We start from the raw sequence: 56,244 nt of genomic DNA on the forward strand, positions 1-56,244 counted from the left end.
GCCCCATTTGCGCGCCAGCTTGATCGCGCCTTCGTTGGCCTCGGCGCCGCTGTTGGCGAAGAAGACCTTGTCGAAGCAGCTGTGGTCGGTCAGCTGCCGGGCCAGCTTGAGCATCGGCTCGTTGTAGAAGGCCGGGCTCGGGTTGATCAGCCGGTGCGACTGGGCCACCAGCGCGTCGATCATGCCCTGGTTGGAATGGCCCAGACAGTTCACTGCCCAGCCCTGCACGAAGTCCAGGTATCGCTTGCCGTTGTGATCCGTCAGCCAGGAGCCCTTGCCCTCGGTGAACACGAGCTCGGGCCGGTTGGTGATGTACATCAGGGATTGGACGGGATACTCAGCAAATGCCATGGCGGACTCCAGGGGTCGGCTTTAAACGATGGACGGACGGGCGTAACAACCGGGACAAAAACAAAAAGCCACGGGGGTTGCCCGTGGCTCGTTGACATGAACAGACGCAGTCGACGGTCAGCCGCGCGGCACCCCAGCGGGGAGCGACGTACGGAAGCTGCGGCGTCGGTTGAAGGTCATGTGCATGCGGGCAAATATAAGGCGCATGCGCCCGGGTGTCAAAACGAATTTTGGCTGGCCCGGGCATTGTTGCGCTGAGGGAACGGCTCTCGGGCGGCCTCAGGCCGCGGGAGTGGCCGGGTGCATGTCGGCCTCGGAGGTGAACGAGTCGGCGAAGAACGCGTCCTCGTGCAGCTTGCACTGGCGAGTGAAGTCGCCGCGCGCGGCATTGATCATCACCGGGGCGCCGCAGGCATAGACCTCGTGGCCCGACAGGTCGGGATGGTCGGCGATCACGGCCTGGTGGACAAAGCCGGTGCGGCCCTGCCAGTTGTCTTCAGGCAGCGCGTCGGAGATCACCGGCACGTAGCGGAAGTTGGGCAGCTCGCGCGCCCACTGCTCGCACAGCGCGTGCATGTACAGGTCCTTGGGCCGGCGGCCGCCCCAGTACAGGGTCATCGGGCGCTGGATGCCGGTGTAGGCGGCGTGCTCGACGATGGCCTTGATCGGCGCAAAGCCGGTGCCGGAAGCCAGCAGGATAATCGGGGCCTCGGACTCCTCGCGCAGGAAGAAGCTGCCCAGCGGGCCCTCGAAGCGCAGGATGTCGCGCTCCTTCATGGCCGGCTGGCCTTCCCTGGCGCCGAAAACATAGTCGGTGAAGGCGCCGCCGGGCATATGGCGGATATGCAGTTCGATCGGGCCGTCTTCATGCGGCGGCGTGGCGATCGAATAGCTGCGGCGCTTGCCGTCGCGCAGCAGGAATTCCACGTACTGGCCGGCCAGGTACTGCATGCGCTCGGTCGCCGGCAGCTGCAGCTTGATGGCGATCACGTCGTCGGCCAGGCGCTCGATCGCGGTCACGCGGCACGGCACCTTCTTGATCGGGATGTCGCCCGCGCCGTGGACCTCGCGGCACTCGATGGTGACGTCCGAGGCGGCGTTGGCGCAGCAGAACAGGGCGCGGCCCTCGGTCTTCTCCTGCGCGGTCAGTGCCGCCGGGGCGTGGTCGCCCTGCACGATGGTGCCTTCGAGCACGCGGCCCTTGCACGAGCCGCAGGCGCCGTTCTTGCAGCCGTAGGGCAGCCCGATGCTGTGGCGCAGGGCCGCGCCGAGGATGGTTTCGTCCGCTGCCACTTCAAACTTGTGGCCGCTGGGCATGACGGTTACTTGATAAGCCATAATCGGTCTATGAGCCAAATTCTGTCGAAGCTGCAGCCCTCGCGCCTCCCACAAGTCCCGCGGCTGCCGGCGCCTTCGCGCCGGCTGGGCCGCCCGCGCCTGTTGATCGTCGGCTGCGGGGATGTGGGGACGCGCTGCCTGCGAATCCTGTCGTCGCGCATGCGTGTCTTTGCCGTGACCTCACAGCCGGCGCGCCGGGCTGAACTGCGCGCCGCCGGCGCGGTGCCGCTGGTGGCGGACCTGGACCGGCCGGCCACGCTGGCACGGCTGCATGGGCTGGCCACGCAGGTGCTGGACCTGGCGCCGCCGCCCGGGCAGGGCGAAGGCGATCCGCGCACGCGTGCCTTGCTCGCCGCCTTGCGCCGGGCGGCCTGGCGCAAGGCCAGGACGTCGGCCGGCATGCTTCCCGGCGAGCCCGCCATTCTACCCGACCGGGGCAGGCCCCGCGCTGCGTTTGTCTACGCCAGCACGTCGGGCGTGTACGGCGACCGGCAGGGCGCCCGGGTCTCGGAATTCCACGCCGTGCGGCCCCAGACCGCCCGCGCGCGCCGCCGCGTGGCCGCCGAGCAGGCAGTGCGCGGCTTCGGCCGCGATGCCGGCTGGCGTGCCAGCATCGTGCGCATCCCCGGCATTTATGCCGAAGACCGCCTGCCGCTGGCGCGCCTGCACCGCGGCACGCCCGCGCTGGTGCCGCAGGACGATGTCTACACCAGCCATATCCATGCCGACGACCTGGCGCGCACCATGGTCGCGGCGCTGTTCCGCGGCCGCGCGCAGCGCGTGGTCCATGCCAGCGACGACACCGAGCTGCGCATGGCCGACTACTTCGACCTGGTCGCCGACCGTCGCGGCCTGCCGCGCCCGCCGCGGATCACGCGTGGCGAGGCGCGTGAAGTGATCGACAAGACGCTGCTGAGCTTCATGAGCGAATCGCGCCGCCTTGACAACCGCCGCCTGAAACGCGAGCTGCGCCTGCGGCTGCGTTATCCGACCGTCACTTCCTTCTTCGACGCCTGACCACCTGGCCAATGGGCTCGTGCCGCTGGCACGGGGCTTGCTGCCCCTGTGCGTCGTTTTACTCCTGTCTATACAACAACACTTTCGCTGCCCCGGCCTGGTGCCGGCACCACCATCCGTGAACCGGACCGGTGCGAGGTCTGTTGAGAAATCTCCGCTGGAAAGCGCCTTTCAAGGTATTTATCCGTCTGGTTGCTTGGTGGAAGCCCTACGTTGACTTGTATATACAGGTACTGTTTAATGTCCGAAAACGAGCGCGGCCGCACGCATGGCCTGCCGTCGACGGACACACCAAAGGAGCGTACAGATGAGGAATCACAGCAGGATTCGCGGTCGGATGGCAGTGCAGGCCGCGGTGCTGGTTGCGGCATTGGGGGCTGGTGCGGCCCAGGCGCAGAATGCCCAGGTCACGCTGGGCATGAGCGGCTGGACCGGTTTCGCGCCGCTGACGCTGGCCGACAAGGCCGGCATCTTCAAGAAGCATGGCGTGGACGTCGACATCAAGATGATCCCGCAGAAGGACCGCCACCTGGCGCTGGCCTCGGGCGCGATCCAGTGCGCGGCCACCACGGTGGAAACGCATGTGGCCTGGAACGCCAACGGCGTGCCCATCACCCAGATCGTGCAGCTCGACAAGTCCTACGGCGCCGACGGCCTGGCCGTGCGCAGCGACGTCAAGAGCTTTGCCGACCTGAAGGGCAAGACCATCGGCGTCGATGCGCCGGGCACCGCGCCGTATTTCGGCCTGGCCTGGATGCTGAAGAAGAACGGCATGACGCTCAAGGACATCAAGACCACCACGCTGTCGCCGCAGGCGGCCGCGCAGGCCTTCGTGGCCGGCCAGAACGACGGCGCCATGACCTATGAGCCGTATCTGTCGACGGTGCGCCAGAACCCGGACAAGGGCAAGATCCTGGCGACCACGCTCGACTACCCGATGGTGACCGACACGCTGGGCTGCGCGCCGAAGTGGCTTAAAGAGAATCCCAAGGCCGCGCAGGCGCTGGTCGACAGCTACTTCGAGGCCCTGGAGATGATCCGGAAGGAGCCGGCCAAGGCCAACGACATCATGGGCGCTGCGGTCAAGCAGACCGGCGAGCAGTTCGCCAAGTCCTCCGCCTACCTGCGCTGGCAGGACCGCGAGGCCAACCGCAAGTTCTTTGCCGGCGAGCTTGCCAGCTTCAGCAAGGAAGCTGCGGCGGTGCTGCTGGAAATCGGCGTGATCCGCCAGGTGCCGGACGTGACGGCGCTGTATGACGCGCGTTTCCTCAAGTAACCGACAGTCTTCAGGAGGCGTGACGTCATGACGCAAGCCAGACTTGGAACACCCGCCCCGGCCGCTGCCGCGGCGGTCCCTGCCGCAGCGGCGGCGCCGGTGCGCCGGCGCCACCCGTGGCTGGCCCCGCTGGTGCCGGTGGCGCCCAACACGCGCTGGATGCTGGGCCTGTCCTTCTTCGTGCTGTTCTTCGGCATCTGGGCCGTGGTAACGCTGGGCGGCTTCGTGCCGCGCACGTTCCTGGCCGATCCGATGACGATGGCCAAAGAGGGCTTCATCCTGTTCACCGAGCACAACTTCATCGGCGACATCGGCATGACCGTGTGGCGCGTGGTCGGCGGCTTCGTGCTGGCGGCGGTGCTGGCGGTGCCGCTGGGCATCTTCATGGGCGCGTACAAGGCGGCCGAGGCGTTCTTCGAGCCCTTCGTGTCGTTCTGCCGCTACCTGCCCGCGTCGGCCTTTATCCCGCTGCTGATCCTGTGGGCCGGCATCGGCGAGACCCAGAAGCTGCTGGTGATCTTCATCGGCTCGTTCTTCCAGATCGTGCTGATGGTGGCGGTGGCCGTCGGCGGCGCGCGCAAGGACCTGGTGGAGGCGGCCTACACGCTGGGCGCCAACAGCGCCGGCATCGTGCGGCGCGTGCTGATCCCCGGCGCCGCGCCCGAGATTGCCGAGATCCTGCGGCTGGTGCTGGGCTGGGCCTGGACCTACGTGATCGTGGCCGAGCTGATCGGCTCGTCGTCGGGCATCGGGCACATGATCACCGACAGCCAGGCGCTGCTCAATACCGGGCAGATCATCTTCGGCATCATCGTGATCGGCTGCATCGGCCTGGTCTCGGACCTTGTCTTCAAGCGCGCCAACCAGCGCCTGTTCCCGTGGAGTTCGATCCAATGAGCGCACTGTCCATCCAGCAGGTCTCGCGCACCTTCTCCAACCCGCGCGGCGGCCAGACCCTGGCGCTGCAGCCGGTCGACTTCGAGGTCCGCGACAATGACTTCGTCACCATCCTCGGGCCTTCGGGCTGCGGCAAGTCCACGCTGCTGCGCATCGTCGCGGGGCTGGATACGCCCTCCAGCGGCCGCGTGCTGCTGGACGGCCAGCCGGTGTCCGCCCCCGGCGCGGACCGCGGCATGGTGTTCCAGTCGTACACGCTGTTCCCGTGGCTGACGATCGAGCAGAACGTGCGCTTCGGCTTGCGCGAGCGCGGTATGAGCGCCGCCGAGCAGAAGGAGCGCAGCGACTTCTTTATCCAGCGTGTGGGACTGCGCGGCTTCGAGCACCATTTCCCCAAGCAGCTGTCGGGCGGCATGCAGCAGCGCACCGCGATTGCGCGCGCGCTGGCCAACGATCCCAAGATCCTGCTGCTCGACGAACCCTTCGGCGCGCTCGACAACCAGACCCGCGTGCTGATGCAGGAGTTGCTGCTGGGAATATGGGAGGCGTCGCGCAAGACGGTATTATTCGTGACCCATGATATCGACGAGGCCATTTTCATGGCCAACCGGGTGGCGGTGTTTTCTGCCAGGCCGGGTCGGATCAAGAGCGAGATCGCGGTGGATTTCCCGCATCCGCGCCATTACACCGTCAAGACCACTCCGGAGTTCTCCGCGCTCAAGGCGCGGCTGACCGAGGAGATCCGCGCCGAGGCCATGGCCTCGGCCGAGCACTAGGCATCCAACCAACGCCATGAACCACGCCGCCGGCACCGCTTCTTCCGCTTCTGCCTCTCCCACCGCGCTCTACCAGCAGGTGAAGGAGTACATTGCCCGCCAGATCCAGAGCGGCGCGTGGCAGCCGGGCGACCGGGTGCCGTCGGAGCAGGAACTGGTGAACCGCTTCGGCGTCTCGCGCATGACTGTCAACCGGGCGCTGCGCGAGCTGCAGGAGCAGGGCCGGGTGGTGCGGGTGGCCGGCGTGGGCACCTTCGTGGCGGAGCACAAGCCGCAGTCGACGCTGCTGTCCGTGGTCAACCTGCAGGACGAGATCCGCATGCGCGGCCATGACTATGCCTGCGACGTGATCCTGGTGGAGCGTGTGTCGGCATCGATCGAGGTGGCCGCCGCGCTGGAGCTGCGCACCGGCGAGTCGGTGTACCACTCGGTCTGCGTGCATCGCGAGGACGGCGTGCCGGTGCAGCTGGAGGACCGCTACGTCAATGCGCGCGTGGCGCCGGACTTCATCAGCCAGGACTTCAGCGAGACCCAGCCCGGCGAATACCTGCTGCGCCATGTGCCCTACGATCAGGTAGAGCACGTGGTCGATGCCATTGCCGCGACGCCGGAGCAGGCCGCGCAACTGGAAATGCCGCCCACGCAACCTTGCCTGATGCTGACGCGCCGCACCTGGACCAACGGCGTGCCGGTGACCTTTGTGCGCTGCCTGCATCCGGGCAACCGCTACCGCCTCGGCAGCCGCTTCCGCGCCGACGGCAACCCTGCTTTCGGCTGAATCCACAGGATCCGGCCGCACGGTTCAACTTTTTACTCTAAGCTGTATAGACAGGAACATACAAATGAGCGCCAGCCAACACGACGACCAAGCTTCCCGCCCGCTGCTGACCCTGCAGCCGGGCCAAGTCACCCTGGCCGACCTGCGCCGCATCTACCGCGGCGAAGTGCGCCTGGCCATGGCCGAATCGGCCTGGGCCGGCGTGCGCGCCGCGCAGGCCACGGTGCAGGACATCATCGACGCCGATGCCGTGGTCTACGGCATCAATACCGGCTTCGGCAAGCTGGCGCAGACCCGCATCCCCAATGACAAGCTGGCGCAGCTGCAGCGCAACCTGGTGCTGTCGCACAGCGTCGGCACCGGCCCGGACCTGGCCGAAGACACGGTGCGCCTGATCCTGGCGATCAAGGCCGTGAGCCTGGCGCGCGGCCATTCGGGTGTGCGCCCGGAACTGATCGAGGCGCTGCTGGCGCTGGCCAACCACGGCGTGACGCCGTGCATCCCGGCCAAGGGGTCGGTCGGCGCCTCGGGCGACCTGGCGCCGCTGGCGCATATGTCGTGCACGCTGATCGGCGTGGGCGACGTGCTGGTCGACGGCAAGCGCGTGCCCGCCGCCGAGGGCCTGGCGCACGCCGGCCTGCAGGCCTTCGAGCTGGGCCCCAAGGAAGGCCTGGCGCTGCTCAACGGCACCCAGGTGTCGACCGCGCTGGCGCTGGCCGGCCTGTTCGCCGCCGAAGACGCCTTTGCCGCCGGACTGGTGGCGGGCGCGCTGTCGCTGGAAGCGATCAAGGGCTCGGTCAAGCCGTTCGACGCCCGCATCCATGAGGCGCGCGGCCAGGCCGGCCAGATCGCCGTGGCCGGCGCCGTGCGCGCGATGCTGGACGGCAGCGAGATCGTCGACTCGCACAAGACCTGCGGCCGCGTGCAGGACCCGTACTCGATCCGCTGCCAGCCGCAGGTGATGGGCGCGTGCCTGGACAACCTGCAGCACGCCGCGCGCATCCTGCAGATCGAGTCCAACGCCGCCTCGGACAACCCGCTGGTATTCTCCGCGCAGGGCGACGTGGTCTCGGGCGGCAACTTCCACGCCGAGCCTGTGGCATTTGCCGCCGACATCATCGCGCTGGCGATTGCCGAGATCGGCGCGATTTCCGAACGCCGCCTGGCGCTGCTGCTCGATACCGGGCTGTCGGGCCTGCCGCCGTTCCTGGTGCGCGACGGCGGCCTGAACTCGGGCTTCATGATTGCGCAGGTGACCGCGGCCGCGCTGGCCTCCGAGAACAAGGCGCTGGCGCATCCGTCCAGCGTCGACAGCCTGCCGACCTCGGCCAACCAGGAAGATCATGTGTCGATGGCCACCTACGGTGCGCGCCGCCTGGGCGAGATGGCCGCCAACACCGCAGTGGTGGTCGGCATCGAGGCCATGGCCGCGGCGCAGGGCATCGAGTTCCACCGCCCGCTGAAGTCGTCGCCGCTGGTGGAGCAGGAACTGGCCCGCATCCGTGCGCGCGTGGCCTTTGTCGAAGAGGACCGCTACCTGGCACCGGATATCGAAGCGATGAAGCAATGGGTGGTGCAGGGCGATGCCGGCGCGGGCTGGCCCGATGCCGTGCGCGCGATCCTGCCGACCAACCTGTCGTAACGCGCCCCGCGCCGACACTGCCAGACCAGACCCGCAGCAGGAGAACAAGACATGAACGCCAACGAAAACCAATTCATCCAGCGCGGCCAGCGCGAAATCCGCGCCCCGCGCGGCAGCCAGCTGCACTGCAAGAACTGGCTGATCGAAGCCGCCTACCGCATGATCCAGAACAACCTCGACCCGGACGTGGCCGAGCGTCCGCAGGACCTGGTGGTCTACGGCGGCATTGGCAAGGCCGCGCGCAACTGGGAATGCTTCGACGCCATCCTGGACAGCCTGCGCCGCCTGGGTGAGGACGAGTCGCTGCTGGTGCAGTCGGGCAAGCCGGTGGGCGTGTTCCGCACCCATGCCGATGCGCCGCGCGTGCTGATCGCCAACTCCAACCTGGTGCCGCACTGGGCCAACTGGGACAAGTTCAACGAGCTGGACCGCGCCGGCCTGATGATGTACGGCCAGATGACCGCGGGCTCGTGGATCTACATCGGCACGCAGGGCATCGTGCAGGGCACCTACGAGACCTTTGTCGAGGCCGGCCGCCAGCACTACAACGGCGACCTGTCGGGCAAGTGGATCCTGACCGCCGGCCTGGGCGGCATGGGCGGCGCGCAGCCGCTGGCGGGCGTGCTCGCCGGCGCCTGCGTGCTGGCGATCGAGTGCCAGGAGTCGCGCATCGATTTCCGCCTGCGCACGCGTTATGTCGACAAGAAGGCCACCACGCTGGATGAAGCGCTGGCGATGATCGCCGAGGCCACGCAAAAGAAGGAAGCGATCTCGGTCGGCCTGCTCGGCAACGCCGCCGAGATCCTGCCGGAACTGGTCAAGCGCGCGCAGGCCGGAGGCATGCGCCCGGACATCGTCACCGACCAGACCTCGGCGCACGACCTGGTCAACGGCTACCTGCCGGCCGGTTGGACCGTCGCTCAATGGGAAGCGGCGCGCACGCAGGATCCCAAGTCGGTGGAAGCCGCCGCGCGCCCGTCCATCGTCAAGCACGTGCAGGCCATGCTCGACTTCCAGAAGATGGGCGTGCCGACGGTCGACTACGGCAACAATATCCGCCAGGTCGCGTTCGACGAGGGCGTGAAGAATGCCTTTGATTTCCCGGGCTTCGTGCCGGCCTATATCCGTCCGCTGTTCTGCCGCGGCAAGGGCCCGTTCCGCTGGGTCGCGCTGTCGGGCGATCCGGAAGATATCTACAAGACCGATGCCAAGATGAAGGAGCTGTTCCCCGAGGACAAGCACCTGCACCGCTGGCTCGACATGGCGCACGACCGCATCGCCTTCCAGGGCCTGCCCGCGCGCATCTGCTGGGTGGGGCTGGATGAACGCCACCGCGCCGGCCTGGCCTTCAACGAGATGGTCAAGTCGGGCGAGCTGAAGGCGCCGGTGGTGATCGGCCGCGATCACCTGGACTGCGGCTCGGTGGCTTCGCCCAACCGCGAGACCGAGGCCATGCGCGACGGCTCGGATGCGGTGTCGGACTGGCCGCTGCTCAACGCGCTGCTGAACACCGCGGGCGGCGCCACCTGGGTCAGCCTGCACCACGGCGGCGGCGTCGGCATGGGCTTCTCGCAGCATTCGGGCGTGGTGATCGTGTGCGACGGCACCGATGCCGCGGCCAGGCGCATCGAGCGCGTGCTGTGGAACGACCCGGCCACCGGCGTGATGCGCCATGCGGACGCGGGCTATGACATCGCCATCGAATGCGCGCACGAGAAGGGCCTGAACCTGCCGATGGTGAAGGGCGCATGAGCCTGACGCTATTTCAACGGTTCGCGCTGGCCGAGATCGCGCCCACGCGCTGGAAGAACGGCGGCGGCAACACGCGCGAGATCGCGGTGTGGCCGCCGGGCGCCGGCATGGATGACTTCATGTGGCGCCTGAGCGTGGCCGATATCGGGCAGGACGGGCCGTTCTCGGCGTTTCCCGGCATCGATCGCCAGATCGTGCTGCTGGAGGGCGCCGGCGTGACGCTGCGTGCGGACGACGCCAGCTTCAGCCATCGCCTTGACCATATCGGCGAGCCGTTCGCCTTCTCCGGCGATACCAGCCTGCAGGCGACGCTGATCGACGGCGTCACGCGCGACTTCAACGTGATGACGCGGCGCGGCCACTGCCGCGCGCGCGTCGAGGTGTTCCGGCAGGGGTTCGTGCCTGGCACCGGCGGCCATGCCGTCTGCCTGCTGGCCGTCAGCGGCGCATGGCAGGCGCAGGATGCCGGCCTGCTGCTGCAAGCGGGCGAAGGAGCGCTCTGCGGCGCTGCGGAACCCCCATCCACGCCATCGTTTGAACCTGTGGGTGACGCGGCCCTGTGCCTGTGCGTCACCCTTGAGACGGAGCCCGGTCAATGACGCTGCCCTCTGTATCGTCCGCGCCCAGCGCGGACGGCGTCTGGCACAACTGCCACCTGCTGCCCGATGCCGATCCGGCGCACGCGATCCGCGATGCCGCGCTGGTGGTGGAGCATGGGTGCATCGCCTGGCTGGGTGCCACGGCGGACCTGCCGGATGCCTATCGCGGCGCGGCGCGCCATGATGCTCACGGGGCATGGATCACGCCTGGGCTGGTCGACTGCCATACGCACCTGGTCTACGGCGGCCAGCGCGCCGACGAGTTCGCGATGCGGCTGGCCGGCGCCGGCTACGAAGAGATTGCGCGCGCCGGCGGCGGCATCGTCTCGACCGTGCGCGCCACGCGTGCCGCAGATGAAGACACGCTGTTTGCCCAGGCCGCCGCGCGCCTGCAGCCGCTGCTGGCCGAGGGCGTCACCGCCATCGAGATCAAGTCGGGCTACGGGCTGAGCCTGGAAGCCGAGCGCAAGCAGCTGCGCGTGGCGCGCCGGCTTGGCGAGCACTTCGGGATTTCGGTCTACACGACCTTCCTGGGCGCGCACGCATTGCCGCCGGAGTACGCGGGCCGTGCCGACGACTATATCGACCTGGTCTGCAACACCATGCTGCCGGCACTGGCCGGGGAAGGACTGGTCGACGCCGTCGATGCCTTCTGCGAATCGATCGGTTTCTCGATCGCACAGACCGGGCGCGTGTTCGAGGCGGCGGCGCGCCATGGCGTGCGCGTCAAGCTGCATGCCGAGCAACTGAGCAACCTCGGCGGCGCCGCGCTCGCCGCTCGCCACCGCGCCTTGTCCGCCGATCACCTCGAGCATCTCGACGAGGCCGGCGTCGCGGCGATGGCGGAGGCCGGCACGGTGGCGGTGCTGCTGCCCGGCGCCTACTACTTCCTGCGCGACACCAACCTGCCGCCGATCGCGCTGCTACGCCAGTACGGCGTGCCGATGGCAATCTCGACCGATCACAATCCGGGTACGTCGCCGGTCACTTCGCTGCTGCTGATGATGAATATGGCCTGCACCCTGTTCCGCCTGACCGTGCCCGAAGCGCTTGCCGGCGTGACCGTGCACGCCGCGCGTGCGCTGGGCGCATCGGATCGCCACGGGCGGCTGGAAGCAGGGCGCGTGGCCGACTTCGCGCTGTGGCGCATCGATTCGCCCGCCGAGCTGGCGTACTGGTTCGGCCGCAACCCGGTCGCGACGGTGGTGCGGCAAGGGCGTGTGCATGCGCACGAAGGAGCCTCGGCATGAGTGGCTCGCAACTCTTCGCTCCGTTTGCGCTGCTGCCGGCCGGCTGGGCGCGCGATGTGCTGCTGGCCTGGGATGAGCAGGGCCGCTTCACCACCGTGCAGCCCGGCACGGAGCCAGCCGCAGGCGTGCCGCATGCGGCCGGTCCCGTGCTGCCCGGCATGCCCAACCTGCACTCGCATGCGTTCCAGCGCGGCTTTGCCGGCCTGACGGAATTCCGCAGCCGCCCGCAGGGCGACGATCCGGCGGGTGCCGATTCATTCTGGAGCTGGCGCACGCTGATGTACCGCTTCGCGCAGCGGCTCTCGCCCGACACGCTGGAGGCCATCGCCACCCAGCTCTATATCGAGATGCTGCGTGCGGGCTACACCAGCGTGTGCGAGTTCCACTACGTCCATCACGATGCCGGCGGCACGCCCTATGCCGATGCCGCCGAGATGTCGCTGCGGCTGCTGCGCGCGGCCCGGCGTACTGGCATCGGCATGACGCTGCTGCCGGTGCTGTACCAGACCGCCGGCTTTGGCGGCAAGCCGCCGCTGGCCGAGCAGCGCCGCTTCCTGCACGACACCGACGCGATGCTGCGGCTCCTGGAACGGCTGGCCCCCGCGTGCGCGCAGTCCGGCGCGAGGCTGGGGCTGGCACCGCACTCGCTGCGCGCGGTGCCGGAGGAAAGCCTCGCCCACGCACTGGCGGGACTGCAGGCGATCGACCCGCAGGCGCCCATCCATATCCATATCGCCGAGCAGCAGAAAGAGGTCGACGATTGCATCGCGTGGTCGGGCACGCGCCCGGTGACCTGGCTGTTCGACCATGTAGAGGTCGACGCGCGCTGGTGCCTGGTGCACGCCACCCATATGGACTGGGACGAGCGCCGGCGCCTGGCGCACAGCGGCGCGGTGGCCGGCATCTGCCCGACCACCGAGGCCAACCTGGGCGACGGCGTGTTCGAGGCCGCGCCCTACCTGGCGCAGCAGGGCGCATGGGGCATCGGCTCCGACAGCCATGCCAGCGTCAGCGTGGCCGAGGAGCTGCGCTTGTTCGAATACGGCCAGCGGCTCGGCCTGCAGCGGCGCAATGTGCTGGCCTCCGACACGCATGCACAGGTGGCCGACCGGCTGTATCTCGAAGCCGTGGCCGGTGGCACGCGTGCCAGCGGCCGCGCCGTGGCGGGGCTTGTGCCAGGCCAGCAGGCCGATTTCGTGGTGCTGGATGGCGCGCATCCGACGCTGGCGGGCCTCGACGGGCCGCAGGCGCTGGCCACCCATGTGTTTGCCTGCCACGGTCATGAGACACTAGCGGATGTCCGTACCGCCGGACGCAGCCGCGTGCAGCATGGCGCGCATCCGCTGCAGGCGGATGCGGGGCGCCTGTTCATCGCGGCGCGCGCCGGCCTGCTGGCCGACTGAAACCGGGCTACGCCCACTGCATCGCAAAGACAATGTCCTTCTCCACCGATACCCCCGCCTTCACCCTGCATCGCGGCACGCGCCCGTTGCTGGTATCGATGCCGCACGTCGGCACGCACCTGCCGGCTTCGGTCTCGCAGCGCCTGACGGCCGAAGCGCGCACCGTGCCCGACACCGACTGGCACCTGGAACGCCTCTACAGCTTCGCCCGCGAACTGGGTGCGTCGGTGCTGGTGGCCACGCATTCGCGCTACGTGGTCGACCTGAACCGACCGCCCGATAACGCCAACCTGTATCCCGGCCAGGACACCACGGGCTTGTGCCCGGTCGACACCTTCGACAAGACGCCGCTGTACGTCGACGGCAACGGCCCCGACGATGCCGAAATCGCCGCGCGCCGCGATGCGATCTGGCGCCCGTACCACCAGGCGCTGGCCGCGGAACTGGCCCGCCTGAAGGCGGAGCACGGCACCATCGCGCTGTGGGATGCGCATTCGATCCGCTCGGTGCTGCCGCGCTTCTTCGAAGGCAGGCTGCCGGACTTCAACCTCGGCACGGCCAACGGCGAGAGCTGCGACGCGTCGCTTGCGCATCAGCTGCTTGAGCAGGCTGGCGCGGTGGCCGGCCATACCGCGGTGCTCAACGGGCGCTTCAAGGGCGGCTATATCACGCGCCAATATGGCAAGCCGCAGGACGGCGTGCATGCGGTGCAGCTCGAGCTGTCGCAGGTCGCCTACATGAGCGAGACGTATCCGTTCGCCTACGACGAGGCGCGTGCGGCGGCGTTGCAGCCGGCTTTGCGAGGGATGCTGGCGACGGTGCTGGAGTTCGTCGAAACGCGCTAAGGCGCTGGCGCGGCACGATGGCTGCCGCGCAGCGCTGCCAGCTCACGTCAAGCGCTGACCAAGCCGCAGGCGGTAGAGCGAAGTGCTGGCGGCGATGAACAAGGCATCGCCCTCGGCGCCGCCGAAAACGAGGTTGCCGACCTTCTCCGGCACGGGAATATGCGCAAGCCGCGTCCCGTCCGGATGGAAAACCTGCACGCCGCTGGCGCTGCTGGTAAAGAGCCATCCGCGCCGGTCCACGCGAAATCCGTCCGGCAGTCCGGGCGCGATGACGGCGAAGACCCGCGGGTTGGCCAGCACCCGTCCCGCAACGACGTCGAAGGCGACGATATGGTGATGACCATCGTCGCGCAATGCCGCCGAGGTATCGGAGACATAAAGCACGTCTTCATCGGGCGAGAATGCCAGCCCGTTCGGCTCCTCGATCAAGTCGCTGGCGACTTCCAGCGCACCGACGGCGGGATCGTAGCGAAACACATAGTTGTGTCGCAGCTCAGGATCGGCCCGGTGGCCTTCGCGGTCCGACAGGATCCCATACGGCGGATCGGTGAACCACAAGGTGCCATCGCGCTTGACCACGATGTCATTGGGCGAATTCAGGCGCCGCCCCTGATAGTGGCTGACGACCAGTTCGTCCTCGCCAAGGCGGGCACCGCTGCGATGCGTCCGCACGATGGCCCGCTTTCCGTGCGAGCAATGCAGCAGCGAGCCGTCCGCCTCCAGTGCGTGGCCGTTGGTGAACCCGGCGCCCGTACGCCAGACCGACATGCCATCCGCGGCGCTCCAGCGCAGGATGCGGTCGTTGGGGATGTCGCTCCACAGCACCGCATCCTCGTCGGGCAACCACACCGGCCCCTCGCTCCAGGTTGCCCTGCATGCCAGTTGCTCGAGCCGTTCGCCCGCCAGCGGCAGCTCGCGTGCGCGCTCATCGAATATCCGGACTGTATCCATGGTCTTCCTTTATCCCGTTGCAAAGACACCCAAGCGGTCTTTACACGAACTGCCACAGCAAGAGGATCAGGCCAAGGGCTGCGATACCGGCAAGCGTCGTCAGCACCGTCCAGCTCCTTAGTCCATCGCCGACGCTCAGGCCCAGCATCCGGGTCACGATCCAGAAGCCCGCATCGTTGACGTGGGAGACCGCCATGCCGCCCGCGCCCATCGCCAGGCCGATCAGGGCCAGATGGTTGGGACCGGGCGAAGCCTGCGCGACCAGCGGGGCGATGATGCCGGCCGTGGTCATCAGCGCCACGGTGGTGGGCCCCTGTGCCGCGCGCAACAGCATCGCCAGCAGGAACGCGAGGACGGCCAGCGGCAGACCCGAAGACTGCAGCGACGTCGCCAGCGCGGGGCCGATTCCGGTCGACACCAGGATCTTGGCGAAAGCGCCGCCGGCGCCGGTGATCAGGATCACCACCGATACGGTCGGGATGGCGGCGCCGGCCACCTCGGACACCGTCGCCAGCGGCGCGCCGCGACGGGTGCCCAGCAGATAGGCACAGAGCATCAGGCCCAGCAACAGCGCGACGTACGGGATGCCGAGAAACATCAGCGCCGAGCGCCCGAAGAAGCCTTGCGGCAACAGCACCTGGGCCAGCGTCCCGGCCAGGATCAGCACGATCGGCAGCGCGATCAGCCCGGCGACGAGACGGGCGCCCGGCGGCGCACCGCTGCCCAGGCTGGCGGATGCCGCGTGGACCTTTGGGGCGCTGCCTGTGGCCTGGCCCACTTCGGCGGCGATATCGGCTGCCATATGGAACGGCCGCCTGGTCAGTCGCCGCGATGCCAGGAAAGTCACCAGGCCAGTGACCAGCGCGACCGGCAGGCCGATCAGCAGCAGGCGGCCGATCTCGATGCCGAGTTCCCCGGCCACTGCCACCATGCCCGGGTGCGGCGGCAGCAGGGCATGCACCACCAGCAACACGGCGCACACCGGCAGGCCAATCACCACCAGCGGAATGCCGCGGGTGCGCGTGAGCCCGTAGACCAGCGGCATCAGCATCATGACGCCGACTTCAAAGAACACCGGAATGCCGACGCCGAATGCGGTACAGGCCATGGCCAGCGGCACGCGTTTGTCGCCGAAGCGCTCGATCAACCGGTTGGCCAGCACCTGCGCGCCGCCCGACAATTCAATCATGCGTCCGATCATCGCGCCGAAGGCGATGATCACGGCGACATGGCCCAGGGTCTTGCCCAGGCCGCCTTCGACCGCATCGGCAATCTGGCTCACCGGTACGCCGGCCACGACGGCGACGCCCGTGGCCACCAGGATCAGTGCCAGGAAGGGGTGCAGCTTTGCGATCAGGATCAGGGCGAGCAACAGCAGGATCGCTGCCGCACCGCCGAATATCAGTATTGCCACGTCTAATCCTTGTGTTCAGCCGGCCACGCCTGCGGCCGGTGCGTGCCGGACGACGATGCCGGCTGTGAGGGAAAGCTGGTGATGCCCCAGCCGATGGGCCGTCGTCGATTGCCCGGGTGCCTGGGATCGGGGCCCCAGATCGCCTGATACGTGTCGATGCAGAAGCCCGCGCGCTGCAATGCCAGCGCGAGCGCCGCCAGCGTCAGCCACCAGGCGCCCAGCAGCAGCGGCATCCAGCGCGGCGCATCGGCCAGCGCGAGGCCGATGCCGATGGTTGCGATGGCAAGCGGCAGCGAACTCCAGCCAATGACTTTGTGCAGCCACTCGAACACCACCCGGCGCGCGCTCATGTCGTAGTGGTCGCCGCGCAGGCAGTTGCTGGTGGGCCCGCCCTTGCTGCCGCGCAACAGCCCGCCGCCTACCTGCAGCGCGGCGCAGGCCACCAGTGCCCAGCCGCCGAGGTGGTGCCAGCGCGCCAGCGTATCGGGCATGCCGCCGCCGTGGCCCAGGACCAACAGCACGCCCACCGACATCAGCGCAACGCCGCTGCCCTGCATCCACAAGTGGGCGCGCCACCAGGTCTTGCGATCGAGCACGGCAGGCCAGGCTTGCGACGGCGTCACCTTGAAGAAGCGGGCGACCAGGATGCCGAGCGGCAGCAATAGTCCCCAGCTGAGCACCATCAGGCGCCCATGCCAGGCTACCCAGAGCACGACGTGGTGCGCGGCGGCGGTACCGGAAATCGGGCGGCTCAGCCATTGCGCGGGCCAGCCGGGCGCGGCCCGCGCGCCGAGAATGCAGAGGCAAAGCGTGAGGCCGAGCGGCAATATCCAGCGCACGGCCGCGGGAAGCGCAGGTGGCATTTCCGATCTCCTGATGCGCGGAGAATTCCTTTGAATGGGACAGAGGGTGGATAGCGGTGGCGAGGTTTCGCTATACCGGGATCGCCCGCGTGCTGGCGACACGCTGTGGCCGGTGTTGTGCCGTCACCCTTGTCTGGCGGGACGGGCGCAGCTAGATGGCGGTTGCGGCGGCCAGCAACGGCGCCGCGTGTGATACGCCTGAACTGAGTGGGACAGCAGCTTGCATGACCGAATGTCTCCATCCGCCCTTTCAAAGGGCGGTGATCTTATTGGAATGGGTAATTGGCGGCGCCGCGCAACCAGAATGCGGCTTGAGCCTGCTGCAGAGCCAATGGCCTGCGCGCAGGAAAGTGGAGACAACTATAGCAATGGCTGGAATATGCTTCTAATCAAATGATCGAATCTCCGATTTACCTCAGGTTATCGCTTGGGGATTCTGGAAAACGTTGCGGTGTCATCGGGCGCAGGATCCGCTTGAGGGTTTGATCGCATCTCGGCCCCGGCATAACGCAACACTGAACAAAAAAGCCCGGCCTGAAGCCGGGCTGCGAGCCACGCCAGCGAAGGCCTATTTCTTCACGACATTCTTGTCGGCCTTGCTCCCCGTCGCCGCGTTGTACTTCTCCACATACGCTTCGAACAACTTGCGGATCGAGCGCCCGATCTTGGCATAGTCAGCTTCATTCAGGTTGGCCAGCGACACCCGCCCTGACGGGTGGCGCGTGCCGAAGCCGCGGCCCGGCAGCAGCACCACGCCTGCCTCATCGGCCAGCTGGAACAGCAATTCGTTCGGCTCGACCGAGTTCATCACCCATTTGACGAAGTCCGGACCGATCGCCTTGCCGCCCAGCTGCTCGATATCGAGCAGCGTGTAGTAGTCCACGGCATTCGGGTCGTCGCTTTCCGGCGCGATGCCGATCTCGCGGTACAGCGCGGCCTTGCGGCTGCGGATCAGCCGCTTCATCGCGTTCTTGTAGTTGTCCGGCGTATCCATCAGCGAGAACAGCGAGAACAGCACCATCTGCACCTGCTGCGGGGTCGACAGGCCGGCCGTGTGGTTCAGCGCCACCGTGCGGCTGTCGGCCACCAGGCGGTCGATGAACTTGAGCTTCTGCGGCTCGGTGGTGATCGAGCTGTAGCGCTGGTTCAGCTGCTGGCGTTGCACGTCGGGCAGCTTGCCGATCTGCAGGTCGAAGATATTGTCGCGGTGCGTGGCGATCACGCCCAGGCGCCAGCCGGTCGCGCCGAAGTACTTGGAGAACGAGTACACCAGGATGGTGTTCTTCGGGCACATCGCGAACAGCGAGACGAAGTTGTCGGCAAAGGTGCCGTAGACGTCGTCGGTCAGGATGATCAGGTCCGGGCGCTCCTTGACGATCGAGGCCAGGTACTCCAGGCTTTCGTCGCTCATGCGCACTGAGGGCGGGTTGCTCGGGTTGACCAGGAAGAAGGCCTTGACCTTGGGGTCGCGCAGCTTGTCGAGCTCCTTCTTCGAATACTGCCAGTGCGACTCGGGATCGGCATTGACCGACACTTCCACCAGCTGGTAGTCGTTCAGTTCCGGGATCTCGATATACGGCGTGAAGATCGGCATGCCCAGCGCGATGGTGTCGCCGGCCGTGAGCAGGTGGTTCTCGCGAATGGAGTTGAACAGGTAGGTCATCGCCGCGGTGCCGCCTTCAACCGCGAACAGATCGAAATCGCCGATGAACGGATGGTCGCCGATCATTTCCTTGCGGATGTACTGGCCGACCACGACCTCAGATAGCTTCAGCATGCGGTCCGGCACCGGGTAGTTGCAGGCCAGGATGCCTTCGCACATTTCATAGAGGAAATCACCCGCGCTCAGGCCGAGCTGGTCGCGCACATACGACACCGCTCCGGCGAGGAACTTCACCCCCGGGGTGTCGGCAAACTCGCGCGCAAACAGGTTGAAGCGTTCCTCGATGCCTTCGCGGCGCGGGAAACCGCCCACGCCCTCGGGCATGTAGGAGAACGAGCGCTCGGACTCGCGCATGGCAAACAGGCCCAGTTGCCAGAAGCCGTGGCGCGGCACGGTGGCGAGGAAGTTGGGATTGCCGCGGCCGGCGTTCAGCATCAGGCGTTCCGCGTCGCTGCTGGCCAGCTTGATCAGCTCGTCCTTCAGCTCGAAGGGGGAGAGGCTGGACAGCTTGGAGATATCGAACTTGCTCATGGCTTGCTCCTGTGTGGACGCTTGTCGGTAGGGCTGGCGGGCCGGTGGAGAGGGAATGCCCGCGCAGCAGGAGGGATATCGAAGGAAACGCGCGCTAGACGAGCCCGACCACCAGTGGTCCCAGCAGCGTCAGCAGCACGTTGGCCAGGGCATAGGTGATGGCGAACGGCACCGTCGGCACCGGGCTTTCGGCCTTGTCCAGGATGCCGCCGAAGGCCGGGTTGGCGCTGCGCGAGCCTGACAGCGCGCCAGCCAGCACGGCGGCGTTGTCGTACTTCAGCACGTAGCGGCCGAACAGCATGGTCAGGAACAGCGGCAGCAGCGTCACCACCGCGCCCAGCAGGAAGATGGTCAGGCCGCTCTGGCGCAGCGTGGTCACCGCCTGCAGGCCGGAGTTGATGCCGACGATGGCCACGAACGCGGCCAGGCCGAAGTCCTTCAGCAGCTGGCAGGCCGCGGTCGGCATCGCTCCGTACATCTTGTGCTTGGACCGCGCCCAGCCAAACACCAGGCCCGACAGCAGCGCGCCGCCGCCGGCGCCGAGCGTCAGCGGGATCGCACCCACGCGCCACACCAGCAGGCCGATCAGCAGGCCCACCAGCACGCCGGCGCCGAAGTAGACGAAGTCCGTCTTCTCGCTGGGCACCAGCTCATAGCCGGCGATCTCGGCGGCACGCTTGGTGTCGGCGGGGGTGCCGTAGAGCGTGATGATGTCGCCGTGCTGCAGCTTGAGGTCCGGCAGCAGTGGCAGCGGATGGTCGAAGCGCTCGATACGCTCGATGTACACGCCGTGGCGCACGTCGCGGCCGACCGTGTCGACGATCTCGGCCACGGTCATGTTGTTCATGCCCTTGGCCGTGAACACCAGGTTGCGCGACTGCATCACCACGCCCATGCCCTCGGCATCGGCCACTTCCTCGCCGATTTGCGCGGCAGTCGGCACCATGGCATCGCGCCGGCCCACCAGCAGCACCAGGTCGTCGGCCTGCAGCACCAGGTCCTGCTTGACGTCCAGCGGCTTGCCGCCACGCTGCACCTTTTCCACGGTGACCAGGTCCTCGCCGCCGATCTCGATCTGCGACACGGTCTTGCCGGCCGCACCCGTCACGCGGAAGATCCGGCCCACCAGGCGCGGCAGGGCGCCGCGCTGGCCCGGCCCGTACTGCGGCAGGCCGCCGCTGAGCTGGGCTTCGATCTTCTTGGCGTCGGTCTTCAGGTCCGACTTCATGAAGCGCGGCAGGATATTCACGCACACGATGATCGCGCCCAGCGAGCCGAACACATAGGTCACGGCATAGCCGATCGCCACATTGGCCTGCAGCGTCTTGACCTGGTCGGGCGGCAAGCCCAGCTTGGTGATGGCATCACCCGCAGTGCCGATGATCGCCGACTGGGTCATGCCGCCGGCGGCCAGGCCAGCGGCCAGGCCCTTGTCGAGGTGGAACAGCCTGGCCAGCACCACCACCGTGACCAGGCCGCACACCGCCATGAACACCGCCATGGCGATCTCGCGCAGCGAGCTGCGGTTCAGCGAGTTGAAGAACTGCGGACCGCTTTCATAGCCCACCGCGTAGATGAACACCGCGAACATCACGGCCTTGACGCCGTTGTCGATCTCGACGCCGACCTGGCTGATCACCACCGCGGCGAGCAGCGAGCCAGCCACGCCGCCTAGCTGGAAGCGCCCGAAGGTGATCTTGCCGATGGCGTAGCCGACCGACAGCGCAAGGAACAGCGCCGATTCGGGCGACTTCTGGAAAATCTCATGCAACCATTCCATCGAAGGCTCCTGAAGCGAGTGATGCGGGTTGGGTGAGTCGTTGCATCGGATTGCGGGGGTGGGGGAAATTCAGGGCAGGACGGGGCAGCGCAGGACTGCGGGTGCGGGGCGAGCGGAGGCGGGGCATGTCCATGGCGCGGGGGCGTGTCGTTCGGGCATGAAGGTGATCATGGCGATCACGGCAATCACGGTGGCGGCGCGCACACCGCAGCTGGCAGGTGCAGCGTTGGCGCCGCGGATCGCGCATGCAGTGGCGCGACCGCATCAACCGCGTTAATGCAGCGTGAGGCATTATCTCCGCCGGTTTCCGGCCAGCGTAGTGAAAGCTTTTGTCGGCGAATTAAGCGCAGTCAACGCGCCGCGGGCATGGCCGCGCGAGTGTGGAAACGATGTCGGGAGCGGTGCGCGAGGGAAGTGAAGCGGGGCAGTCGGGAGGGAGGTGCCGCCTCACCCGAACGGGTGCGGCGGCAAGGGCAAATGCGCCGCTGTCAGCGCCCGCCGGCCAGGCGGGCTTCGATATGCTTGGCGCGCTCCAGCGATCCCGGGTGCGAGCTGAGCATGCTCGACTGTCCGCCATCGAGGGTCGACATCTTGCGGAACGCCGATGCCAGGGCCTGGCGGTTGGCGCCGTTTTTGGTCAGCAGGTCGAACGAATAGTCGTCGGCCGCGGTTTCCTGCCGCTGCGAGAACTGCGCATTGACGAACTGCTCGGCGAGCGCGCCGATCTGCGACGACGATAGCGCCGTCAGCGAAGCCACGCCAGTCGACCCCAGCAGCCCGCGCGCCGCAGCCGTGGTGTAGGCCACCTGCATCGCGGCCTTGGTATGGCCCAGCGACACATGGCCGATTTCATGGCCCACCACGCCACGCACTTCATCGTCGCTGAGCAAGTCCATCAGGCCGCTGTAGACCCGCACGCAACCGTTGGCCATGGCCCAGGCATTGACGTCCTTGGTCACATACACCTTGGCATTGAGTGGCAGCCCGGTGTTGCCCAGCCCGCTCATCACATTGGCCAGGCGCTTGGCGTAGGTGCTGTCCGCCGGTGCGATGGTGTTCTTCTGGTCCATTTCCGCGCAGGACTGGTCGGACAGCATCTTGACGTTGCTGTCCGACAGCGTCGCGGCGGTAAAGAGGCTGCCGCCGGCCTGCGTCAGGCTTTCCATATTGGCGCCGGCACAGCCGGCCAGCAGCGCGGAACAGGCGAGGGCGGAAAGGGCGAGTCGCTTCATGGTTCGCTCCGGGAAAGGGGGTTGGCAATGCCATAGGATAGGTAGCCGGGCGAGGGCGCGCCAGTGGGCGCCGTCCGACAGGCGCTCAGGCAAAGTGGCTGGCGGGGCACGTCCGAGGCCAGGAGGCGTGCGCCGACCCGCGGCCGAGATGGCACCACGGAGGCAATGCTGGGAACTAGTCGGGAAGAAGCCGATGGTGCCCGGGGTCGGACTCGAACCGACACGCCTTGCGGCGGGGGATTTTGAGTCCCCTGCGTCTACCTGTTTCACCACCCGGGCAGGGTGTATGGCGCCGGAACCGGCACCGTGCTGAGCCGGGAATTATGCCGGAAATCCCGTCGTCGGACAACCAGTGCGCGGCTGCGCAAATCCGGTAGCATGGCGCCCAGCCTCTCACTCGCCCATCGTCCCGACCACCCCCGACTGCCATGACCGACCAAGCTTCGCTGGCGCGCCTCGCCAGCCTGCCTTCGCAGGACCCCGGCTTCTATGACCGGGAATACAACAACCGCGCCAATGTGCCGGACAACGCCGTGCATATGGCGCGCTGGGCGCAGTGGTCCGCCGGGGTGCGCGCACGCGGCGCTTATCTGGCGGACCTGAGCTATGCCGGCGAGGACTCGCGCCATGCGCAGGACGAGACGCTGGACTACTTCCCCGCGCAGCGGGCCAACGGGGCGCTGCCGCCGCTGCTGGTCTTCGTGCACGGCGGCTACTACCGGGCGCTGGACAAGCACGACCACAGCTTTGTTGCCAGCGCGCTGCCGGCGCTGGGGGTGTCGGTGGCGGTGGTGAACTACACGCTGGTGCCTGCGGTGACGGTGCCGGAGATCGTGCGGCAGGTGTTGCGCAGCGTCGCCTGGCTGTACCGGCAGGCGGACCGGCTGGGCCATGATCCGGACAAGCTCTTCCTGGCCGGGCATTCCGTCGGCGGCCACCTGGTGGCGATGCTGATGGCCGCGCGCTGGCCGCAGCTGGGCGCGGAGCTGCCGGCCGACCTGGTCAAGGGCGGGCTCTCGGTCAGCGGGCTGTACGACATGGAGCCGCTGCGGCGCGCTGCCTTCCTGCAGCGCGACCTGCGGTTCTCGGAAGACGATGTCGCGCGGCTGTCGCCCGCGTACATGCCACCGGCCAGCGGTGCCCCGCTGGCGATCGCGGTGGGGGAACTCGAGGCCGCCGAATACCACCGCCAGCACGCGCTGATCCGCGCGGCGTGGCCGGCCAAGGTGGCGCATCCGGCCGCAAGCGACCTGGTGCTGCCGGACTGCCATCACTTCAACGTGCTGGAGGGCTTTGCCAGCCCGGACGGTGCCCTGACGCGCGCGGTGCTGCGGCTGATGGAGCGCTGAGCGCGCACCGGGCGCGAGGGCGTCAGCCCTCCAGCACGCGCAGCAGCGACGAGGTGTCGTCCTTGCCCCAGCCGTTGGCCATCAGCGTGCGCAGCTGCGCCGAGGTGGCCTGCATCGCGGGCAGGTCCAGGCCGATTTCTTCGGCGATATCGCGCGCCAGCCCGAAGTCCTTGTCGTGCAGCCGCGCCTCGATGCCGGCGGCGAAGTTGCGCGCCACCATCTTGGGGCCCATCAGGTCGAGCATGCGGCTGCCGGCCATGCCGGTCGCCATGGCTTCGAACACGCGGCCGGTGTCGACGTTCTGCGCGGCGGCAAAACGCATGGCCTCGGCAATGCCTTCGATATTGACCACCTGCGCGATCTGGTTGCACAGCTTGGCAACCTGGCCCGCGCCGTGGTCGCCGATATGGGTGATGGTCTTGCCCAGCTGCTGCAGCAGCGGGCGTACGCGCTCGAGCATCTCGGGCTTGCCGCCGACCATGATGGTCAGCGTGCCCGCCTCGGCGCCCATGGTGCCGCCCGAGACCGGGCAGTCCAGCGCCTCGATGCCGCGCGCGGCCAGCGCCGCGGCGATCTCGCGCGTGACGATCGGCGAGATGGTGCTGTGGTCCACGCAGATGGTGCCCGGCGCGGCGCCGTGGATCACGCCCTGCTCGCCCAACAGCACTTCGCGCACGTCTTCGGACGAGGTCACGTTGGTGAAGACGACGCTGGCGCCGCGCGCCGCTTCAGCCGGAGTGAAGAAGGGCTCCGCCCCCAGCGCGCGCGCGGCCTCGGCCGCTTCCGGGCGACGCACGAAGGCGCGCACGGTGTGGCCGGCGGCCAGCAGGTGGCGGACCATGTGCGAGCCCATGGCGCCCAGGCCGATGAAGGCGACGGTGGTGGGGGTGAGAGTGGTGCTCATGCCATGCTTCCTTTCTTGATGCGGCGGGCTACTTATCGCCCGCATAGGCGAACTTGCCGTTGCGGATCACCCCCATCACGCGCGAACGCTGGTCGAAGCCCTGGTGGTCCTTCGGGTTCAGGTTCATCACGCCGTTGGGGATGGTGAGGTTGGTGGTGGCTTCCAGCGCGTCGCGCATGGCGGCGCGGAAGTCGCGCGTGCCGGGCTGGGCGCCGGTCTTCAGCGCGCGGCGGGCGGCGTCGTCCAGCAGCATCCACGCGCCCCAGGCGTCGCCGGCAAACTGCGTGACGCTGTCGGCGCCGTACTTGCTTTCGTAGCGGTTGACGAAGTCCAGCGCCACCTTGCGCACCGGGTGGCTCTCGGGCAGCTGGCGCGCGACCACCACCGGCCCGGTCGGGAACAGCGTGCCTTCCACATCCTTGCCGCCCATGCGCAGGAAGTCCCAGGTGGCGATGCCGTGGGTCTGGTAGACCTTGCCCTTGTAGCCGCGCTCGCCCAGCGTCTTCTGCGGCAGTACGGACGGCGTGCCGGCGCCGGCGATCAGGATCGCGTCCGGGTTTGCCGCCATCAGCTTGAGCACCTGCCCGGTCACCGAGGTGTCGTTGCGCGAGAAGCGCTCGTTGGCGACCACCTTGATCTTGCGCACCTCGGCCAGCTTCGAGAACTCGCGCCACCAGCTCTCGCCGTAGGCGTCGGCAAAGCCGATAAAGCCGACGGTCCTGACGCCGTGGTTGCTCATGTACTCGGTCAGCACGGTCGCCATGTGCGAGTCGTTCTGCGGCATCTTGAAGGCCCAGCGGCGCTTGGCGTCGGTCTGCGGCTCGACGATGGAGGCCGAGGCGGCCAGTGCCACCATCGGGGTTTCGCCCTCGGCCACGGCGTCGAGCGCGGCGATGGCGGTAGGGGTGATGTTGGGGCCGACGATCACGTCGACCTTTTCCTCGGAGATCAGCTTGCGCACGTTGCGCACCGCCGCGGCCGGGTCGGTGCCGTCGTCAAGGATGACGTAGTGCGCCTTCTGGCCGCCCAGGGTCTGGGGCCACATCAACACGGTGTTCTTGGAGGGGATGCCGATCGAGGCCGCCGGACCGGTGGTGGACACATCGATGCCGACACGGATGTCGGCATGCGCGGCGGCGCTGGTGAAGAGCAGGGCGCCGGCCAGCAGCAGGGGGCGCAGGGGCATTGTCAGCATGGTCTCCTCCGTTCTTATATGTGACGGGAAGGATAGCCGAACTCGGCCGCCGGGGCACGCCTGCGCCCCGCCGCGGCCGTGCCGGTCAGCGCACGCCCAGGCGCCAGAGCGTGGTCACCTCGGCGGAACGCGCCGCGTGCAGCGGGTCGGCAGCATCCGTCGCGCGCGGGTGGCGCGGGCGGATATCGGAACGGCCCAGCACCTTCAGCCCGGCGGCGTCGATCCAGCCCATCAGTTCCTCGCGCGGGCGCAGGCCGAGATGCTCGGCCAGGTCCGACAGCAGCAGCCAGCCTTCGCCGCCCGGCGCCAGATGCTCGGCCAGCCCCTGCAGGAAGCCGCGCAGCATGGCGCTGTCAGGGTCGTAGACCGCGCGCTCGACCGGCGAGCTGGGCCGGGCCGGCACCCAGGGCGGGTTGCACACCACCAGCGGCGCCCGGCCTTCGGGGAACAGGTCGGCCTGCACGATTTCGACCTCCCCGGCGTAGCCAAGCTGCGCGATGTTCTCGCGCGCGCAGGCCAGCGCGCGCGGGTCCTGGTCAGTGGCGACCACGCGCTGCACGCCGCGGCGGGCCAGCACCGCGGCCAGCACGCCGGTGCCGGTGCCGATATCGAAGGCGAGGGTCTTGGCCGGCAGCGGCTCGGTCGCGACCAGGTCGACATACTCGCCGCGCACCGGCGAGAACACGCCGTACCAGGGGTGGATGCGGTCTTCCAGCGCCGGGATCTCCACGCCCTTCTTGCGCCATTCATAGGCGCCGATCATGCCCAGCAACTCGCGCATCGACGCCACGTAGGGCTCGCTGGCCGGGCCGTAGACCTGTTCGCAGGCGTCGCGCACATCCGGCGCGCGGCGCAGCGGCACCTCGTGGCTGGCCTCGAACGGCAGCAGCAGCATGCCCAGCGTGCGGGCGCGCTGCGACTGGGCCAGCCGGTGCAGGTTGAAGGCCTCGATTGGCGAAGCGGCCCCGCCCTTGGCCTTGTCCCTGGCTTTCTGGCCGGGGCGGCTGGCCTTCTTGGGCTTGCGCTCGGTGCGGCGGGCCAGCGCGTGCAGCAGCTGGCGCGCGTTCTGGAAGTCGCCGCGCCACAGCAGCGCGGTGCCCTCGCAGGCCAGGCGGTAGGCGGTGTCGGCGCTGGTGGTGTCGTCGGCGATGATCACGCGGCGCGGCGGCGGCAGGCCGGCTTCAGAGCGCCAGGCGGCGCTGCGCTCGATGCCGTCCTCGGTCCAGTGAATGCGGGGCAGGTCGCTCACAGGGCCTCCGGCCGGCAGGGCGTGATGGGCAGCAGATGCATGGTTGGGTTTGCTTCTTATATAGGGAGAGGCGGCGGGCCGTCCTCAGAGTTCGTAGGCTTCGTGTTCGCCGGACATGGCCTGCTCAACCAGCTTGCGGTTGAGCGTCGGCGAGAACAGCTCGATGAAGGTGTAGACAAAGCTGCGCAGGTAGGCACCCTGCTTGACGGCCAGGTGCGTCACGTTGCTGCCAAACAGGTGGCCGGCCGAAATGCCGCGCAGGTTGCGGTCACGCTCGGCATCATAGGCGACGCCGGCGACGATGCCCACGCCCAGCCCGATCTCCACGTACGTCTTGATCACGTCCGCGTCGATGGCCTCCAGCACGATGTCCGGCTCCAGGTGGCGCAGCGCGAAGGCCTTGTCGATCTTGGTCCGGCCGGCAAAGTTGGCATCGTAGGTGATCAGCGGGTAGCCCATCAGGTCTTCCAGCGCCAGGTGCTTCTTGTCCAGCAGCGGATGCTCGGGTGGCGTAATCACCATATGGGTCCACTGGTAGCCCGGCAGCGACACGAGGTTCTTGTCGGCGGAGATGCCTTCGGTCGCGATGCCGATATCGGCCTGGTCGTGCAGCAGCATGTCGGCGATCTGCGCCGGGTTGCCCTGCTGGATCGACAGCCGCACCTTGGGGTAGCGCTTGGTGAACTCGCTGATCACCCGCGGCAGGGCGTAGCGCGCCTGGGTGTGGGTGGTGGCGATGGTGAAGTTGCCCTGATCCTGTGCCGCATAGTCCATACCGACGCGCTTCAGGCTTTCCACCTCCTGCAGGATCTTCTCGACCGAGCTCAGGATGCGGCGGCCGGGCTCGGTCAGGCTGCGGATGCGCTTGCCGTGGCGGGTAAAGATATCAACGCCCAGCTCTTCTTCCAGCTCGATGATGGCCTTGGACACGCCGGGTTGTGACGTGTAGAGCGCTTTGGCGGCCTCAGTCAGGTTGTAGTTCTGCCGGACGGCCTCACGCACGAAGCGAAACTGGTGCAGGTTCATATATCTGGGTTCGTATAAACAAACAACTTCTTATTAGTTTGAGGTATGAGGCCAGTTTATTACGATTCTCGAACTTTGTTAATTAATGGCCAGCCCTCAGTGCGTCCTCTCGCAGCAGCCACTTTGTGATGCGAGACCCACGGGCCAGGTTCCCACCGAGTCCCCCATGTCTGTTGCCTATACGGTTTCCGGTCTGTTTGTAGGCGTCCTCGTCGGTCTGACCGGGGTGGGTGGGGGCTCGTTGATGACGCCGCTGCTGACGTTGCTGTTCGGCTTTTCGCCGGCTACCGCGGTTGGCACCGACCTGGCCTTCGCCGCCATCACCAAGGGCTTCGGCACCATCGCGCACCGTGCCCACGGCCATGTGCAGTGGCAGGTGGTGCGGCGCCTGTGCATCGGCAGCCTGCCGGCGGCTGTGGCCGCCATCCTGGTGCTGAAGAGCGCCGGCGAGCTCAACGCCCAGTGGCTGCACGCGATCCGCCTGACCATCGGCGTGTCGGTGCTGCTGACCGTATTGTCGCTGCTGTTCCGCAAGCAGATGCTGGCCTGGCTGGAACGCAATCCGCGCTTCCAGCTGCACGGCCGCGCCCAGGTCATTGCCACCATCGTGGTCGGCGCCGTGATCGGCGTGCTGGTGACGGTGTCGTCGATCGGCGCCGGCGCGGTTGGCGCCACGCTGATCCTGCTGCTGTATCCCCATATGAAGCCGGCTGAAGTGGCCGGCACCGACATTGCCTACGCCGTCCCGCTGACGGCGCTTGCCGGGCTGGGCCATGTGTGGCTCGGCACGGTCGACTGGAATTTGCTGCTGGCGCTGCTGGTGGGTTCGATCCCCGGCATCTGGCTGGGCGCGCAACTGTCGCGGGCGCTGCCCGAACGGCTGGTGCGTGCCGCACTGGCGACCACGCTGACGCTGGTCGCCATCAAGCTCGTTTCCTGAATTCAACGAATACTGAACGGACCCCGCCATGTATCAGTACGACCAATATGACCAGCGCATCGTCGCCGAGCGCGTCGCCCAGTTCCGTGACCAGGTGCGCCGCCGCCTGTCCGACGAGCTGACCGAGGAAGAATTCCTGCCGCTGCGCCTGCAGAACGGCCTGTACATGCAGCGCCATGCCTACATGCTGCGCGTGGCGATTCCGTACGGCCTGCTGTCGTCGAAGCAGATGCGCAAGCTGGGCCATATCGCGCGCGAGTACGACCGCGGCTATGGCCACTTCTCCACGCGCCAGAACATCCAGTACAACTGGATGGAGCTGGAGCGCGTGCCCGACGTGCTGGCCGAGCTGGCCAGCGTCGAGATGCACGCCATCCAGACCTCGGGCAACTGCGTGCGCAACATCACCACCGACCACTTCGCCGGCGTCGCGCCGGACGAGTCGGTGGACCCGCGCGTGCTGGCCGAGCTGCTGCGCCAGTGGAGCACCTTCCAGCCGGAGTTCGCCTTCCTGCCGCGCAAGTTCAAGATCGCCATCTCGGCCTCGGCCAATGACCGCGCCGTGGTGCAGATGCACGATATCGGCATCTACGCCTACAAGAACGCCGAAGGCGAAACGCGCCTGCGCATCCTGGCCGGCGGCGGCCTGGGCCGCACGCCGATCCTGGGCACGATCATCAAGGACGACCTGCCGTGGCAGCACATGCTGTCCTACGTCGAGTCGGCCATCCGCGTGTACAACCGCTATGGCCGCCGCGACAACAAGTACAAGGCGCGCATCAAGATCCTGGTGAAGGCCATCGGCGCAGAGAAGTTCGCGCAGGAAGTCGAGGAAGAGTGGCAGCACAGCAAGGACGGCCCGGCCACGCTGACGCAGGCCGAGTTCGACCGCGTGGCGCAGTATTTCACGCCGCCCGCCTATGAAAAGCTGGCCGACACCGATGCTTCGTACGAGAACCACCTGCTGGAAGACAAGGCCTTTGCGCGCTGGGTCAGTCGCAACGTGCACGGCCACAAGGTGCCGGGCTACGCCGCGGTGACGCTGTCGACCAAGCCGGGCGTGGCCTCGCCCCCGGGGGACGCCACCGACGCGCAGATCGAAGCCGTGGCCGACCTGGCTGACCAGTTCGGCTTCGGCGAGCTGCGCGTCGCGCACGAGCAGAACCTGATCCTGCCGGACGTGAAGAAGCAGGACCTGTACGCGCTCTGGCAACTGGCCAGGAAGGCCGGCCTGGCTACCCCGAACATCGGCCTGCTGACCGACATCATCGCCTGCCCGGGCGGCGATTTCTGCTCGCTGGCCAACGCCAAGTCGATCCCCATCGCGCAGGCGATCCAGGACCGCTTCGACGACCTCGACTACGTCTATGACCTGGGCGAGATCTCGCTGAACATCTCGGGCTGCATCAACGCCTGCGGCCACCACCACGTCGGCAATATCGGCGTGCTGGGCGTCGACAAGGACGGTTCGGAGTGGTACCAGGTCACGCTGGGCGGCGCCCAGGGCAACCAGACCGCGCTGGGCAAGGTGATCGGCCCGTCGTTCAGCGCCGAGGAAATGCCCGAGGTGGTGACCCGCATCATCGACACCTTCGTTGCCAACCGCATCGAGGACGAACGCTTTATCGAAACCCTGTCCCGCATCGGCATCGCCCCGTTCAAGGAGCGCGTTTATGCCGACAAGCAGCCGCGCGAGCGCGCTGAAGCCTGAGGACCGGAGACTGAACATGGCAAAGATCATTCAACTGCAACAGGATGGCGCTACCGTCGCCCCCGTCATCGTCGATGACGGCTGGACCGTGCTGCGCGGCACCGCCGAGCAGCCGCTGACCGACGAGCAGATCGCAGCGGCCGTGCAAAGCCAGGACGCGGTGCTGTTCCCGCTGTCGGTGTTCAAGGCCAACGAAGCGCTGCTGGCCGGCCGCGACGCGGCCCGCACCGGCGTGTGGCTGGCCCCGGAAGACGAGCCGGGCGATGCCGAGGCGTATTTCGCGCGCGTGGCGCTGGTGGCGGTGGACTTCCCGGTGTTCCGCGACGGCCGCGGCTTTTCCACGGCCTACCTGCTGCGCACCCGCTACCACTGGAAGGGCCAGCTGCGCGCCATCGGCGACGTGCTGCGCGACCAGCTCAACTTCATGAAGCGCTGCGGCTTCGATGCCTTCGCGGTGCGCGCCGACAAGAACATCGAGGACGCCATCAAGGGCTTCACCGAGTTCACCGTGACCTACCAGGCTTCGGTGGATGAGCCGCTGCCGCTGTTCCGCCGTGCGCGCACCGAAGGTGGTGCCGTGCAGTCGAAGGAAACGGCATGAACACGGTGCTGAGCGAAATCGCGGTGGTCGATGCCGGAGCGGTGTCGGCGCTGCGTCCGCCCGCGCTGTGGGTTGCGCCGGAATACACCGGCAGCATCGAAGCGCTGGCGCAGAAGGAACGCGAGCTGGGCGAGCGCCTGGCGGGCATCGCCGGCCGCTTCTTCCGCGCGCGCTTTGCCTCGAGCCTGGCGGCCGAGGACATGGTGCTGACCGACGCCATCCTGCGCGGCACCGAAGCCGTGCGCGCCGGCATCCGCGTGTTCACGCTGCAGACCGGGCGCCTGCACGCCGAGACGCTGGCGGTGCTGGACAAGGTGCAGGCGCACTACGGCTACAGCATCGAGCAGTTCACGCCGGACGCCGAGGCCGTCGAGAACTACCTGAAGAAGCACGGGCTCAACGCCTTCTACGACAGCGTCGAGCTGCGCAAGGAATGCTGCGGCATCCGCAAGGTCGAGCCGCTCAACCGCGCGCTCTCGCACGCCGACGCCTGGCTGACCGGCCAGCGCCGCGAGCAGGCGGTCACGCGCGCCGAGCTGCCGTTCGAGGAACAGGACGAAGCCCGCGGCATCCCCAAGTTCAACCCGCTGGCGGACTGGAGCGAGCCGGAGGTGTGGGCTTACCTGAAGCGCCACAACGTGCCGATCAATGACCTGCACGCCAAGGGCTATCCCAGCATCGGCTGCGAGCCGTGTACGCGTGCCGTGCGCGCGGGCGAGGATGTGCGCGCGGGACGTTGGTGGTGGGAGAGCAAGGACTCGAAAGAGTGCGGGCTTCACGAACAGAACATCAAGCATTGAGGCCGGACAAAATGGGCATCATGAACGACATCGCAGAAGCCACCAGCAGCGTGGCGCACCTGTTGCAAGTACAGAACGATCACCTCGACCGCCTCGAAGCCGAGTCGATCTACATCATCCGCGAGGTGGTGGCCGAGTGCCGCAACCCGGCGCTGCTGTTCTCGGGCGGCAAGGACTCGATCGTGATGCTGCACCTGGCGCTGAAGGCCTTCCGCCTGGGCGAGCGCAAGATCGAGCTGCCGTTCCCGCTGGTGCATATCGACACCGGCCACAACTATCCGGAAGTGATCGCCTTCCGCGACCAGCGCGTGGCTGAGCTGGGCGCGCGCCTGGTGGTGGGCCATGTCGAGGACTCGATCAAGCGGGGCACCGTGCGCCTGCGCAAGGAAACCGATTCGCGCAACGCGGCCCAGGCCGTGACGCTGCTGGAAACCATCGGCGAGCATCAGTTCGACGCGCTGATGGGCGGCGCCCGCCGCGACGAAGAGAAGGCCCGCGCCAAGGAGCGCATCTTCTCGTTCCGCGACGAGTTCGGCCAGTGGGACCCCAAGGCCCAGCGCCCCGAGCTGTGGAGCCTGTACAACGCACGCATGGCGCAGGGCGAGCAGATGCGCGTGTTCCCGATCTCGAACTGGACCGAGCTGGACGTGTGGCAGTACATCGCCCGCGAGAAGCTGGCGCTGCCGCCGATCTACTATTCGCACCAGCGCGAAGTGGTGCGCAAGAACGGCCTGCTGGTGCCGGTCACGCCGATCACGCCCAAGCAGGACGGCGACGTCAGCGAAGTGTTGTCGGTGCGCTTCCGTACCGTCGGCGACATCAGCTGCACCTGCCCGGTGGCCAGCGTTGCCGATTCGCCGGAAGCGATCATCGCCGAGACCGCGGTGACCGAGATCACCGAGCGCGGCGCCACCCGCATGGACGACCAGACGAGCGAAGCCTCGATGGAACGCCGCAAGAAGGAAGGCTACTTCTAAGCCGCACGCAGCAAAGGATCCAGACATGACTCACCAAGCAACCCATCAAGGCCTGCTGCGCTTCATCACCGCCGGCTCCGTCGACGACGGCAAGAGCACGCTGATCGGCCGCCTGCTGTACGACAGCAAGGCCGTGCTGTCGGACCAGCTGACCGCGCTGGCCAACGCCAAGAACAAGCGCACCGCCGGCGAGCAGATCGACTTCTCGCTGCTGACCGACGGCCTCGAGGCCGAGCGCGAGCAGGGCATCACCATCGACGTGGCCTACCGCTACTTCTCGACCGCGCGCCGCAAGTTCATCATCGCGGATACCCCGGGCCACGAGCAGTACACCCGCAACATGGTCACCGGCGCCTCGACCGCGGACGCGGCCATCGTGCTGGTCGATGCCACCCGCGTCACCGTCACCGACGGCCGTGCCGAGCTGCTGGCGCAGACCAAGCGCCACTCGGCGATCCTGAAGCTGCTGGAGATCCGGCACGTGATCGTTGCCGTCAACAAGATGGACCTGGTCGACTACAGCGAACAGCGCTTCAACGAGATCCGCACCGCCTACACCGAACTGGCCGAGCAGCTGGGCCTCAAGGACGTGCGCTACGTGCCGGTGTCGGCGCTGCGCGGCGACAACATCGTGCATGAGAGCGATGCCATGGCCTGGTACCAGGGCGAGCCGCTGCTGCCGCTGCTGGAAGAACTGCCGGTGGAAGAGGCCGCACCCGAGGATGACGCCGCGCTGCGCTTCCCGGTGCAGCTGGTGATCCGCCAGGACGGTTCGCAGTCGGACGACTTCCGCGGCTATGCCGGCCGCATCGAAGCCGGCACCGTGCGCGTGGGCCAGAAGCTGCGCGTGCTGCCGGCCAACCGCGAAGCCGTGGTGGCTGAAGTGCTGACGCCCAATGGTGCCGCTGAATCGGCCAACGTCGGCGATACCGTCACGGTGCGCCTGGCCGAGGACGTCGATGTATCACGCGGTGATATGTTCGTTGCCGCCGATGCGACCACGGCTTCGGCAAAGAAGCTGCAGGCCGACCTGTGCTGGTTCGACGACGAATCGCTGAACCCGGCGCGCAAGTACGTGCTCAAGCACACCACGGCCAGCGTGTTCGCGCGCGTGTCGGCGGTGGACCGCGTGCTGGACGTGCATACGCTGTCGCACGAGACCGGTCGCCACGATATCCGCCTGAACGACATCGGTTCGGTGCAGATCTCGCTGCAGAAGCCGATCGTGTGCGATGCCTACGGCGACAACCCGGCAACGGGCGCCTTCGTGCTGATCGACGAAGCGACCAACCACACGGTGGCCGCAGGCATGATCCGTGCGTTCTCCTGATCGGTAACGGCAGGAAAGGGGCAGCAGATGGACAAGCAGGCGCAGAAGACTTACGGCAAGGTGTTCCTCATCGGGGCAGGCCCCGGTGCGGCAGACCTCATTACGGTGCGCGGTGCACGGCTTTTGGGCGAAGCCCAGGTGGTGCTGCATGATGCACTGGTAGCGCCGGAGATGCTGGCCTGGTGTCCGCAGGCCGAGCTGGTCGAGGTGGGCAAGCGCTGCGGGCAGCGCTCCACCGCGCAGCTGTTCATCAACCGCCAGATCGTCGACCTGGCCGGCAAGTACGAGCGCGTGGTGCGCCTGAAGGGCGGCGACCCGATGCTGTTCGGCCGTGCCGACGAGGAACTGCAGGCGCTGGAAGCCGCTGGCATCGAGTATGAAGTGGTGCCGGGAATCACTGCGGCGCTGGCGGCTGCTTCGGCGATCGGCAAGCCGCTGACCAAGCGCGGTGTGTCGCGCAGCGTGGCGTTTGCCACGCAGGCGAAGGCTGCGGATGGCGAGGGCTCGGCCGATATCGAAGCGGCGGTCAAGGCCGATACGCTGGTCTACTACATGGGCCGCGACCAGGCGGCGTCGATTGCCGCGCAGCTGATCGCGCATGGCAAGCCGGCGTCGACGCCGGCGTGGGTGGTGGAAGCCGCCAGCACGCCGCGGCAGCGTAGCCGTGAATTCACGCTGGGCCGAATGGCAGCAGGCGAGGCCGCTGCCTGGATCGATCCGGTGCAGCCGAGCCTGCTGATGATCGGGGCGGCGCTGGCTGCGCGGGCTACCGAAACGCCGCGCGAAGGCGTGGGTGAAACCGTCGTGCAGACGCCGCGCGCTGCCTGAGCGCGCTGCGCGCCACTAGAAAAAATGCCCTGTACCGGCATGCCGGCACAGGGCTTTTTTCATCGGGGACCACATTTCTGCTCAGGGCTGGCCGCTTGCGGGCATTGAGGCAACGCAGTATGCGGCCATTGCATCCAGCACCGCATCGGCCTCGCCTGCCGCCGTCGCGCAATGGATGCGCAGCCCGGGATGCGCTTGCCGGCATTGGTCGAGCAAGGCTGGCAGGTCGCGCCGCAGGTGGCCGCCCTGGCCCAGGAACACCGGCACCACGGTGGCGTCGGACACGCCGCGCGCTGCCAGGTCGGCGAGCGCGTCGGGCAGAGCGGGCGTCATCAGCTCCAGGAACGCCAGCCGCACCTCGCACCCGGGCAGGGCAGCGGCCACCTTCTGCTGCAGGCGGTCGAACGGCTCGCGCCAGCGCGCGTCGCGCGCGCCATGCGCAAACAGGACCAGGGCCCGGGTGGGTGCGGTCATGGCAGCCCGCCCCTCAGTGCCGGTCCACCCAGCGCAGCGCCAGCAGCGCCACCATCAGGTAGAGCGTACCTGGCACCAGTGCCGAGATGATCGGCGGCCAGGTATGCAGCAGGCCGACGTGCGAGAACAGCGTGTTCGACAAGTGGAACGACAACCCCAGCATGATGCCCCCGAACACTTTCACGCCGACGGCGCCGGCACGGGCGTGCAGGTAGGCGAAGGGCAGGGCCAGCGCCATCATCACGAACAGCGTCAGCGGGTAGATCACCTTCTTCCAGAAGGCGATCTCATAGCGCTGCGTGTCCTGCTTGTTGTCGCGCAGGTGGCGGATATAGCGGAACAGGTCCAGCGTCGACATCCGCTCAGGCGTCACCAGCAGCACTGACAGGATTTGCGGCGTCAGCTCGGAATGCATGGTCACGCGCGGGAACTTGACTTGCTCGGCGCGGAAATCCGGGGCCAGCGAATCGCGTGCCGGCTTCGCGCCCTGGGCCGGGGGCGCCAGTTCGATGAAGCGGGTCTCGTTGACGCCCTGCAGCTCCCACAACTGGCCACCCTGGTAGCGCCCCTCCTGCGCCACGCGGATCATGCGCAGGCGGTATTGCGGGTCGAACTCATACATGGTGATGCCGGTGATGGTCTGGTCCGGCCGCAACCCCGCCACGTTGACGAAGCGGGTGATCTCGCCGCCGCCGGTGGCGGCATCCTTGTCGCGGTCCTTGACCCAGACGCCGGAACGGAAGCCCGACGACACGGTTGCGCCGATCGCCTCGAGCTTGATCTTCTGCGCGTACTGCTCGGCGCGGGGGGCGATGAACTCGCCGAAGATAAAGGTCACGATGGCCAGCGGCACCGCCAGCTTGAACAGCGAGAACAGCGCCTGGCGCGTGTTCAGGCCGGCCACGCGGAAGATGGTGTACTCGGACTGGCTGGCCAGCTGCGAGAACACATAGATCGCGCTGATCAGCACCGCGATCGGCAGCACCTCATACACCCGCGTGGGTGCCTGCAGCAGGACGTGGAACAGCGCGACCAGCGAGGTGTACTGGTTGTTGACGTTCTCCAGCTCGTTGAGCATGTCGAAGAACACGAACAGCGACAGCACCGCGAACAGGATGAAGGCGAACACGCCATAGATCAGCCGGCCGAAGTAGCGTTCATAGACGCGCAGGATCCTCATGCCCGGCCTCCGGTGGCCGCGGCATCACGCCTGCGCAGGCCGAACACGGCGCGCCACCCGCCCAGGCTGCGGTTCTGGCGGTAGCGGAACAGCAGCAGCGCCCCCAGGAACACCGCCAGGTGGATCGGCCACCACGCCAGCCAGAACGGGATCGCGCCCGAGCGCACCCAGGACTGCGTCAGGTTGATCAGGTTGCTGTAGGTCAGGTAGATCAGCACCGCGAACACCAGCGGCGTGTAGCGGCCCAGGCGCGGGTTAACGTAGGCCAGCGGGATTGCGATCATGACGAAGTTGAAGGCCAGGATCGGCAGCGAGATGCGCCAGATCAGCTCGCCCAGGTTTTCGCGCGTGGGGTTGCGGATCAGCTCGATGGTGTCGCGGCTCTTGGGTGGCAGCTTGGCTTCGGACTCGGGAGCCTTGTTGTCCACCTTGACCGCGTAGCGTTCGAACTCGACGATGCGGTAGTCGATCTGGCCGGGCGTGCCCGAGTAGCGGCGGCCGTTTTCCATCACCACCAGGCGGTCGCCGTTGGGCATGGTCTCGAACTTGCCCTGGTGCGCCAGCGCCACGCCGATCTTGTCGGCCTCGGAGTTGGCGACGAAGACATTGCGCGCATGCTTCATGTCGGCGTCGATGCCCTCGATGAACAGCACATAGTTGGCCTTGGCGGGCTCGATAAAGCGCCCGGCGGCGATCATCGACATCACGCCGCGCTGCTCGAAGCGGTCGCGGAACAGCGCGCTCTGCTGGTTGGCCCAGGGCCAGGCGAACATGCCCAGCAGCAGCGCCAGCACGATGAAGGGTGCCGCAAACTGCAGCACCGGCTTGACCAGTTCGCGCAGCGAGATGCCCGCCGAGAACCACACCACCATCTCCGAATCCTTGTACCAGCGCGTCAGCACGATCAGGGTGGAGATGAAGAGCGTGGCCGACAGCAGGATCGACAGGTAGCCGATGGTGGCCAGGCCGATCAGCATCAGCACGTCGTTGGGACTGGCCTTGCCGCTGGCAGCCATTCCCAGGATGCGGATCACGAGCGAGGTGAGCATGAAGGTCAGCATCACCAGGAACACCGCCCCGGCGGTGTAGGCAAGCTCGCGTCGCAGGGCTTGTTGAAGGATCATGCGGGTTCGGTTCCGGGCTGCCGGCCGGAGCGGGCGATGTGCCGTGCGAGGTGCCTGGCAGAACAGCTGGCTGGCAGCACAGCATGCTGTCAGCGTGACCGGGGCGTATCAGCGGCGGCAGGTCGCGGGATAAAAATCGCGGATAATGGAGGCTTTCGTGTCTAACGAGCCCCTGGAAGGAAGCGCGATGGAATTTAGCACAAAAGCCTTGGATTGGAGCAAAGCCGGCCAAAATGGTTTCCTGGCGACCAAGACCGACTGCCTGGTGGTCGGCCTGTTCGAAGGCCAGAACCTGGCCGGAGTAGCCAAGGCACTGGACGTGGCCACCAAGGGCCTGGTGGGGCGGCTGGTCAAGCAGGGCGACTTCGAAGGCAAGCGCGGCACCCAGCTGATGCTGCATGAGGTGGCCGGCGTGGGCGCCGCGCGCGTGCTGCTGGTGGGCCTGGGCAAGGAAGCCGATTTCAGCGACAAGGCCTTTGCCGACGCGGTCCGCACCGCCGTGCGTGCCTTGTCGTCCACGCGTGCGGCCTCGGCCCTGTGGTGCCTGGCGCAACAGGCGCCGCAGCAGCGCGATGTCGCCTGGGCGGTGATCACCACCATCACGCTGGTGCGCGAAGCCGGCTATCGGCTGCTGGAGCGCCATCCGGGCCTGAAGCGCGCCAATGCCAACGGCAAGCCCAACGGCAACGACAAGTCCTCGCTGCGCAAGGTCGTGATCGCGGTCGACACCGGCGATGCCCGCGCCGCCACCCAGGCCGTGGTGCGCGGCACCGCCATCGCCAACGGCATGGAGCTGACGCGCGACCTGGGCAACCTGCCGTCCAATATCTGCACGCCGACCCACCTGGCCAATACCGCCCGCGGCATTGCCAAGCGCCACAAGCTCAAGGCCGAGGTGCTGGGCCGCAAGCAGATCGAGGCCCTGAACATGGGGGCCTTCCTGGCCGTGACCAAGGGCAGCGAAGAGCCGCCGCAGTTCATCGTGCTGCGCTACGACGGCGCCGGCGCCAAGCAGGCCCCGGTGGTGCTGGTGGGCAAGGGCATCACCTTCGATACCGGCGGCATCTCGCTCAAGCCGGGCGAGGGCATGGACGAGATGAAGTACGACATGTGCGGCGCCGCCTCGGTGCTGGGCACGATCCAGGCCGTGGCCGAGATGGGCCTGAAGCTCAACGTCATCGCCGTGGTGCCGACCTGCGAGAACATGCCCAGCGGCATCGCCACCAAGCCGGGCGACGTGGTCACCAGCATGTCCGGCCAGACCATCGAGATCCTGAACACCGACGCCGAAGGCCGCCTGATCCTGTGCGACGCGCTGACCTATGTGGAGCGCTTCAAGCCGACCGCGGTGATCGACGTGGCCACGCTGACGGGCGCCTGCATCATCGCGCTCGGCCACATCAACAGCGGCCTGTACGCGCGCTCCGACGCGCTTGCCGATGCCCTGCTGCAGGCCGGCCGCCGCGCCATGGACACCGCCTGGCGCATGCCGCTGGACGACGAGTACCAGGACCAGCTCAAGTCCAACTTTGCCGACATGGGCAATATCGGCGGCCGCCCGGCCGGCAGCGTGACGGCGGCGTGCTTCCTCTCGCGCTTTACCGAGAAATACGACTGGGCCCACCTGGACATCGCCGGCACCGCCTGGAAGAGCGGCGCGGCCAAGGGGGCCACCGGCCGCCCGGTGCCGCTGCTGGCGCAGTTCCTGATGGACCGCGCGGCCTGATGGCGGCGGCAGGCAACAGAGGCAGCAAGGGTCCATGACGCGCATCGATTTCCACAGCAACGTGCCGGACGTGCTCGGCTATGTCTGCCGGCTGGTCCGCAAGGCCTACGGCGCCGGGCAGAAGGTGGTGATCCACGGGGCGCCGGCGCAGCTGGCGGACCTGGATGCGCGCCTGTGGACCTTCTCCGCGCTGGATTTCCTGCCCCATTGCGGGCTGGAAAGCCCCAATGCGGCGGTCACGCCGATCCTGCTGGCCGCCACCACCGAAGGCGTGCCGCACCACCAGCTGCTGATCAACCTGGCAGACCAGGCCCCGGCGCAGTTTGCCAGCTTCGAACGGCTGATCGAGGTAGTGGGCGCGGGCGATGCCGCGCGCGAAGCCGGCCGCCAGCGCTACCGTTTCTACCGCGAACGCGGCTATCCGCTGACGCACCACGACATCGGCCAGCCCAAGGGAGACGCCGCATGAGCGAACGCACCACCTCGCGGGTGATCCCGCGGCTCGATCCGAATGACAGCATCCCGCTGCTGACCGAGGTGTTCGAACTGCCGGACGCAGGGACAGCAGCGCCGGCTGCCGCTGCGCAGGAGGGCGTGATCGATACCTTCGGCATGGCCGATTCGGGCCTGGTCATGCATGTCGGCGATACCGGCGACGCCGTGGCGGACGAAGGCGCCGCGCCGGCATCGGCGATGCCGGCAGATAGCGGCGCCCCGGGCGAGGACGACCTGCGCGCCGTGCGCACCGAGTTGCTGACGCGCGTGATGATGCGCTTCCGCACCGAATGGCCGCAGGTCGTGGCGGCCCATACCGAAGCCACGCTGCAGTCGCGCCTGGCGCCGCTGACGGCGCAACTGGCCAGCGAGCTGACCCAGTCGCTGGAGGCGCGGCTGGTGGAATGGCTGGATGCGACGCTGGAGGAGATCGAGAAGACGCCGGGGGAGGATTAACGGCGGCTGAAGGGCTGGAGCGGACCGGCGGGTCTCGACAGACGTCGGCAAACAAAAAAGCCTGCGATCGCTCGCAGGCTTTTTTATTGAGCAGGACGAAGATCAGTCCGTCACTGCCCCCTTGCTCGCCGTCGACGCCAGCTTCGAGAACTTCGCCAGCACTCCACGGGTATAACGCGGCGCCGGCTGCTTCCAGTTGGCCCGGCGCCTGGCCAGTTCTTCATCCGCCACGTTCAGCTGCAGCAACAGCTTGTGCGCATCGATGGTGATCGAATCGCCTTCCTGCACCAGCGCGATCGTGCCGCCCACATACGCTTCCGGCGCCACGTGGCCAACCACCATGCCCCAGGTACCACCAGAGAAGCGGCCGTCGGTAATAAAGCCGACCGATTCGCCCAGCCCCTTGCCGATGATGGCCGAGGTCGGGGCCAGCATTTCCGGCATGCCGGGGCCGCCCTTGGGGCCGAGGTAGCGCAGCACCAGGATGTCGCCGGCGTTGATCTTGTCGGCCAGGATCGCTTCCATCGCGCTCTGCTCGTCTTCGAACACGCGCGCCGGGCCAGTGATGACCGGGTTCTTCAGGCCGGTGATCTTGGCGACCGCGCCTTCTTCGGCCAGGTTGCCCTTCAGGATGGCCAGGTGGCCTTCGGCGTAGAGCGCCTTCTCGATCGGCAGGATCACGTCCTGGTCGGCACGCGGGGTGTCGGGAACGTTTTCCAGTTCTTCAGCCAGCGTGCGGCCGGTGATGGTCAGGCAGTCGCCATGCAGCATGCCGGCCTTGAGCAGGATCTTCATGACCTGCGGGATGCCGCCGGCCTTGTGCAGGTCGGTCGCCACGTACTGGCCCGACGGCTTCAGGTTGCAGATCACCGGCACCTTGCGGCGGATGCGCTCGAAGTCGTCGATGGTCCATTCCACCTCGGCGGCGTGGGCGATGGCCAGGTAGTGCAGCACGGCGTTGGTCGAGCCGCCCGTGGCCATGATCAGCGCCACGGCGTTCTCGATCGACTTGCGCGTGATAATGTCGCGCGGCTTGATGTCCTGCTTGATCGCCTCGACCAGCACGCGCGCCGATTCGGCGGCGCTGTCGACCTTTTCCTGGTCGGGGTTGGCCATGGTCGACGAGTACAGCAGCGACATGCCCAGCGCCTCGAACGACGAGCTCATGGTGTTGGCGGTGTACATGCCGCCGCACGAGCCGGTCGACGGGCAGGCGTTCTTTTCCACGCCCTCGAAGTCTTCCTGGCTCATGCGCCCGGCGGTGAATTCGCCCACGGCCTCGAACGACGACACGATGGTCAGGTCCTTGCCCTTCCAGTTGCCCGGCTTGATGGTGCCGCCGTAGACGTAGATGCCCGGCACGTTGGTGCGCGCCAGCGCGATCATGCCGCCCGGCATGTTCTTGTCGCAGCCGCCGATCACGACCACGCCGTCCATCCACTGGCCCTGCGCGGCAGTCTCGATGCAGTCGGCGATGACTTCACGCGAGATCAGCGAGTACTTCATGCCCTCGGTGCCCATCGACATGCCGTCCGAGATGGTCGGGGTGCCGAACACCTGCGGGTTGGCGTCCGAGGCCTTGATCGCGTCGATGGCCGCATCGGCCAGGCGCTGCAGGCCAGCGTTGCAAGGGGTGATGGTCGAGTGGCCGTTGGCGATGCCCACCATCGGCTTGTCGAAGTCTTCCTTCTTGTAGCCGAGGGCGTAGTACATCGAACGGTTGGGCGAACGCGCCACGCCTTGCGTGATGTTCTGCGAGCGTTTGTTGAATGCCATGGTGGGGAATCTCCGGGGATCTTCAGTGCCGCTCCGCGCTGCGCCCGAAGACCTGGAGGCACGAACGCACGGCGGCGATGTTGTGGGCCAAAGAATGACCCTTGCGTTTTGGAGTGTCAAATATATTATTTGACCTTTATTGAGTCGAAAAACATATCAGGAGGGGATTTGGACCTGCGGCAGTTGCGTTACTTTGTCACTGTGGCGGAAGAGTTGCATTTCGGCCGCGCGGCAGGGCGCCTGTCGATGACGCAGCCGCCCTTGTCGCAGCAGATCCAGGCGCTGGAAGAGGAAATCGGCGTGCAGCTGTTCGTGCGCACGCGGCGCTCGGTGGCGCTGACGCCGGCCGGCCAGCAGTGGCTGCCCGAGGTGCGGCGCGTGCTGGCCGATGCCGCGGCGCTGCCCGGGCTGGCGCAGCGGCTGGCGCGCGGCGAGGTGGGGTCGCTGTCGCTGGCCTTTGTCAGCACCGCCGACTACGGCATCCTGCCCGACCTGCTGCGGCGCTTCCGCGCGCGCCACCCGGAGGTGCAGCTGCAACTGCGCGAGGCCACCAGCGACGTGCAGCTCGAGGCGTTGATGGAGGGGGCGATCGACGCCGGCCTGGTGATCCGGCCGCAGCTGCCGGCCATGCCGCACGGGCTGGCCTACCTGCCGCTGGTGAGCGAGCCGCTGGTGCTGGCCGTGCCCGACGGCTGGCGGCCGGCGGGCGCGGTGCTGGCGGGCGACGCCGCGGTGTCGCTGCGCGAGGCCGCCCATGAACCGCTGATCATCTTCCCGCGCCGAAGCGCGCCGGCGTTTTATGACATCATTACGGGCTACTATGCGCGCGAGGGCCTGGTGCCCGTGATCGCGCAGGAAGCCATCCAGATGCAGACCATCGTCAGCCTGGTATCGGCGGGCATGGGCGTGGCGCTGGTGCCGGCCTCGCTGTGCAACCTTCGCCGCACCGGGGTGTCCTACCTGGCGCTGCGCGAGACCGGCCCGCAGATCGAGACCGGGCTGGTCTGGCGCGACGGCGCGTCCGCCGGCGTGGCGCCGGTGCTGCGCTCGTTCATCGATATTGCGACCGCGCTCGCGCAAGAAGCAGGCGCAGCCGGGCCCGCCCCTCGCTGACACGTCACCAATGTCACCGAGGCCACTGACAATACGCAGGCCGCGGCCTTTACAACCTCCATTCACGCCAACATGCTGATTCATCCCCAGTTCGACCCGGTTGCCATCCACCTGGGCCCGCTTGCCATCCGCTGGTACGGGCTGATGTACCTGGCCGGGTTCATCATGTTCCTGGGCTTCGGGCGCCTGCGCATCCGCCAGCCGCATATCGCGGCCAAGGGCTGGACCACGCGCGACCTGGACGACATGCTGTTCTTCGGCGTGCTGGGCGTGATCCTGGGCGGGCGGCTGGGCTATGTACTGTTCTACAAGCCGTCGTACTACCTGGCCCATCCGCTCGAGATCCTCAAGGTGTGGGAAGGCGGCATGGCCTTCCATGGCGGCTTCCTGGGCGTGGTCGTGGCGATGTGGCTGTTCGGCAAACTGCGCCGGCGCCACTGGATGGAGGTGACCGACTTCATCGCGCCGATGATCCCCTGCGGGCTGGCCGCCGGCCGCATCGGCAACTTCATCAACGGCGAGCTGTGGGGCCGCGCCACCGACCTGCCGTGGGGCATGATCTTCCCGCAGGCGGGCGACAACATCCCGCGCCATCCGTCGCAGCTGTACCAGTTTGCCGGCGAGGGCGTGGCGCTGTTCATCGTCCTGTGGCTGTTCGCGCGCAAGCCGCGGCCGATGGGCGCGGTGTCGGGGGTATTCCTGATCGGCTATGGCGCCTTCCGCTTTGCCGCGGAATTCGCGCGCGAGCCCGACAACTTCCTGGGCCTGCTGGCGCTAAAGCTGTCGATGGGCCAGTGGCTGAGCCTGCCGATGATCCTGGCCGGCATCGCCATGGTGGTCTGGGCCTACCGGCGCCAGCCCGGCGCCGGCGCATCACAGCCGGTGGCCTGAGAACCCGTCGGCGCGCTATTTGCCGGCGCGGCGCAAGGCGTCGATGCGCGCCTGCGTTTGCGGGTGGGTCGACATGAAGTCCTGGCCGCGTTCCGGCTCGGCGTCCGACGCCGCTCCGCGCCGATTGTCCAGCCTGACCAGCACCTCGGCCAGCGCCGCGGGCGGCAGGCCGTTGCGCTGCATGACCTCGATCGCAAAGGCGTCGGCCTCGCGCTCGTGGTCGCGTGAATAGCGCAGCGTCAGGATCGCGGCCGGCACCCCGGCCAGCACCGTCGAGATATCCCCGAACAGGTAGGCCGACAGCGCCGCCAGCGCCGACCCCTGGATCACCTGCTGCAAGCCGTGCCGGTTGGCGACATGGCCGGCTTCATGGGCCAGCACGCCCATCATGCCGGCACCGGTGCCGGCCAGGCTCACCAGTTCGTCGGTGACCACGATGGTGCCGCCCGGCAGCGCCAGCGCATTGGCGCCGATCTCGCCGCCCTGGCGGAACAGGATCTGGTAGTCGTGGCCGGCATCGCGCGGGCGCTTCAGCGCCGCGAAGGCCGAGCGGATGCGTTGCTGCTCGGCGGGCGGCAGCTGCGTCGGCTTGACCATGCCGTTGTCCAGGCTCGCCAGCGTCAGCTTGCCGAGATGGGCCTCCACCTCGGGCGGCACCGTGCGCGCCATGATGCCGGCGCCCCATGGCAGCAGCACGTAATAGCCCAGCACCAGCACCGCCACCAGCCCCGCCACGGCCAGGCCGGCCAGGCGCCAGCTGTTCTGCGCGCGCGCCACCAGGCTGTCGCGATGGCCGGTGGCGGCCAGCAGGTGGTCGAAGGCGGCGTGGTCGGTGATCTCGCAGAAGGCGCCGTCGGCAAAGGTGACCAGCCGCGGCGCGCGGCGCACGCGCTCGGACACGCGCACGTCCGACAGCGGCGCGCGCCGCAGTTCGGCGCCGGAGTCGTCGCGCAGCACGGCCTGCTGCGCCTCAACGGCCAGCGTGGCCGGATGCGCGCGCGACGAGCGGCCATCGAAGAAGGTGACTGGGATCATGGTGCGGGCCGGGTCAGCGCACGGCGTGTTCAGAGCGCGATGTCGATGTCGTACCAGTCTACCGCCGCATCGCCCAGCGCACCCACTTGCTGCGCCTCGCCGGCCACGAAGGTGTCGAGCGGGCCCGCCGCCAGCATGGTCACGCATTCGAGCCGGTAGCGCGCCGAACGCACCCGCGCGAACGGCAGGTACAGGCCCAGCGTCAGCGCGATCGCGATCAGGTTGGTGACGAAGATAAAGACCATGCGGCCGGCCCCCACCTCGCTGCGGAACGCATGCGGCGCCAGCGTGGTGTGGCTCCACACGACATTCTGCAAGCGTGCCATCACGTAAGGGCTGACGGCCAGCAGCGCCAGGTAGAAACCGGTCACGCCAATGCCGAACGACAACATCATGCCCGCCTGGCCCGACGCGGTCGCGCCCAGCATGAAGCCGGCCAGTGCCGCGGCCGCCACCAGCGCGACCATCACGCCGAAGGCACGCAGGTAGACGCCGTAGAAATCGCCCGCGCCGGCGTGGAAGGCAAACGGCGCGGTGCCGAAGCGGGTGTGGTTGTGCTGGTAGCGCTTGAAGCGCTGGTGCGCCAGCGGCCCCAGCAGGCCCAGCGTGGCCACTGCGGCCAGCGGCCACAGCACGAACACCTTGTAGGCATCGGCATCGCCGCCGGTAAAGGCGAAGCGCAGGCCGCGGTAGCTGGAGTTGGCCATGCGGAAACGCAACGAGCGCACCAGCAGCAGGGGGAACACCGCCAGCAGCGCCACCAGCATCGCCAGCGCAAGGAAGGGCGAGACCGTGGAGGCGAACTGGAAGGCGAGCACCAGCGCGAACACGATGGCGCGGCCCTTCAGGATCGCGGACGGCTTGCCGTGGTAGTCAAAACTCGCACCGTCGAGCCGCGTGTTGCGATAGAAATACTGCAACGTGCGCACCTTGGCCCAGGCCGAATAGATGCCGAAGGTGACGATGGTCAGCAGTGCATTGACGATCCAGATACGGAAGTATTCCGAACCTGATCCGGTAAAGGACAGGCCCAGCGGCCGCGGCACGGCGTAGCGCGGCTCGGCAGGCGCCGGTGTCTCGTCTGCCGGGGTGCCGGCCAGGGTGAAATCGCTGCCAGCTTGCATGGCGGAGCTCCAGTGTGTGTGGAAAGCGACAGTAAGGATTGCGGCCTCGACCGCAGTTTCAGGAATGCAACCACTTCAGTTCGGGTATTTGCGGCGATGCGCTCACATTCTCGCACTGATAAATAGCGACCACGGCACAATCTGCATATGCCATTGCCGCCAGGCGGGCAGGCGTATAAGAAAATGTGGGAAAACCCTCGTAACAATCTAGAAACATCCTGTTACACTAGACGTATTCTGTAACAACTTCTGAATGCGTGTTGCCAATGAAATCATGGGGTTAGTCCCGCTGGCACGTAAATCGCTATCTTGATTGTTACAAAGATGAGCGGCAAGCCACAGCCGCCAACGGAAGTGCCAGGGAGGGAGTGAAGGCCAACAGGCCGCACTTGCCGGCACTTCACGTAAAGCCAGGGCGACGGGAAAATCCGCGCAACAAGCGCGTTTCAAAAAGGGGGGCGCAGGGCCAGCGCCGGCAATCCATGGACCCACGCGGCAGATATTTTTGCAAGTATCCGCCGACGATGAAAAGCAGTACTGCAGTAATTTTCAGGCGCGGGTGTTTCCTTGCAGGGAGGCATGGAAACGCCCGCCGCACCTCATACCGCACCCCGCGCCGCATCCTCACAGACCGCACCTGCCGGTCGACCACCAGCCACCATCGCTACTGCTTGTTGCAGAGCAGCATCGAAATTCCTTGTATCGTTCGCGTCCTAATCCATAATTATGAATTATGGCTGGCCGGGCGCATCTGCCCTGGCCGACGCCAGATCGTGACCGGGACGCATCGGTCACGCGATCCGACCCGGGGGAAGTATGCGCATCGTCCAGCAGGCGTTGTACCTGGAAGTGGCAGACCGGCTGCGCGCCATGATCGACGCGCATACGCTCGTGCCCGGCGCATGGATCGACGAGAGCGCGATGGCCGAAACGCTGGGCATCTCGCGCACGCCGCTGCGCGAAGCGCTCAAGGTGCTGGCCGCCGAAGGCCTGGTGCGGCTGGAGCCGCGGCGCGGCTGCTTCGTCAATGAGCTGTCCGAGCAGGACCTGGACGAGATCTTCCCGCTGATGGCACTGCTGGAAGGGCGCTGTGCTTACGAGGCGGCGCGCAACGCCACGCGCGCCGACCTGGACGCACTGGACGGCCTGCATGCCGACCTGGCGCGCTATGCGCAGGCGGGCGACATCGACGCCTACTACGAAACCAACTTCCAGATCCACGAATCGATCCAGCGGCTGGCCGGCAACCGCTGGCTGTCGGGCCTGATCAGCGACCTGCGCAAGGTGCTGCGGCTGTCGCGCCACAAGAGCCTGAAGCTGCCGGGCCGGATCCAGGAATCCTGCGCCGAGCACCTGTCCGTGTTTGCCGCGCTCAAGGCCCGCGACCCGGAAGGCGCCGAGGCGATGATGAAGACCCACCTGTTGCGCCAGCGCGCGGCGCTCAAGACGCTGGATGCCGGCGCCACCGCCGGCGCAGCCGAGGCCCAGGCCGTGCGCGCGCCGCCGGTGCTGCGCATGGCCGGCGCCGAAGAGTAGCCGGCGCCGCAACCCCAGTCCGACGTTTTTCCCACGTTCAGATCGATGCATCAAGGCAGGTACCGCATGAATTCCTTCGACACGGGTGACCAGAAGATCAGTGCGCCGCTGGGCGAAAGCGAGCCGGCAGGTTCCAAGTTCCTGTCGCGGCTGGGCCGCTGGTGGGGACGCAAGGGCGAGGGCGACGCCAAGGCCCCGGCAACGCCGGTCGATGGCGAGGCGCCGCTGCCGGCGCGCGCGGTGCGCCGCCAGCGCGAGCAGCTGCGGCTTTGCTTCGACGCGCGCCTGACCGATGGCGCCGCCAATGCCGCCGCGCAGGCATGGCAGGCCGAGTATGAGGCTGCTGGCGAGGCCACCCGGCGCGGCATGCTGGCGGTGCTGGCCGAAGTCGCCAGCAGCGGCGGCAAGGGCAGCGAAGAGGCCGGGGCCGACGGCGACAAGGGCGCGCGCGCCGCCCGCGCGCAGGCCGCGTCTTCGGGCCTGGCCCAGGCCCTGTCCAATGCGCGCATCCGCTTCTTCAAGCGGCTGGCCGCGCTGCACGGCCAGCGCGGCAACAGCGCTTGCGGCCTGCACTTCCTGATCCAGCTGCGCGCCGACATGCTGCGCTGGCAGCGCCGCATGCCAGGGCTGCGCCCGCTTGACGACGATCTCGAGGCGCTGTTCTCCAACTGGTTCGACGTGGGCCTGCTGGAGCTGCAGCCGATCACCTGGGATTCGCCGGCATCGCTGCTGGAAAAGCTGATCCGCTACGAGGCCGTGCATGAAATCGCCTCATGGACCGACCTGCGCAACCGCCTCGATTCCGACCGCCGCTGCTTTGCGTTCTTCCACCCGCGCATCCCGCGCGAGCCGCTGATCTTTGTCGAGGTGGCATTCGCGCCGGAGATGGCGGCCAATGTCCATACATTGCTGGATGAAGCCGCGCCGCTGGAAGACCTGCGCCGCGTCAAGTGGGCCATCTTCTATTCGATCAGCAATACGCAGGCGGGCCTGCGCGGCGTGAGCTTCGGCAACTTCCTGCTCAAGCGCGTGATCGAGGAGGTCCAGCGTGAATTCCCAAAAGTGAATCAGTTCGCCACGCTCTCACCAATCCCCGGATTTGCCGACTGGCTGCGCAAGCAGGACGGCGATGCCGTTGCGCGCGTGCTGGGCGACAAGCGCCTGGCGCGCTGGAGCGAGCGCCACGGCAAGGCGCCAGCGGACGGCGCCGGGTGGCTGGAGGCGCTGGTGCCGGACGCCGCCGATACCGTGATCCGCGATACCGCGATGACCCTGGCCGCGCATTTCCTGGTGCGCGAGCGCAACCAGTCGATGCCCGCCGACCCGGTCGCGCGCTTCCACCTGGGCAACGGGGCATGCGTGGAGCGGCTGAACTGGGGCGCCGACCTGTCGCGCAAAGGCCGCAGCCAGAGCTGCGGGATGATGGTCAATTATCTTTACGTGCCCGAGGCGCTGGATGACAATCTGGCACGCCTGGGCGCCGGCAACCCGCGCATCAGCCGTAGCGTCGGGAAGCTGCTGTGACCCTGGTCCGGTCACGCGGGTCGCCCCCGCACCCGCGGCGCCTGGCGCGCCGCGTTTTCTTGTCGGGACCTGAGCAGTAACTTCGCGCCGCGGCAGTGTCGCGCGGCCATCAGATTGACTTTCCGCAGAAGAGAGAGGAGACAACCAATGAATCGTCGTCAGTTCAGCCTGGCCGCGTGCGCGCGCGCAACGGGCGTGGCCCTGGGCCTGGCCGGCCTCGGCGCCGGCGCAATGCTCGCCGCACCCGCCGCGCATGCCGACACCTGGCCGTCCAAGCCCGTCACCGTGATCGTGCCGTTTCCCGCCGGCGGCGGCACCGACGCCTTTGCGCGGCCGCTGACCGCGCAGTTGTCCAAGCAGCTCGGCAAGCAGTTCGTGATCGACAACCGCGGCGGCGCCGGCGGCACGGTCGGCGCCAGCATTGCGGCCAAGGCCGCGCCGGACGGCTACACGGTGTTCATCGGCGGCGCGCACCACGCGATTGCGCCGTCGTTCTACAAGAAGCTGGACTACGACATCGAGAAGGACTTCATCCCGGTCACGGTGATCGCGCAGCCGCCGCAAGTGGTGGTGGTCAATCCCAACCGCGTCAAGGCCAACACGCTGCAGGAGCTGATTGCCTACGCCAAGGCCAATCCTGGCAAGCTGAACTACGGTTCGGCCGGCAACGGCTCGTCGCACCACCTGGCGGGCGAGCTGTTCAAGCTCCAGACCAAGACCTTCATCACCCACATCCCCTACAAGGGTGCGGGCCCGGCGCTGTCCGACCTGATCGCGGGCCAGGTCGACCTGATGTTCGACGGCCTGGGCTCGTCGGCGCAGCATATCCGCGCGGGCCGCATCAAGGCGCTGGCGGTGGCTTCGAGCAAACGCTCGGCGGCGTTCCCCAACGTGCCGACCGCGGCCGAGGCGGGCGTGCCCAACTATGACGTGTCGACCTGGTATGCGATGTGGGTGCCCAAGGGCACGCCCAAGGAGATCGTCGACCGCCTGTACGCAGAGACCGAGAAGGCGCTGAACACGTCGGAGCTCAAGCAGGTCTGGCTTAACAACGGTTCCGAGACGCCGGCGTTTACGCAGGAACAGTTCGCGCAGTTCCAGCACGCCGAGATTCGCCGCTGGGCCCAGGTGGTGCAGCAGTCCGGCGCCAAGATCGACTGACGGGGCGCCATGTCAACGCTGATCCGATGCAAGGGGGGCGCGGCGATGAGCGGCACCGTATTGTTTGCCACGCAGGGCACCACCGCCACCGTGACGCTGTCGCACGCGGGCAAGCTCAATGCCATTTCCGCTCAGATGTGGCGCGAGCTGGCCGCGGGCTTTGCACGCCTGTCCGCCGATACCTCGCTGCGCTGCGTGGTGGTGCGCGGGGCTGACGGCAACTTTGCCGCCGGCGCCGACATCGCCGAGTTCCCGGCAGAGCGCGCCGACGAGGCCGCGGTGCGCCACTACCACATGGCCACCATCGCGCCGGCACTGGCGGCGGTGGCGCAATGCACACACCCCACCGTGGCGATGATTGAAGGCGTATGCGTGGGCGGCGGGCTGGAAATCGCCAGCCACTGCGACCTGCGCATCGCCGCCTCGGACAGCCGCTTCGGCGTGCCCATCAACCGCCTGGGCTTCCCGATGGCGCCCGGCGAGCTGCAGGGCCTGCTGGCGCTGGCGGGCCGCGCCGCCGCGCTGGAGATCCTGCTGGAAGGCCGGGTCTTCGACGCCGCCGAGGCGCGCGACAAAGGGCTGCTGACGCGCGTGGTCGAGCCCGGCGCGCTGGCCGCGGAGGTCGAGGCCACGGCGCGCCGCATTGCCGCCGGCGCGCCCGTGGCCGCCCGCATCAACAAGGCCACCATCCGCCGGCTGGCGCCGCTGCCGGCACCGCTGTCGCCCGCCGAGCTGGACGCGCATTTTGCCTACGCCGAAGGCGCGGACCATGCGGAAGGGGTGGCCGCCTTCCTCGCGCACCGGCCACCGCAGTTCCGTGGGGAGTAGGGCACGCTGCCAGCACTGCTTCCACACGCCATTGTTTTCTTCGTTTTCCTTAGCCTTTCGTTCGATCCCCGACATGAACGCCAACCTGTTCGCCCTGTTCGAATCCCGCTTCCCCGCCGACCGCACCGCCTGCTGCATCGAGACGCATGACGGGCTGTATTACAGCTGGGACGACCTTGACCGCGCCACCGCCAAGCTGGCCAACCTGCTGGCCTCGCTGCACCTGCCCGAAGGCGCACGCGTGGCGGTGCAGGTGGAGAAGTCCCCCGAAGCGCTGTTCCTGTACCTGGCCACGCTGCGCGCCGGCTACGTCTACCTGCCGCTGAACACCGCCTACCAGGAGGCAGAGATCGACTACTTCGTCGGCAATGCCGAGCCGTCGGTGGTGGTGTGCAGCAGCAAGAATTTCGGCTGGGTGTCCAAGGTGGCGTTCCGCCACGGCGTCAACCACGTCTTTACGCTGGACGACGACCGCAGCGGCTCGCTGCTGTCGCGCGCGGCGGGCAAGCCAGATGCCTTCGAGACGGTCGCGCGCCAGGATGACGACCTCGCCGCCATTCTCTACACCTCCGGCACCACCGGCCGCAGCAAGGGCGCGATGCTGACGCACCGCAACCTGGCCTCCAATGCGCAGACGCTGCATGAATTCTGGGGCTGGCGCAGCGACGACGTGCTGCTGCACATGCTGCCGATCTTCCACGTGCACGGCCTGTTCGTGGCTTCGCACGGCGCGCTGCTGGCCGGTGCCAAGATGATCTGGGCGCCCAGGCTGGACATGGCGCAGGTGCTGAAATTCCTGCCGCGCTGCACGGTGATGATGGGCGTGCCGACCTACTACGTGCGCATGCTGCAGGAGCCGCGCTTCGACGACGACACCTGCCGCCGCATGCGGCTGTTCGTGTCGGGCTCGGCGCCGCTGCTGCTGGAGACCTTCGATGCCTTCCGCGAGCGCACCGGCCATACCATCCTGGAACGCTACGGCATGAGCGAGACCGTGATGCTGGTGTCCAACCCGTACGATGCCGCGCTGGGCGAGCGCATCGGCGGCACCGTCGGCATGCCGCTGCCGGGCGTGTCGGTGCGCGTGGTCGATGGCGAGGGCCAGCCGTGCACGCCGGGCGAGATCGGCAATGTCGAGGTCAAGGGTCCGAACGTATTCAAGGGCTACTGGCGCATGCCGGAGAAGACCAGGGAAGAGTTCACCGAGGACGGCTGGTTCAAGACCGGCGACGTCGGCCGCTTCGGCGGCGCCATTGCCAGCCAGGCCGGCGAGCGCGCGGTGCCGGACAACTACCTGACCATCGTCGGGCGCAGCAAGGACCTGATCATCTCGGGCGGCTACAACGTCTACCCGAAGGAAATCGAGAGCTTTATCGACGAGATGCCGGGCGTGGCCGAGAGCGCCGTGATCGGCGTGCCGCACGCGGATTTCGGCGAGGCCGTGGTGGCGGTGGTGGTGCGCAAGCCGGGTGCGGATATCGATGAAGCGGCGCTGATCGGCACGCTCAAGGGCCGCATCGCCAACTTCAAGGTGCCCAAGCGTGTGCACGTGGTGGACGAGCTGCCGCGCAACACCATGGGCAAGGTGCAAAAGAACGTGCTGCGCGAGCAGTTCGCGGTGCTCTGAGGGTCTTTGGGAAAGGCTGAGGGACTTCAACTGCTGCGGGTTTGCTCCCCTCTCCCGCTTGCGGGAGAGGGGAGCGCGCCGTCTGGTGGTCAAGCTCCCTTCTTACTTCAGCATCTGCACCGACCCGTTGACCGACACCGTCACCTGCGGCTTGCCGCCCTCAACCGGCACCGGCACCGCAGCGTCGGCCATCATGGCCTTGGCAGCGCCGTACATGCGCGGCATCGGCGGCACCACGCCGGTTTCATTCAGGCTGACTTCGCGGATGGTGTAGCTGTTGTAGCCGAACAGTTTGGTGGTCGACTGCGCCTTGCTGCGGAACGAGGCGATGGCCTGCTCGGCCAGCTTGGCTTCGGCCGCCTCGCGCGCTTCGCGCGACAGCGAGAAGGCGATGTTCTGCACCTGCATCTGGCTGGCCAGCTCGCCAGCGAGCTTGGACACGGCCGAGAAATCGCGCGACTTCAGGATGACTTCGGACCGCCCGCGCCAGGTGCTGATGCGGCCGTTGCGGTCGGTGTTGGGGTGGATGGTGAAGCCGCCCGACTCGGCGGTCACGCCCTGGACGCGGCGCGCCTGCGTGATGACGGCCTGCGTCCTGGTAGACAGGCCCGAGGAAATCACGGCCGGTTCAGCGCCTTCCTGCTCCGCGGCAAGCGTCAGGTGCACGATATCGGTCGGCACTTCGGTGACGGCCTGCGCGTTCAGCGACAGCACGCCCGACGGCGTTTCAGTGGGGCCACCGTGCGCCGAGGCAACGATGGCGGTGGTGCCCAGCAGGGTGGCGGCAAGCCATTGTTTCATGTTGTTCTCCCGTTCAAACGTGATGGCTATCAGACGTGACCGGGTGCCCGATCGTTCCGCGACATTGCAAACGATTGTTGCGAAGCCGGCGCGGGCGCGCCTCCCCCGTCCGGGTCAGAATGCCTGCCAGGCCTTCCACAACATATAGCTCGCCAGGCACAGCAGCAACGCGGCAAAGACCTTGCGCAACTGGCTCACATCCATGCGGTGCGCGGTGCGCGCGCCCAGCGGCGCGGTCATTACGCTGGCCGCTGCGATCACCAGCAGGGCCGGCAGGTAGAGATAGCCGAGCGATCCCGCCGGCAGCCCCGGCGTCTGCCAGCCGCTCCAGACATAGCCGGCCACGCTGGCCGCTGCAATCGGAAAGCCGAGCGCAGCCGAGGTCGCCACCGCGTTGTGGATCGGCACGTTGCACCACGTCATGAACGGCACCGAGACAAAGGCGCCGCCCGCGCCAACCAGGCTGGACAGGAAGCCGATCACGCCGCCCGCGCCCGCCATGCCGGCAAAGCCGGGCAGCTGCCGGCCGGGCTTGGGACGACGGTTGCGCAGCATCTGCAGCGCGGAAAACCCGACGAAGGCGGCAAACGCCAGCGACAGCCAGCTGGTCTTGAGCGCCGCGAACACCTTGCCGCCGCCGATCATGCCGCCGAGCACGATGCCCGGCGCCAGCGCCAGCACGATCGGCCAGCGCACCGCGCCGCGCTGGTGGTGTGCGCGCACGGACGACAACGAGGTGAACAGGATGGTGCCCATCGAGGTGGCGATCGCCATATGGACGATGGCCTCGTCGGCAAAGCCCAGGCTGGTGAACAGCAGCGTCAGGAAGGGCACCATCATCATGCCGCCGCCGACGCCGAGCAGCCCGGCGCAGAAGCCGGTGAAAGCGCCCAGGGCAAGCAGGGCAGGGACCAGCACCGGCAGGTTGTCGAACTGCATCGTATCTTCAGGGTTGTTGTGATCATCCTTGCCCGGGCCGGCCGGGCAGGGTTCAGCGCATCAGCTTGCCGGTGATGAAGCGCCATTCGGCCGGTGTCACCGGCGTGATCGACAGCCGGTTGCCGCGACGTAGCACCACCATGTCGGCCAGTTCCTCATGCTCGCGCAAGGCGGCCAGCGGGATCAGCGCGCTCTTGCGCTCGAAGCGCACGTCGACCAGCAGCCAGCGCGGCGCGTCAGCCTTGGAGGCGGCGTCATAGTACGGGCTCTTGCGGTCGAACTGGGTGGGGTCGGGGTAGGGTACTGAGCAGACCTCGGCCAGGCCGGCAATGCCGGGCTCCGGGCACGACGAGTGGTAGAACAGCACGCCGTCGCCGATCCGCATGGTGTCGCGCATGAAGTTGCGCGCCTGGTAGTTGCGCACGCCGGTCCAGGGCAGCGTGCCTTCCCGGGCCAGGTCGTCGATGCTGGCTTCATCCGGTTCTGATTTCATCAGCCAGTACTGGCGGGCGCGTTGGTTCTGGTTCGGGCTCACGGCGCAGCTCAGGAATCGAAGCAGATCAGGGCGCCGCGTGCACAGGGTGTACACGCGGACGCGCAGGCAAGAAAAAAGGCGATGGTTCAGAAAACCACCGCCTTTTTAAGGGGTCCCCGCCTTGGCCGCTGGGTCGGCATCCTGAACCCAAGTGAGGTTCAGAGTGGCTGCGGAAGTCGCATTTCGGGTACATCATCCACTCAGGGAGTCCAGGCCAGGCCCAGACTATGAATGCGACGACGCGCTCGCCCACGCGACATGATCCCGCACCATGCAATGCATATCGGTTCAAGGAGTTTATGACCCTCACGAACCAGGCAGGGAAACTGTCAAACGTCTGACTTTCCAGGCGCATCATCGTGCCCGGAAAACCGGATCCGCGTGCGGGATGTCAGACGTTTGCCGTTTCTGACTAGGATGGGATGAGAACGGCGGCCGGGCGCGATAACCTAGCCTGTAGCTGCACATCTATGGTGCCTCGTGCAGTCTGGCTACACTATACACCGCGTTGCAGGGCATACCAAGTCCACTCGCGCGTATCGTTACATTTTGCGCGGCAGCGCGGCATCCGCAGCACATCCCCCTTTCATTGCTCAGCCGCGCGTACCGGTGCCCACGTGCGCGTATTGGC

At 67.4% G+C, this 56,244-nt stretch carries 51 protein-coding genes, 1 tRNA gene and 1 other RNA gene (2 of these 53 cut by a window edge); 29 read left to right on the forward strand and 24 right to left on the reverse strand.

Annotated features, from left to right (window positions below):
* Together C265_RS03570 and C265_RS03575 are read right to left on the reverse strand one after the other, a co-directional pair.
* A protein-coding gene (locus C265_RS03570; protein ID WP_010814971.1) for an acetylornithine transaminase crosses the window boundary here: on the reverse strand, positions 1-351 show its beginning. The gene continues 837 nt to the left of window position 1, outside the view; only the first 351 of its 1,188 coding nucleotides appear in the window; it begins with the start codon at positions 349-351; its stop codon lies off the left edge, out of view.
* Positions 352-630: 279 nt separating this feature from the next.
* Entirely contained in the window at positions 631-1,689 is a 1,059-nt protein-coding gene (locus tag C265_RS03575; protein ID WP_010814970.1) for a CDP-6-deoxy-delta-3,4-glucoseen reductase, read from the reverse strand.
* A gap of 9 nt (positions 1,690-1,698) precedes the next feature.
* Here C265_RS03575 and C265_RS03580 point away from each other — a divergent pair, with 9 nt between their 5' ends.
* The 11 genes from C265_RS03580 to hutG all read left to right on the forward strand — a co-directional run bounded on the left by C265_RS03580 (position 1,699) and on the right by hutG (position 13,924).
* Complete coding sequence (locus C265_RS03580) at positions 1,699-2,706, forward strand: NAD-dependent epimerase/dehydratase family protein (protein WP_010814969.1); 1,008 nt, start codon at positions 1,699-1,701, stop codon at positions 2,704-2,706.
* A gap of 307 nt (positions 2,707-3,013) precedes the next feature.
* A complete protein-coding gene (locus tag C265_RS03585) occupies positions 3,014-3,982 on the forward strand; it encodes an ABC transporter substrate-binding protein (protein WP_037023534.1) in 969 nt (322 codons plus the stop codon).
* Between the two features lie 27 nt (positions 3,983-4,009).
* Complete coding sequence (locus tag C265_RS03590) at positions 4,010-4,879, forward strand: ABC transporter permease (protein ID WP_010814967.1); 870 nt, start codon at positions 4,010-4,012, stop codon at positions 4,877-4,879.
* On the forward strand, positions 4,876-5,655 hold the full coding sequence (locus tag C265_RS03595; protein ID WP_010814966.1) for an ABC transporter ATP-binding protein: 780 nt from the start codon (positions 4,876-4,878) through the stop codon (positions 5,653-5,655). The genes C265_RS03590 and C265_RS03595 overlap by 4 nt, the downstream gene beginning before the upstream one ends.
* Before the next feature lie 16 nt (positions 5,656-5,671).
* The gene (gene hutC / locus C265_RS03600; protein WP_010814965.1) at positions 5,672-6,433 is read left to right on the forward strand and encodes a histidine utilization repressor; all 762 of its coding nucleotides are present in this window, start codon (positions 5,672-5,674) and stop codon (positions 6,431-6,433) included.
* 64 nt (positions 6,434-6,497) lie between these two features.
* Positions 6,498-8,075 (forward strand): histidine ammonia-lyase, encoded by a 1,578-nt coding sequence (gene hutH, locus C265_RS03605; protein ID WP_010814964.1) that lies wholly within the window; start codon positions 6,498-6,500, stop codon positions 8,073-8,075.
* Positions 8,076-8,126: 51 nt separating this feature from the next.
* A complete protein-coding gene (gene hutU / locus C265_RS03610) occupies positions 8,127-9,827 on the forward strand; it encodes a urocanate hydratase (RefSeq protein ID WP_010814963.1) in 1,701 nt (566 codons plus the stop codon).
* Positions 9,824-10,426: a HutD family protein gene (locus C265_RS03615; protein ID WP_010814962.1), complete on the forward strand. Its 603-nt coding sequence runs from the start codon at positions 9,824-9,826 to the stop codon at positions 10,424-10,426. Before hutU ends, C265_RS03615 begins: the two co-directional genes overlap by 4 nt.
* The gene (gene hutI / locus C265_RS03620; protein WP_010814961.1) at positions 10,423-11,676 is read left to right on the forward strand and encodes an imidazolonepropionase; all 1,254 of its coding nucleotides are present in this window, start codon (positions 10,423-10,425) and stop codon (positions 11,674-11,676) included. Before C265_RS03615 ends, hutI begins: the two co-directional genes overlap by 4 nt.
* Entirely contained in the window at positions 11,673-13,079 is a 1,407-nt protein-coding gene (locus C265_RS03625) for a formimidoylglutamate deiminase (protein ID WP_010814960.1), read from the forward strand. The genes hutI and C265_RS03625 overlap by 4 nt, the downstream gene beginning before the upstream one ends.
* A gap of 32 nt (positions 13,080-13,111) precedes the next feature.
* Positions 13,112-13,924, forward strand: coding sequence for an N-formylglutamate deformylase (hutG, locus tag C265_RS03630; protein WP_010814959.1), 813 nt, complete (start codon positions 13,112-13,114; stop codon positions 13,922-13,924).
* Between the two features lie 42 nt (positions 13,925-13,966).
* On the opposite strand, the gene C265_RS03635 is transcribed toward hutG, so the two are convergent.
* The 7 genes from C265_RS03635 to C265_RS03665 form a co-directional block, all read right to left on the reverse strand.
* Positions 13,967-14,875, reverse strand: coding sequence for an SMP-30/gluconolactonase/LRE family protein (locus C265_RS03635; RefSeq protein WP_010814958.1), 909 nt, complete (start codon positions 14,873-14,875; stop codon positions 13,967-13,969).
* Positions 14,876-14,915: 40 nt separating this feature from the next.
* Positions 14,916-16,289, reverse strand: coding sequence for a gluconate:H+ symporter (locus tag C265_RS03640; protein WP_010814957.1), 1,374 nt, complete (start codon positions 16,287-16,289; stop codon positions 14,916-14,918).
* Between the two features lie 2 nt (positions 16,290-16,291).
* Positions 16,292-17,152, reverse strand: a complete 861-nt coding sequence (locus tag C265_RS03645) for a cytochrome b561 domain-containing protein (protein ID WP_010814956.1) — start codon at positions 17,150-17,152, stop codon at positions 16,292-16,294.
* Positions 17,153-17,720: 568 nt separating this feature from the next.
* On the reverse strand, positions 17,721-19,346 hold the full coding sequence (locus tag C265_RS03650) for a bifunctional aspartate transaminase/aspartate 4-decarboxylase (protein ID WP_010814955.1): 1,626 nt from the start codon (positions 19,344-19,346) through the stop codon (positions 17,721-17,723).
* 94 nt (positions 19,347-19,440) lie between these two features.
* Positions 19,441-21,126 carry an aspartate-alanine antiporter gene (gene aspT, locus C265_RS03655; RefSeq protein ID WP_010814954.1) on the reverse strand — a complete coding sequence of 562 codons (1,686 nt, stop codon included), beginning with the start codon at positions 21,124-21,126 and terminating at the stop codon, positions 19,441-19,443.
* A 488-nt stretch (positions 21,127-21,614) separates the two neighbouring features.
* Positions 21,615-22,358 carry a M48 family metallopeptidase gene (locus C265_RS03660; protein WP_010814953.1) on the reverse strand — a complete coding sequence of 248 codons (744 nt, stop codon included), beginning with the start codon at positions 22,356-22,358 and terminating at the stop codon, positions 21,615-21,617.
* Positions 22,359-22,552: 194 nt separating this feature from the next.
* Positions 22,553-22,637: transfer RNA gene (locus C265_RS03665), tRNA-Leu, on the reverse strand.
* Between the two features lie 149 nt (positions 22,638-22,786).
* Here C265_RS03665 and C265_RS03670 point away from each other — a divergent pair.
* Entirely contained in the window at positions 22,787-23,707 is a 921-nt protein-coding gene (locus C265_RS03670; RefSeq protein WP_010814952.1) for an alpha/beta hydrolase, read from the forward strand.
* A 22-nt stretch (positions 23,708-23,729) separates the two neighbouring features.
* Here C265_RS03670 and C265_RS03675 read toward each other — a convergent pair whose 3' ends face one another.
* The 4 genes from C265_RS03675 to C265_RS03690 all read right to left on the reverse strand — a co-directional run bounded on the left by C265_RS03675 (position 23,730) and on the right by C265_RS03690 (position 28,081).
* Entirely contained in the window at positions 23,730-24,656 is a 927-nt protein-coding gene (locus tag C265_RS03675; RefSeq protein WP_255266274.1) for an NAD(P)-dependent oxidoreductase, read from the reverse strand.
* Positions 24,640-25,797, reverse strand: a complete 1,158-nt coding sequence (locus tag C265_RS03680; protein ID WP_037023635.1) for an ABC transporter substrate-binding protein — start codon at positions 25,795-25,797, stop codon at positions 24,640-24,642. Before C265_RS03680 ends, C265_RS03675 begins: the two co-directional genes overlap by 17 nt.
* A gap of 94 nt (positions 25,798-25,891) precedes the next feature.
* Complete coding sequence (locus C265_RS03685) at positions 25,892-27,055, reverse strand: class I SAM-dependent methyltransferase (protein WP_010814949.1); 1,164 nt, start codon at positions 27,053-27,055, stop codon at positions 25,892-25,894.
* An 84-nt stretch (positions 27,056-27,139) separates the two neighbouring features.
* Positions 27,140-28,081: a CysB family HTH-type transcriptional regulator gene (locus C265_RS03690; protein WP_010814948.1), complete on the reverse strand. Its 942-nt coding sequence runs from the start codon at positions 28,079-28,081 to the stop codon at positions 27,140-27,142.
* A gap of 166 nt (positions 28,082-28,247) precedes the next feature.
* Here C265_RS03690 and C265_RS03695 point away from each other — a divergent pair, with 166 nt between their 5' ends.
* Genes C265_RS03695 through cobA form a run of 7 tightly spaced genes read left to right on the forward strand, consistent with a single transcriptional unit; the run spans position 28,248 to position 35,268 of the window.
* Positions 28,248-29,021, forward strand: coding sequence for a sulfite exporter TauE/SafE family protein (locus C265_RS03695; RefSeq protein WP_010814947.1), 774 nt, complete (start codon positions 28,248-28,250; stop codon positions 29,019-29,021).
* A gap of 28 nt (positions 29,022-29,049) precedes the next feature.
* Entirely contained in the window at positions 29,050-30,732 is a 1,683-nt protein-coding gene (locus C265_RS03700; RefSeq protein WP_010814946.1) for a nitrite/sulfite reductase, read from the forward strand.
* A 16-nt stretch (positions 30,733-30,748) separates the two neighbouring features.
* Positions 30,749-31,333, forward strand: a complete 585-nt coding sequence (locus C265_RS03705; protein ID WP_010814945.1) for a DUF934 domain-containing protein — start codon at positions 30,749-30,751, stop codon at positions 31,331-31,333.
* Positions 31,330-32,133: a phosphoadenylyl-sulfate reductase gene (locus C265_RS03710; RefSeq protein ID WP_010814944.1), complete on the forward strand. Its 804-nt coding sequence runs from the start codon at positions 31,330-31,332 to the stop codon at positions 32,131-32,133. Before C265_RS03705 ends, C265_RS03710 begins: the two co-directional genes overlap by 4 nt.
* 11 nt (positions 32,134-32,144) lie before the next feature.
* A complete protein-coding gene (gene cysD / locus C265_RS03715) occupies positions 32,145-33,110 on the forward strand; it encodes a sulfate adenylyltransferase subunit CysD (RefSeq protein ID WP_010814943.1) in 966 nt (321 codons plus the stop codon).
* 25 nt (positions 33,111-33,135) lie between these two features.
* A complete protein-coding gene (locus tag C265_RS03720) occupies positions 33,136-34,440 on the forward strand; it encodes a sulfate adenylyltransferase subunit 1 (protein ID WP_010814942.1) in 1,305 nt (434 codons plus the stop codon).
* A 27-nt stretch (positions 34,441-34,467) separates the two neighbouring features.
* Positions 34,468-35,268, forward strand: coding sequence for a uroporphyrinogen-III C-methyltransferase (cobA, locus tag C265_RS03725; RefSeq protein ID WP_010814941.1), 801 nt, complete (start codon positions 34,468-34,470; stop codon positions 35,266-35,268).
* 81 nt (positions 35,269-35,349) lie between these two features.
* Here the strand turns inward: cobA and C265_RS03730 are convergent, their stop codons facing one another.
* Genes C265_RS03730 through lptF form a run of 3 tightly spaced genes read right to left on the reverse strand, consistent with a single transcriptional unit; the run spans position 35,350 to position 38,046 of the window.
* Positions 35,350-35,742, reverse strand: coding sequence for a sirohydrochlorin chelatase (locus C265_RS03730; RefSeq protein ID WP_010814940.1), 393 nt, complete (start codon positions 35,740-35,742; stop codon positions 35,350-35,352).
* A 13-nt stretch (positions 35,743-35,755) separates the two neighbouring features.
* Entirely contained in the window at positions 35,756-36,922 is a 1,167-nt protein-coding gene (lptG, locus tag C265_RS03735; protein ID WP_010814939.1) for an LPS export ABC transporter permease LptG, read from the reverse strand.
* The gene (gene lptF / locus C265_RS03740) at positions 36,919-38,046 is read right to left on the reverse strand and encodes an LPS export ABC transporter permease LptF (protein ID WP_010814938.1); all 1,128 of its coding nucleotides are present in this window, start codon (positions 38,044-38,046) and stop codon (positions 36,919-36,921) included. The genes lptG and lptF overlap by 4 nt, the downstream gene beginning before the upstream one ends.
* Positions 38,047-38,233: 187 nt before the next feature.
* Between lptF and C265_RS03745 the strand changes: the two genes are divergently transcribed.
* From C265_RS03745 to C265_RS03755, 3 genes are read left to right on the forward strand one after another with little or no spacing between them, the layout of a single operon-like run.
* A complete protein-coding gene (locus C265_RS03745) occupies positions 38,234-39,772 on the forward strand; it encodes a leucyl aminopeptidase (RefSeq protein WP_010814937.1) in 1,539 nt (512 codons plus the stop codon).
* A gap of 34 nt (positions 39,773-39,806) precedes the next feature.
* Complete coding sequence (locus C265_RS03750; protein WP_010814936.1) at positions 39,807-40,241, forward strand: DNA polymerase III subunit chi; 435 nt, start codon at positions 39,807-39,809, stop codon at positions 40,239-40,241.
* Entirely contained in the window at positions 40,238-40,723 is a 486-nt protein-coding gene (locus tag C265_RS03755) for a hypothetical protein (protein ID WP_010814935.1), read from the forward strand. Before C265_RS03750 ends, C265_RS03755 begins: the two co-directional genes overlap by 4 nt.
* A gap of 102 nt (positions 40,724-40,825) precedes the next feature.
* On the opposite strand, the gene ilvD is transcribed toward C265_RS03755, so the two are convergent.
* Positions 40,826-42,499, reverse strand: coding sequence for a dihydroxy-acid dehydratase (gene ilvD / locus C265_RS03760; RefSeq protein ID WP_010814934.1), 1,674 nt, complete (start codon positions 42,497-42,499; stop codon positions 40,826-40,828).
* Positions 42,500-42,667: 168 nt separating this feature from the next.
* On the opposite strand from ilvD, the gene C265_RS03765 reads away from it, so the two are divergent.
* Entirely contained in the window at positions 42,668-43,612 is a 945-nt protein-coding gene (locus C265_RS03765; protein ID WP_010814933.1) for a LysR family transcriptional regulator, read from the forward strand.
* Positions 43,613-43,684: 72 nt separating this feature from the next.
* Complete coding sequence (gene lgt / locus C265_RS03770) at positions 43,685-44,503, forward strand: prolipoprotein diacylglyceryl transferase (RefSeq protein WP_010814932.1); 819 nt, start codon at positions 43,685-43,687, stop codon at positions 44,501-44,503.
* A 15-nt stretch (positions 44,504-44,518) separates the two neighbouring features.
* Here the strand turns inward: lgt and C265_RS03775 are convergent, their stop codons facing one another.
* On the reverse strand, positions 44,519-45,538 hold the full coding sequence (locus C265_RS03775) for a M48 family metallopeptidase (protein ID WP_010814931.1): 1,020 nt from the start codon (positions 45,536-45,538) through the stop codon (positions 44,519-44,521).
* Between the two features lie 29 nt (positions 45,539-45,567).
* On the reverse strand, positions 45,568-46,662 hold the full coding sequence (locus C265_RS03780) for a YjgN family protein (RefSeq protein WP_010814930.1): 1,095 nt from the start codon (positions 46,660-46,662) through the stop codon (positions 45,568-45,570).
* 816 nt (positions 46,663-47,478) lie between these two features.
* Here C265_RS03780 and C265_RS03785 point away from each other — a divergent pair.
* The 5 genes from C265_RS03785 (at position 47,479) to C265_RS03805 (ending at position 53,338) form a co-directional block, all read left to right on the forward strand.
* On the forward strand, positions 47,479-48,198 hold the full coding sequence (locus tag C265_RS03785) for a GntR family transcriptional regulator (RefSeq protein ID WP_010814929.1): 720 nt from the start codon (positions 47,479-47,481) through the stop codon (positions 48,196-48,198).
* 66 nt (positions 48,199-48,264) lie between these two features.
* The gene (locus C265_RS03790) at positions 48,265-49,722 is read left to right on the forward strand and encodes a malonyl-CoA decarboxylase domain-containing protein (protein ID WP_010814928.1); all 1,458 of its coding nucleotides are present in this window, start codon (positions 48,265-48,267) and stop codon (positions 49,720-49,722) included.
* A gap of 147 nt (positions 49,723-49,869) precedes the next feature.
* A complete protein-coding gene (locus tag C265_RS03795) occupies positions 49,870-50,883 on the forward strand; it encodes a tripartite tricarboxylate transporter substrate binding protein (RefSeq protein WP_010814927.1) in 1,014 nt (337 codons plus the stop codon).
* Between the two features lie 45 nt (positions 50,884-50,928).
* Positions 50,929-51,711 (forward strand): enoyl-CoA hydratase/isomerase family protein, encoded by a 783-nt coding sequence (locus tag C265_RS03800; RefSeq protein WP_010814926.1) that lies wholly within the window; start codon positions 50,929-50,931, stop codon positions 51,709-51,711.
* 73 nt (positions 51,712-51,784) lie between these two features.
* Positions 51,785-53,338: a malonyl-CoA synthase gene (locus tag C265_RS03805; RefSeq protein ID WP_010814925.1), complete on the forward strand. Its 1,554-nt coding sequence runs from the start codon at positions 51,785-51,787 to the stop codon at positions 53,336-53,338.
* Positions 53,339-53,440: 102 nt separating this feature from the next.
* Here the strand turns inward: C265_RS03805 and C265_RS03810 are convergent, their stop codons facing one another.
* The 5 genes from C265_RS03810 to C265_RS03825 form a co-directional block, all read right to left on the reverse strand.
* The gene (locus C265_RS03810) at positions 53,441-54,139 is read right to left on the reverse strand and encodes an SIMPL domain-containing protein (RefSeq protein ID WP_010814924.1); all 699 of its coding nucleotides are present in this window, start codon (positions 54,137-54,139) and stop codon (positions 53,441-53,443) included.
* Positions 54,140-54,253: 114 nt separating this feature from the next.
* Complete coding sequence (locus C265_RS03815; protein ID WP_010814923.1) at positions 54,254-55,078, reverse strand: sulfite exporter TauE/SafE family protein; 825 nt, start codon at positions 55,076-55,078, stop codon at positions 54,254-54,256.
* Positions 55,079-55,130: 52 nt separating this feature from the next.
* The gene (locus tag C265_RS03820; RefSeq protein ID WP_010814922.1) at positions 55,131-55,613 is read right to left on the reverse strand and encodes an EVE domain-containing protein; all 483 of its coding nucleotides are present in this window, start codon (positions 55,611-55,613) and stop codon (positions 55,131-55,133) included.
* A 109-nt stretch (positions 55,614-55,722) separates the two neighbouring features.
* A non-coding RNA gene (ssrS, locus tag C265_RS31195) (6S RNA) lies at positions 55,723-55,940 on the reverse strand.
* A gap of 266 nt (positions 55,941-56,206) precedes the next feature.
* A protein-coding gene (locus C265_RS03825) for a cell division protein ZapA (protein WP_010814921.1) crosses the window boundary here: on the reverse strand, positions 56,207-56,244 show its end. Its footprint extends 295 nt past the window's final position; the window shows 38 of its 333 coding nt (coding positions 296-333); its start codon lies off the right edge, out of view; the stop codon is at positions 56,207-56,209.

The sequence above is a fragment of the Cupriavidus sp. GA3-3 genome (assembly GCF_000389805.1).
Lineage (GTDB): Bacteria > Pseudomonadota > Gammaproteobacteria > Burkholderiales > Burkholderiaceae > Cupriavidus > Cupriavidus necator_D.

What these genes read in the sequence shown, in the direction of transcription:
- C265_RS03575 (WP_010814970.1), bottom strand. Translation starts at nt 1,689, where the DNA reads ATGGCTTATCAAGTAACCGTCATGCCCAGCGGCCACAAGTTTGAAGTG.
- C265_RS03580 (WP_010814969.1), top strand. Translation starts at nt 1,699, where the DNA reads ATGAGCCAAATTCTGTCGAAGCTGCAGCCCTCGCGCCTCCCACAAGTC.
- C265_RS03585 (WP_037023534.1), top strand. Translation starts at nt 3,014, where the DNA reads ATGAGGAATCACAGCAGGATTCGCGGTCGGATGGCAGTGCAGGCCGCG.
- C265_RS03590 (WP_010814967.1), top strand. Translation starts at nt 4,010, where the DNA reads ATGACGCAAGCCAGACTTGGAACACCCGCCCCGGCCGCTGCCGCGGCG.
- C265_RS03595 (WP_010814966.1), top strand. Translation starts at nt 4,876, where the DNA reads ATGAGCGCACTGTCCATCCAGCAGGTCTCGCGCACCTTCTCCAACCCG.
- hutC (WP_010814965.1), top strand. Translation starts at nt 5,672, where the DNA reads ATGAACCACGCCGCCGGCACCGCTTCTTCCGCTTCTGCCTCTCCCACC.
- hutH (WP_010814964.1), top strand. Translation starts at nt 6,498, where the DNA reads ATGAGCGCCAGCCAACACGACGACCAAGCTTCCCGCCCGCTGCTGACC.
- hutU (WP_010814963.1), top strand. Translation starts at nt 8,127, where the DNA reads ATGAACGCCAACGAAAACCAATTCATCCAGCGCGGCCAGCGCGAAATC.
- C265_RS03615 (WP_010814962.1), top strand. Translation starts at nt 9,824, where the DNA reads ATGAGCCTGACGCTATTTCAACGGTTCGCGCTGGCCGAGATCGCGCCC.
- hutI (WP_010814961.1), top strand. Translation starts at nt 10,423, where the DNA reads ATGACGCTGCCCTCTGTATCGTCCGCGCCCAGCGCGGACGGCGTCTGG.
- C265_RS03625 (WP_010814960.1), top strand. Translation starts at nt 11,673, where the DNA reads ATGAGTGGCTCGCAACTCTTCGCTCCGTTTGCGCTGCTGCCGGCCGGC.
- hutG (WP_010814959.1), top strand. Translation starts at nt 13,112, where the DNA reads ATGTCCTTCTCCACCGATACCCCCGCCTTCACCCTGCATCGCGGCACG.
- C265_RS03635 (WP_010814958.1), bottom strand. Translation starts at nt 14,875, where the DNA reads ATGGATACAGTCCGGATATTCGATGAGCGCGCACGCGAGCTGCCGCTG.
- C265_RS03645 (WP_010814956.1), bottom strand. Translation starts at nt 17,152, where the DNA reads ATGCCACCTGCGCTTCCCGCGGCCGTGCGCTGGATATTGCCGCTCGGC.
- C265_RS03650 (WP_010814955.1), bottom strand. Translation starts at nt 19,346, where the DNA reads ATGAGCAAGTTCGATATCTCCAAGCTGTCCAGCCTCTCCCCCTTCGAG.
- aspT (WP_010814954.1), bottom strand. Translation starts at nt 21,126, where the DNA reads ATGGAATGGTTGCATGAGATTTTCCAGAAGTCGCCCGAATCGGCGCTG.
- C265_RS03660 (WP_010814953.1), bottom strand. Translation starts at nt 22,358, where the DNA reads ATGAAGCGACTCGCCCTTTCCGCCCTCGCCTGTTCCGCGCTGCTGGCC.
- C265_RS03670 (WP_010814952.1), top strand. Translation starts at nt 22,787, where the DNA reads ATGACCGACCAAGCTTCGCTGGCGCGCCTCGCCAGCCTGCCTTCGCAG.
- C265_RS03675 (WP_255266274.1), bottom strand. Translation starts at nt 24,656, where the DNA reads ATGCGGGCGATAAGTAGCCCGCCGCATCAAGAAAGGAAGCATGGCATG.
- C265_RS03680 (WP_037023635.1), bottom strand. Translation starts at nt 25,797, where the DNA reads ATGCCCCTGCGCCCCCTGCTGCTGGCCGGCGCCCTGCTCTTCACCAGC.
- C265_RS03690 (WP_010814948.1), bottom strand. Translation starts at nt 28,081, where the DNA reads ATGAACCTGCACCAGTTTCGCTTCGTGCGTGAGGCCGTCCGGCAGAAC.
- C265_RS03695 (WP_010814947.1), top strand. Translation starts at nt 28,248, where the DNA reads ATGTCTGTTGCCTATACGGTTTCCGGTCTGTTTGTAGGCGTCCTCGTC.
- C265_RS03700 (WP_010814946.1), top strand. Translation starts at nt 29,050, where the DNA reads ATGTATCAGTACGACCAATATGACCAGCGCATCGTCGCCGAGCGCGTC.
- C265_RS03705 (WP_010814945.1), top strand. Translation starts at nt 30,749, where the DNA reads ATGGCAAAGATCATTCAACTGCAACAGGATGGCGCTACCGTCGCCCCC.
- C265_RS03710 (WP_010814944.1), top strand. Translation starts at nt 31,330, where the DNA reads ATGAACACGGTGCTGAGCGAAATCGCGGTGGTCGATGCCGGAGCGGTG.
- cysD (WP_010814943.1), top strand. Translation starts at nt 32,145, where the DNA reads ATGGGCATCATGAACGACATCGCAGAAGCCACCAGCAGCGTGGCGCAC.
- C265_RS03720 (WP_010814942.1), top strand. Translation starts at nt 33,136, where the DNA reads ATGACTCACCAAGCAACCCATCAAGGCCTGCTGCGCTTCATCACCGCC.
- cobA (WP_010814941.1), top strand. Translation starts at nt 34,468, where the DNA reads ATGGACAAGCAGGCGCAGAAGACTTACGGCAAGGTGTTCCTCATCGGG.
- C265_RS03730 (WP_010814940.1), bottom strand. Translation starts at nt 35,742, where the DNA reads ATGACCGCACCCACCCGGGCCCTGGTCCTGTTTGCGCATGGCGCGCGC.
- lptG (WP_010814939.1), bottom strand. Translation starts at nt 36,922, where the DNA reads ATGAGGATCCTGCGCGTCTATGAACGCTACTTCGGCCGGCTGATCTAT.
- lptF (WP_010814938.1), bottom strand. Translation starts at nt 38,046, where the DNA reads ATGATCCTTCAACAAGCCCTGCGACGCGAGCTTGCCTACACCGCCGGG.
- C265_RS03745 (WP_010814937.1), top strand. Translation starts at nt 38,234, where the DNA reads ATGGAATTTAGCACAAAAGCCTTGGATTGGAGCAAAGCCGGCCAAAAT.
- C265_RS03750 (WP_010814936.1), top strand. Translation starts at nt 39,807, where the DNA reads ATGACGCGCATCGATTTCCACAGCAACGTGCCGGACGTGCTCGGCTAT.
- C265_RS03755 (WP_010814935.1), top strand. Translation starts at nt 40,238, where the DNA reads ATGAGCGAACGCACCACCTCGCGGGTGATCCCGCGGCTCGATCCGAAT.
- ilvD (WP_010814934.1), bottom strand. Translation starts at nt 42,499, where the DNA reads ATGGCATTCAACAAACGCTCGCAGAACATCACGCAAGGCGTGGCGCGT.
- lgt (WP_010814932.1), top strand. Translation starts at nt 43,685, where the DNA reads ATGCTGATTCATCCCCAGTTCGACCCGGTTGCCATCCACCTGGGCCCG.
- C265_RS03775 (WP_010814931.1), bottom strand. Translation starts at nt 45,538, where the DNA reads ATGATCCCAGTCACCTTCTTCGATGGCCGCTCGTCGCGCGCGCATCCG.
- C265_RS03780 (WP_010814930.1), bottom strand. Translation starts at nt 46,662, where the DNA reads ATGCAAGCTGGCAGCGATTTCACCCTGGCCGGCACCCCGGCAGACGAG.
- C265_RS03785 (WP_010814929.1), top strand. Translation starts at nt 47,479, where the DNA reads ATGCGCATCGTCCAGCAGGCGTTGTACCTGGAAGTGGCAGACCGGCTG.
- C265_RS03790 (WP_010814928.1), top strand. Translation starts at nt 48,265, where the DNA reads ATGAATTCCTTCGACACGGGTGACCAGAAGATCAGTGCGCCGCTGGGC.
- C265_RS03795 (WP_010814927.1), top strand. Translation starts at nt 49,870, where the DNA reads ATGAATCGTCGTCAGTTCAGCCTGGCCGCGTGCGCGCGCGCAACGGGC.
- C265_RS03800 (WP_010814926.1), top strand. Translation starts at nt 50,929, where the DNA reads ATGAGCGGCACCGTATTGTTTGCCACGCAGGGCACCACCGCCACCGTG.
- C265_RS03805 (WP_010814925.1), top strand. Translation starts at nt 51,785, where the DNA reads ATGAACGCCAACCTGTTCGCCCTGTTCGAATCCCGCTTCCCCGCCGAC.
- C265_RS03810 (WP_010814924.1), bottom strand. Translation starts at nt 54,139, where the DNA reads ATGAAACAATGGCTTGCCGCCACCCTGCTGGGCACCACCGCCATCGTT.
- C265_RS03815 (WP_010814923.1), bottom strand. Translation starts at nt 55,078, where the DNA reads ATGCAGTTCGACAACCTGCCGGTGCTGGTCCCTGCCCTGCTTGCCCTG.